Annotated in this window: 57 protein-coding genes and 2 pseudogenes; 16 read left to right on the top strand and 43 right to left on the bottom strand. The window is 44.5% G+C overall.

All coding sequences use genetic code 11. The features are described 5' to 3' along the window. The first annotated feature begins 210 nt into the window (after positions 1-210). The 7 genes from F7D73_RS07880 (at position 211) to F7D73_RS07850 (ending at position 5206) form a co-directional block, all read left to right on the top strand. The gene (locus F7D73_RS07880) at positions 211-426 is read left to right on the top strand and encodes a hypothetical protein (RefSeq protein WP_119993562.1); all 216 of its coding nucleotides are present in this window, start codon (positions 211-213) and stop codon (positions 424-426) included. A 12-nt stretch (positions 427-438) separates the two neighbouring features. Beyond that, entirely contained in the window at positions 439-663 is a 225-nt protein-coding gene (locus F7D73_RS07875; protein WP_118312707.1) for a hypothetical protein, read from the top strand. A 12-nt stretch (positions 664-675) separates the two neighbouring features. Continuing rightward, positions 676-915, top strand: coding sequence for a DUF6926 domain-containing protein (locus F7D73_RS07870; RefSeq protein WP_153123653.1), 240 nt, complete (start codon positions 676-678; stop codon positions 913-915). 23 nt (positions 916-938) lie between these two features. Further along, positions 939-1364, top strand: coding sequence for a PcfK-like family protein (locus tag F7D73_RS07865; protein ID WP_068856600.1), 426 nt, complete (start codon positions 939-941; stop codon positions 1362-1364). Continuing rightward, positions 1361-2638, top strand: a complete 1278-nt coding sequence (locus F7D73_RS07860) for a PcfJ domain-containing protein (protein WP_153123651.1) — start codon at positions 1361-1363, stop codon at positions 2636-2638. The genes F7D73_RS07865 and F7D73_RS07860 overlap by 4 nt, the downstream gene beginning before the upstream one ends. A gap of 202 nt (positions 2639-2840) precedes the next feature. Further along, on the top strand, positions 2841-3893 hold the full coding sequence (locus F7D73_RS07855) for a transposase (protein WP_153090821.1): 1053 nt from the start codon (positions 2841-2843) through the stop codon (positions 3891-3893). Between the two features lie 266 nt (positions 3894-4159). Then, positions 4160-5206 carry an IS110 family transposase gene (locus F7D73_RS07850; protein ID WP_117678396.1) on the top strand — a complete coding sequence of 349 codons (1047 nt, stop codon included), beginning with the start codon at positions 4160-4162 and terminating at the stop codon, positions 5204-5206. A 352-nt stretch (positions 5207-5558) separates the two neighbouring features. On the opposite strand, the gene F7D73_RS07845 is transcribed toward F7D73_RS07850, so the two are convergent. The 18 genes from F7D73_RS07845 to F7D73_RS07760 all read right to left on the bottom strand — a co-directional run bounded on the left by F7D73_RS07845 (position 5559) and on the right by F7D73_RS07760 (position 18838). After that, a complete protein-coding gene (locus tag F7D73_RS07845; protein WP_153123649.1) occupies positions 5559-6044 on the bottom strand; it encodes a lysozyme in 486 nt (161 codons plus the stop codon). After that, positions 6041-6532 (bottom strand): DUF3872 domain-containing protein, encoded by a 492-nt coding sequence (locus tag F7D73_RS07840; RefSeq protein WP_437182303.1) that lies wholly within the window; start codon positions 6530-6532, stop codon positions 6041-6043. The genes F7D73_RS07845 and F7D73_RS07840 overlap by 4 nt, the downstream gene beginning before the upstream one ends. Before the next feature lie 15 nt (positions 6533-6547). Further along, positions 6548-7417 (bottom strand): toprim domain-containing protein, encoded by an 870-nt coding sequence (locus tag F7D73_RS07835; RefSeq protein ID WP_153123645.1) that lies wholly within the window; start codon positions 7415-7417, stop codon positions 6548-6550. A 12-nt stretch (positions 7418-7429) separates the two neighbouring features. Further along, on the bottom strand, positions 7430-8011 hold the full coding sequence (locus F7D73_RS07830; protein ID WP_153123643.1) for a conjugal transfer protein TraO: 582 nt from the start codon (positions 8009-8011) through the stop codon (positions 7430-7432). Positions 8012-8014: 3 nt separating this feature from the next. Then, entirely contained in the window at positions 8015-9043 is a 1029-nt protein-coding gene (traN, locus tag F7D73_RS07825) for a conjugative transposon protein TraN (RefSeq protein WP_153123641.1), read from the bottom strand. A 59-nt stretch (positions 9044-9102) separates the two neighbouring features. After that, a complete protein-coding gene (gene traM / locus F7D73_RS07820) occupies positions 9103-10446 on the bottom strand; it encodes a conjugative transposon protein TraM (RefSeq protein WP_153123639.1) in 1344 nt (447 codons plus the stop codon). Beyond that, a complete protein-coding gene (locus tag F7D73_RS07815; RefSeq protein ID WP_153123638.1) occupies positions 10427-10717 on the bottom strand; it encodes a TraL conjugative transposon family protein in 291 nt (96 codons plus the stop codon). Before F7D73_RS07815 ends, traM begins: the two co-directional genes overlap by 20 nt. Before the next feature lie 11 nt (positions 10718-10728). After that, positions 10729-11352 (bottom strand): conjugative transposon protein TraK, encoded by a 624-nt coding sequence (traK, locus tag F7D73_RS07810; protein ID WP_068856390.1) that lies wholly within the window; start codon positions 11350-11352, stop codon positions 10729-10731. Between the two features lie 30 nt (positions 11353-11382). Beyond that, positions 11383-12396, bottom strand: coding sequence for a conjugative transposon protein TraJ (gene traJ, locus F7D73_RS07805; protein ID WP_068856391.1), 1014 nt, complete (start codon positions 12394-12396; stop codon positions 11383-11385). Between the two features lie 3 nt (positions 12397-12399). Then, a complete protein-coding gene (locus F7D73_RS07800) occupies positions 12400-13011 on the bottom strand; it encodes a DUF4141 domain-containing protein (protein WP_370867672.1) in 612 nt (203 codons plus the stop codon). Between the two features lie 48 nt (positions 13012-13059). After that, entirely contained in the window at positions 13060-15561 is a 2502-nt protein-coding gene (locus F7D73_RS07795; protein WP_153123635.1) for a TraG family conjugative transposon ATPase, read from the bottom strand. Next, positions 15558-15884 carry a DUF4133 domain-containing protein gene (locus F7D73_RS07790; protein ID WP_153123633.1) on the bottom strand — a complete coding sequence of 109 codons (327 nt, stop codon included), beginning with the start codon at positions 15882-15884 and terminating at the stop codon, positions 15558-15560. The genes F7D73_RS07795 and F7D73_RS07790 overlap by 4 nt, the downstream gene beginning before the upstream one ends. 21 nt (positions 15885-15905) lie before the next feature. After that, the gene (locus F7D73_RS07785; protein WP_068856396.1) at positions 15906-16211 is read right to left on the bottom strand and encodes a DUF4134 domain-containing protein; all 306 of its coding nucleotides are present in this window, start codon (positions 16209-16211) and stop codon (positions 15906-15908) included. Positions 16212-16367: 156 nt separating this feature from the next. Then, the gene (locus F7D73_RS07780; protein ID WP_153086559.1) at positions 16368-16694 is read right to left on the bottom strand and encodes a DUF3408 domain-containing protein; all 327 of its coding nucleotides are present in this window, start codon (positions 16692-16694) and stop codon (positions 16368-16370) included. A 65-nt stretch (positions 16695-16759) separates the two neighbouring features. After that, positions 16760-16939 carry a hypothetical protein gene (locus tag F7D73_RS07775; protein ID WP_153086560.1) on the bottom strand — a complete coding sequence of 60 codons (180 nt, stop codon included), beginning with the start codon at positions 16937-16939 and terminating at the stop codon, positions 16760-16762. Positions 16940-16957: 18 nt separating this feature from the next. After that, the gene (locus tag F7D73_RS07770; protein WP_153123632.1) at positions 16958-17659 is read right to left on the bottom strand and encodes a hypothetical protein; all 702 of its coding nucleotides are present in this window, start codon (positions 17657-17659) and stop codon (positions 16958-16960) included. Position 17660: 1 nt separating this feature from the next. After that, positions 17661-18071, bottom strand: a complete 411-nt coding sequence (locus F7D73_RS07765; RefSeq protein WP_153123630.1) for a DUF3408 domain-containing protein — start codon at positions 18069-18071, stop codon at positions 17661-17663. A 5-nt stretch (positions 18072-18076) separates the two neighbouring features. Continuing rightward, a complete protein-coding gene (locus F7D73_RS07760) occupies positions 18077-18838 on the bottom strand; it encodes a ParA family protein (protein ID WP_118313532.1) in 762 nt (253 codons plus the stop codon). Positions 18839-19369: 531 nt separating this feature from the next. On the opposite strand from F7D73_RS07760, the gene F7D73_RS16325 reads away from it, so the two are divergent. The 4 genes from F7D73_RS16325 (at position 19370) to mobC (ending at position 23385) form a co-directional block, all read left to right on the top strand. Continuing rightward, complete coding sequence (locus F7D73_RS16325) at positions 19370-19498, top strand: hypothetical protein (protein WP_256625080.1); 129 nt, start codon at positions 19370-19372, stop codon at positions 19496-19498. A 188-nt stretch (positions 19499-19686) separates the two neighbouring features. Next, complete coding sequence (gene mobA / locus F7D73_RS07755; protein WP_032856281.1) at positions 19687-20106, top strand: conjugal transfer protein MobA; 420 nt, start codon at positions 19687-19689, stop codon at positions 20104-20106. After that, positions 20091-21344 carry a conjugal transfer protein MobB gene (gene mobB, locus F7D73_RS07750; RefSeq protein ID WP_153123628.1) on the top strand — a complete coding sequence of 418 codons (1254 nt, stop codon included), beginning with the start codon at positions 20091-20093 and terminating at the stop codon, positions 21342-21344. Before mobA ends, mobB begins: the two co-directional genes overlap by 16 nt. Before the next feature lie 37 nt (positions 21345-21381). Continuing rightward, on the top strand, positions 21382-23385 hold the full coding sequence (gene mobC, locus F7D73_RS07745; RefSeq protein ID WP_153123626.1) for a conjugal transfer protein MobC: 2004 nt from the start codon (positions 21382-21384) through the stop codon (positions 23383-23385). Between the two features lie 47 nt (positions 23386-23432). Here mobC and F7D73_RS07740 read toward each other — a convergent pair whose 3' ends face one another. From F7D73_RS07740 to F7D73_RS07720, 5 genes and pseudogenes are all read right to left on the bottom strand, one after another. Further along, positions 23433-24878 carry an ATP-binding protein gene (locus F7D73_RS07740; RefSeq protein ID WP_153098246.1) on the bottom strand — a complete coding sequence of 482 codons (1446 nt, stop codon included), beginning with the start codon at positions 24876-24878 and terminating at the stop codon, positions 23433-23435. Next, entirely contained in the window at positions 24875-25483 is a 609-nt protein-coding gene (locus tag F7D73_RS07735) for a DUF6088 family protein (RefSeq protein WP_119229576.1), read from the bottom strand. Before F7D73_RS07735 ends, F7D73_RS07740 begins: the two co-directional genes overlap by 4 nt. Positions 25484-25573: 90 nt before the next feature. Continuing rightward, entirely contained in the window at positions 25574-26203 is a 630-nt protein-coding gene (locus F7D73_RS07730) for an RteC domain-containing protein (RefSeq protein ID WP_153098247.1), read from the bottom strand. A 230-nt stretch (positions 26204-26433) separates the two neighbouring features. Further along, entirely contained in the window at positions 26434-27750 is a 1317-nt protein-coding gene (locus tag F7D73_RS07725) for a sigma-54-dependent transcriptional regulator (RefSeq protein ID WP_153098248.1), read from the bottom strand. Next, a pseudogene (locus F7D73_RS07720) lies at positions 27747-29667 on the bottom strand (hybrid sensor histidine kinase/response regulator); the annotation flags it as partial. The gene F7D73_RS07725 and the pseudogene F7D73_RS07720, both read right to left, overlap by 4 nt. Before the next feature lie 135 nt (positions 29668-29802). Between F7D73_RS07720 and F7D73_RS07715 the strand changes: the two are divergent. Beyond that, positions 29803-31089, top strand: a complete 1287-nt coding sequence (locus F7D73_RS07715) for an IS1380-like element ISBaov1 family transposase (RefSeq protein WP_007664617.1) — start codon at positions 29803-29805, stop codon at positions 31087-31089. A gap of 153 nt (positions 31090-31242) precedes the next feature. On the opposite strand, the gene F7D73_RS07710 is transcribed toward F7D73_RS07715, so the two are convergent. Beyond that, the gene (locus F7D73_RS07710) at positions 31243-31443 is read right to left on the bottom strand and encodes a hypothetical protein (protein ID WP_007837439.1); all 201 of its coding nucleotides are present in this window, start codon (positions 31441-31443) and stop codon (positions 31243-31245) included. A gap of 665 nt (positions 31444-32108) precedes the next feature. Between F7D73_RS07710 and F7D73_RS07700 the strand changes: the two genes are divergently transcribed. Further along, positions 32109-32411, top strand: coding sequence for a hypothetical protein (locus F7D73_RS07700; protein ID WP_007664625.1), 303 nt, complete (start codon positions 32109-32111; stop codon positions 32409-32411). A gap of 40 nt (positions 32412-32451) precedes the next feature. Further along, entirely contained in the window at positions 32452-32904 is a 453-nt protein-coding gene (locus tag F7D73_RS16040) for a hypothetical protein (RefSeq protein WP_007664626.1), read from the top strand. Between the two features lie 159 nt (positions 32905-33063). On the opposite strand, the gene F7D73_RS07685 is transcribed toward F7D73_RS16040, so the two are convergent. From F7D73_RS07685 to F7D73_RS07600, 17 genes and pseudogenes are all read right to left on the bottom strand, one after another. Next, positions 33064-33558, bottom strand: coding sequence for an HD domain-containing protein (locus F7D73_RS07685; protein WP_008021362.1), 495 nt, complete (start codon positions 33556-33558; stop codon positions 33064-33066). Positions 33559-33595: 37 nt separating this feature from the next. After that, positions 33596-34336: a class I SAM-dependent methyltransferase gene (locus F7D73_RS07680; RefSeq protein WP_005816203.1), complete on the bottom strand. Its 741-nt coding sequence runs from the start codon at positions 34334-34336 to the stop codon at positions 33596-33598. Between the two features lie 592 nt (positions 34337-34928). After that, positions 34929-35663, bottom strand: coding sequence for a 23S rRNA (adenine(2058)-N(6))-methyltransferase Erm(G) (gene erm(G) / locus F7D73_RS07670; RefSeq protein ID WP_008021360.1), 735 nt, complete (start codon positions 35661-35663; stop codon positions 34929-34931). Between the two features lie 59 nt (positions 35664-35722). Then, positions 35723-36088 (bottom strand): annotated as a pseudogene (locus tag F7D73_RS07665) (IS982 family transposase); the annotation flags it as partial. A gap of 10 nt (positions 36089-36098) precedes the next feature. Next, positions 36099-36335: a hypothetical protein gene (locus F7D73_RS07660; protein ID WP_153098249.1), complete on the bottom strand. Its 237-nt coding sequence runs from the start codon at positions 36333-36335 to the stop codon at positions 36099-36101. Positions 36336-36447: 112 nt separating this feature from the next. After that, on the bottom strand, positions 36448-37035 hold the full coding sequence (locus F7D73_RS07655; protein WP_153098250.1) for an outer membrane beta-barrel protein: 588 nt from the start codon (positions 37033-37035) through the stop codon (positions 36448-36450). Positions 37036-37097: 62 nt separating this feature from the next. Beyond that, a complete protein-coding gene (locus F7D73_RS07650) occupies positions 37098-38624 on the bottom strand; it encodes a hypothetical protein (protein WP_153098251.1) in 1527 nt (508 codons plus the stop codon). A 61-nt stretch (positions 38625-38685) separates the two neighbouring features. Next, positions 38686-39213, bottom strand: a complete 528-nt coding sequence (locus F7D73_RS07645; RefSeq protein ID WP_153098252.1) for a hypothetical protein — start codon at positions 39211-39213, stop codon at positions 38686-38688. Between the two features lie 26 nt (positions 39214-39239). Then, on the bottom strand, positions 39240-40463 hold the full coding sequence (locus tag F7D73_RS07640) for a beta-ketoacyl-[acyl-carrier-protein] synthase family protein (RefSeq protein WP_153098253.1): 1224 nt from the start codon (positions 40461-40463) through the stop codon (positions 39240-39242). Positions 40464-40512: 49 nt separating this feature from the next. Beyond that, positions 40513-41241, bottom strand: coding sequence for a 3-oxoacyl-ACP reductase FabG (gene fabG / locus F7D73_RS07635; RefSeq protein ID WP_116615865.1), 729 nt, complete (start codon positions 41239-41241; stop codon positions 40513-40515). Between the two features lie 17 nt (positions 41242-41258). Further along, positions 41259-41987 (bottom strand): UpxY family transcription antiterminator, encoded by a 729-nt coding sequence (locus F7D73_RS07630; protein ID WP_153098254.1) that lies wholly within the window; start codon positions 41985-41987, stop codon positions 41259-41261. A 766-nt stretch (positions 41988-42753) separates the two neighbouring features. Further along, the gene (locus F7D73_RS07625; protein WP_153123623.1) at positions 42754-48564 is read right to left on the bottom strand and encodes a helicase-related protein; all 5811 of its coding nucleotides are present in this window, start codon (positions 48562-48564) and stop codon (positions 42754-42756) included. Next, complete coding sequence (locus F7D73_RS07620; protein ID WP_153096793.1) at positions 48551-49000, bottom strand: DUF1896 domain-containing protein; 450 nt, start codon at positions 48998-49000, stop codon at positions 48551-48553. Before F7D73_RS07620 ends, F7D73_RS07625 begins: the two co-directional genes overlap by 14 nt. 180 nt (positions 49001-49180) lie before the next feature. After that, entirely contained in the window at positions 49181-51409 is a 2229-nt protein-coding gene (locus F7D73_RS07615; RefSeq protein ID WP_153123620.1) for a type IA DNA topoisomerase, read from the bottom strand. Positions 51410-51509: 100 nt separating this feature from the next. Continuing rightward, positions 51510-53168 (bottom strand): DUF4099 domain-containing protein, encoded by a 1659-nt coding sequence (locus F7D73_RS07610; protein WP_153123618.1) that lies wholly within the window; start codon positions 53166-53168, stop codon positions 51510-51512. 31 nt (positions 53169-53199) lie between these two features. Continuing rightward, positions 53200-53478 (bottom strand): helix-turn-helix domain-containing protein, encoded by a 279-nt coding sequence (locus F7D73_RS07605; RefSeq protein WP_081978971.1) that lies wholly within the window; start codon positions 53476-53478, stop codon positions 53200-53202. A 77-nt stretch (positions 53479-53555) separates the two neighbouring features. Then, complete coding sequence (locus tag F7D73_RS07600; protein WP_153123616.1) at positions 53556-53855, bottom strand: helix-turn-helix domain-containing protein; 300 nt, start codon at positions 53853-53855, stop codon at positions 53556-53558. Positions 53856-54096: 241 nt separating this feature from the next. Between F7D73_RS07600 and F7D73_RS07595 the strand changes: the two genes are divergently transcribed. Next, positions 54097-54384, top strand: a complete 288-nt coding sequence (locus F7D73_RS07595) for a helix-turn-helix domain-containing protein (RefSeq protein WP_071122342.1) — start codon at positions 54097-54099, stop codon at positions 54382-54384. 93 nt (positions 54385-54477) lie between these two features. Beyond that, positions 54478-54810 carry a helix-turn-helix domain-containing protein gene (locus F7D73_RS07590; protein ID WP_153090608.1) on the top strand — a complete coding sequence of 111 codons (333 nt, stop codon included), beginning with the start codon at positions 54478-54480 and terminating at the stop codon, positions 54808-54810. Between the two features lie 106 nt (positions 54811-54916). Here F7D73_RS07590 and F7D73_RS07585 read toward each other — a convergent pair whose 3' ends face one another. Further along, the gene (locus tag F7D73_RS07585; protein WP_153090609.1) at positions 54917-55312 is read right to left on the bottom strand and encodes a hypothetical protein; all 396 of its coding nucleotides are present in this window, start codon (positions 55310-55312) and stop codon (positions 54917-54919) included. Further along, entirely contained in the window at positions 55309-56580 is a 1272-nt protein-coding gene (locus tag F7D73_RS07580) for a site-specific integrase (protein ID WP_153123613.1), read from the bottom strand. Before F7D73_RS07580 ends, F7D73_RS07585 begins: the two co-directional genes overlap by 4 nt. Positions 56581-57671: the final 1091 nt, after the last annotated feature.

Here is a 57671-nt window from a genome sequence, read left to right as displayed (position 1 = left end):
GCAAACGTTTGCATATTAGTTGGTTTCCTTGCTTTTTCCGAAAAACCTTGTATTTCCAGCCTCGCCGCCCTTGAAAGGCACCTGAAACGAAACGACCGATGCGACAGGAAGACGCAAAAAAAATGTCGGAAAAGGGAGCGACAAAAAGGTGAAGAAACGAGAACTTCCCTTCAGCTCCTGGAACCGCAAATAAATTTAATTCAAGGCTATATGACAACAAACATCAATATAACACAGACTTGGTGGAGATTACTCTCCGCAGTCGGCTCAACCCTCATCACTTTGGTGGCTTGGTTGGGATATATGGCTCTCTGCATAGTCGGTGAAGTCATATTGGGAATTGTGAAGTTCATCTTCGGCATCATCATTTCCATTCTTTCTATGGTGGTACTGATTGGAACATTCATTTGGTTATTGACACTTTAAGCATACAAGAATATGGGAACAAAAAGACATTCAAAGACTGCATCACAGCAGTGCAGATATTATGAGGTGGACAACATCTTTGAGTATATGGTGGACACATACATCAATGGTAACATCACATCATTCAAGGACATCTACAGAGAGTTGAACAAGGGCGCAAGACGTGATTTTGTGGACTTCATCTTCAACGAGGTGAACCCTAAATACACGATTGAGCTAATCAAGCAAACCATTTAACGAGCAAGCGATATGAACAGAAGCATTGAAGCGATACCTACATGGTCACTCTGCTACATCATCAACGGCGATGCAAGCGGACTGACTGACGAGGAAATCCGTATGGTGGACGAAGCCATACGCAAGAACAATATTGAGATAGTAAGTCCAAGATACAACGAGGACATGTGCACAGAACCTTACTTCAGCCGTTATCCGTTTTTCGGACTGCCTACAGAAGTTGAGGACTGCGACATCATCTATCACGAGTAACAACCCCTTTAACAACATCAGATATGAACACTACAGAATATTTCAAGAGAACCATACAAGCCTATTTGGAGGAGCGTGCAATGGAGGACGAACTCTTTGCAGCCAAATATGACAACCCCGACAAGAACATAGACGATTGCGTCACCTACATACTTAATTGGGTACAGAAGAGCGGTTGCAACGGCTTTTGCGATGACGAGATATATGGGCAAGCCATCCACTACTACGAGGAGAAGGACATCGAGGTCGGCAAACCTCTGAACTGCCAAGTGTCTGTCAACCACCACATCGAACTCACAGAGGAGGAGAAGGCACAGGCAAGACAGGAAGCCATCCGCCAATATCAGCAAGAGCAGATGAACAAGATGCGTAACCGAGATACCGCCAAGCGCACCTCACAGAGAGCAGACAACGAAGTACATCAACCATCATTATTCGACACGTTATGAAACCAAGAACGAAATATCAGAAGCAAGTCGTAACCTCAAACAAGGGGTTACGACCTATCAAGGGAGCGCAAATGCAATGGGCATTCCGTGAATGTCTTGACCACTATGCCTTTCAGTTGAAGCACGGACAGACCACCTGCATGGACTGCGGACACACTTGGACTACGGAAGAGGATGCGGACAAATGTGTCTGCCCGAAGTGTAAGGCAAAGTTGGAAGTGCAGCGCACCAAGCGACAGAAGGCAATGTCTTCTACCTATTTCAGTGTACTCACCGAGCGTAAGGGACTGCAACTTATGCGAGCATATCAGATGAAAGCCTATTACCGCAAGGGACAAAAGGCAGACATCTATTGTTGGGAGGTGGCACGCTATTGGATGAACGAGAAAGGCAAGGTGGAGGTTATGGCACGCAAGCGCACAATGGGTATCTATATGGACACGTTCTGCTACGACTCCGACATAGAACTGCGCAAGGACAACACCACCTATCAGCATATTGCTTCATTTCCGGTCTGCCCCGATATGAAAGTCATTCCTCAGATATGGCGCAACGGCTTTGACGGAGCGTTTCACGGCATCGAACCGCTTACATTGTTCAAGGCGATGCTGACAGACCACCGCATCGAAACGATGATGAAACAATGTCGTTACGGACACGTCCGCCACTTCATAGACCACCCACGGCACTTGGAAACTTGTTGGAATGCCTACAAGATAGCCAACCGCAACCATTACATTATTACAGACATCGGCAAATGGGCGGACTACATCTGTATGTTGGTGGAAATGGGCAAGGACATCAGAAGTCCACATTACATTTGTCCCGACAACCTTGAAGCCGAGCACGACAGAATATCCGAGAAAATCAGAGCAAAGAAAGAAAAGGAGCGCACCGAGGAGGAGATACGCAAGGCATTGAAGAACGAGGACAAGTTCAAGGAAATGAAGAGCCGTTTCTTCGGTTTGATATTCACGGACGGCAATATCGTGGTAAGAATGCTTGAAAGCGTCAGGGAGCACGTTCTTGAGGGCAAGGCGATGCATCATTGCGTAGGCAGCGGTACAAACTATTCACTCAATCCCGACTGCATCATCTTCTCTGCAAGAATAGCCGAACAAAGGGTTGAGACCGTGGAGTTTTCTCTCGAACAGATGAAAGTCGTACAATGCCACGGACTACAGAACAAGGACACCGAGCACCATGCCGACATCATCAACTTGGTGAACAGCAATGCAAGACTTATAGAGCAGCGTATGGTTGCAACGACATGAAATCCATAAGGGCGGAGCGATGAAAAATCGTTCCGCCACTTTCTTTCTTTTACCTTTGCACCCAGGAATCAAGTTAGGATATTTGGTTAATGGGTGTTAAGGTGAACTATCTTTCTTTCAAGGTATGCCCTTTCTCATGTCATAGTCCTTATATAATCCAGCCAACTTTCTTGATTCCATTTAACTATTAAATGTCAAAATTATGGATAAAGAACTTTACATAGGCGTGGATGTCTCAAAGCAGACTCTCGACCTTGCTTATTATGACGGAGAAAGCATTGATTGGAAGAAAGCCCATATAAAGGTGAGCAACAACAATGCAGGTTTCAAGAAAATTGGTTCATGGGTGGCAAAGGTAAGCAAGGGGGTTGATATAGTCTTGTTCTGTATGGAATATACAGGACTTTACACCCAAAACTTTAGACTGTGGTTGGAAGAGAAACATTATATTTATAGGATGGTGGAACCTCGCAAGATGCATCGCTTTGAGCCAGACTTGGATGATGGACTGCGTTCGCTCGACCGCATCAAGACTGACGAGCTTGATTCTTTCCGCATAGCCATTTACTGTGAGCAGAACCACAGAAAGATTCTTCGCAACCCATCAAAACTTCCTCCTCCTGTATATTTTAAGTTGAAGAGGCTTTTGGCGGAACGCAAGCAGACAGTCAAGCAGTCAGTCCTTTACAAGCAGCAGCTTCATGATATATGTGCGTATGACACAGATTTGTCTGTGGAACGTAAGAATGGGCAACTTAAAACGCTCAATGATGCACTTAAAGGCATAGACAATGAAATTGACATGTACATAAAAGAAGATGCGGACATCAGCAAGAACTTTTCCCTGCTGACATCAATACCTGGTATTGGGCGTGTTGTCGCACTTGAAACCATTGTCCTGACCGAAAACTTCATGGCAATAGATAACCCACGTAAATACGCTTGCTATATTGGTGTCGCTCCTTTCAAGAAAGAATCTGGTACATCTGTGAGAAAAGGCTCGTCAGTCTCTAAGAAAGGTTTTAAACAGGCAAAGGCAGACTTGTCCATTGCCTGTTTGGTTTGCATGCAGCACATTCCGAACATCAGAGATTACTGGGAACGCAAGAGAAAGGAGAAATGCAGTGGAATAGTGTTTAATGCAATCAAGTTTAAGATAATACTCCGTATGTTTGCCGTTATAAAACGAGGTACTCCGTATGTGGAGACGGACAATTATCGAAATGGGAAAAACAAGCAACCAGGAGTGAACTAACAGTGTTTTAAGACCATCACTATACCATGATAGAGTCTCTTGGTTGCTTTTGGCACTACCTTTGCGAGGAATCCTCAAAAGGAAGGAACTCCAGACAGAGGTAGTGAACTTTTTAATCTTAGGCAAAGCCCTTTCCCTTGATATAGTCTCCTCTGCCCGAAATGTCAGACTCAGTGCCTTTTAGGGAATTAGCTGTCCGTCCCAGCTTTTAAAAGATTTGGCTTATCCTGACATAGAGAGTTCCTTTCGTAAAGCGGTGCAAAGATATGAAAAATAAATCATTTGTAGGCATTGACATCTCTAAAAATGTCATAGATGTATCTATATTTCGTGAGGACACCAACATCAAAATGTTCCCTCATGAAGTGTTCAACAACACTCGCAAGGGATTTGGCGATATGTGCTCATGGCTCAAAAAGAGTCGTGTGGTACTTTCCCAAGCCCTGTTTGGCATGGAATTTACAGGTTGCTACTCCTTGGACTTGGAAAAATTCCTCACGTCCAAGAATTACTCTTTCTGTATGCTTAGTACACGTATAGTAAAACATCATCCTATGGGGACAATAGATAAGCGAGACAAGAATGACTCTGCAAAGATAGCTGACTTCCTCTATCGTTATGATGGCACGGAATGTGCCAAGCCATACAAGTTGCCAAGCAAGGCTATGCAACAATTGAAGCAACTTGTCAATGAGCGTAAGTTCCTTGTGGAGCAACGGACAAACTTTATGAACCGAATGCAGATGTTTGAAACGAAAGAGGATTCTGCCATGTATGAGAGCTACATTAAAAAGCTCAATCATGACATTGAGAAGATAGATCAGGAAGAGTGTGAATTAATGTCCAAGGAGGAAGATGTCTTTGACACTTTTCAGAATCTGTTGACGATACCAGGAATTGGTTTTGTCAATGCAACAAACATAATTGCCATCACACGAAACTTTACCGCTTTTGACACAGCTCGGCAATATGCGAGATATGTTGGCGTAGCTCCATGCAGTCACACTTCTGGTACCAGTGTGAAATGGCGTGCCCGACCTTCCGCACACTGTAACGGTCAAGTGAAAGCTGACCTGTCTATGGCGGCATTGAGAGCTGTTGAGTACGATGTGGAAATGCAAATGTTTTATAATCGAAAGTTAGGAGGCAGAAAAGATTCTGATACTAAGCGTAAGGCATTGAATGCCGTCAAGTTTAAGCTCATTCGCAGAATGTTTGCCATAGGCAAGCAAAAGAGAAAATGGGAAGTGTTGAACACCTCTGACGACAGAAAGAACTTACATATTGAAAAGTCCAAAGCAAGTGAACTATGACAATGTACCATTGTCTCTTATAGTCTTGTGAGGACAGATACGGATAACTAATTAGGAATCGAGCAAAAAGCTATTAAAAGAAAGAGTTCCGTATCGTTTTTTTGTAACAGAAAAGTCAAAAAATGTCTTCTTCTGCTACAGGGGTAGGTATGCCTATATGCTTTCTGGGGACTATTTTGCTTATTTTAACACAAAAAAGCTCTCAAAAATTTGGTGATGTCTTAGGAATCATGAGCCGAGGAGCGGAAAAGAAAGTGGCAAAGAAACCGTCTTGCCCTTATCTGCGATGCTTGCAAAAAACAAGGACAGCCCCCAATCAAAAGGACTGTCCTATTTTTATAAAACCTTATTACTATGGAGTAAACAAGAGCAGATACTCCATTTTTCTTCTTCGCTCGATGGAAGGCACTATCTTTCCGTTCCACCTTTTGAAGTCCACATAATCACGATAGATGTTTCTGTTGCCACTTCGCATCTTGGCATACATCCGGCTTTTCATCACCTTTCCACACCCCACATTGTAGGCAAGTGCAGCCAAGAGCAGCGAGTCACGACCGAAGTCACGAAACATGGCGCAGAGCTTTCTGAGGTCAGAGCGCAGCAAGGCATCGGCTTCCCGTTCCGTCATTCTTGGAGAAAACCTCTCGCCAGGCAACAGCTTGTGCCCATATCCGACATAAGGATGATGCTTCGCTCCGTGCAGACCTTCGTACTTCTTAATGCAGGCGACAGCCAACTCAAAACGTGACACATGACAAACTCGCTTTATCGCCCCTTGCGTCTGGGCAGACAAGCTGCCCGATACAAGAAGCAAGGCTAACAATATCATCAGCCTCATACGCTACCGAGTTTGTTGGCACTTCTCGCAAACTCTTCCTCCTCATCAGTATCGTTGAAACTGAACTCCATTTCGTATGACTTGCCGAAGTTGTCCTCCACCACCACGGTCAGCGTCTGTGTCTCCGTGCTTGCCGAGGTGTAGTAAAGACGGAACTTCTCGTTCTCCAACAGATAGCGGTCGTTTGGCAGGAACACCGTTCCGTTCTCCATTCTCAGCGAACCTTTTCCGTCATGCTGAAAATAGCGGATGGTATAGATGGTGCCGTCAAACTTACCCTCCGCCTTCAACTCGCAGCGGATTTCAACAGTCTGTCCACGCACAATGTCCTTTGGCACAGGCATCGTCTCCACCTTGAATGGATACGACTGCTGAATGTCCAGCTCATCGCTGCACGATGAAAGGATTACCGACACGGCACACACGAAAAGAAATGCCAACATGCTCACTGATTTCTTGATTTTATTGTTCTTCTTCATTGTCTTGATGTTTTTGAATGATTGTTACTTTCTTGTCTTATGGCTCATCAGGTACTCGTTCAAGTCCTTGTAGCCAGTGTATAGATGCGAATGGTCTATGACCTTATCTCCATATCGCTTTTGCAGTTCGACACAGGCATTCTCGCCTGCCTCGTCATTGTCCAAATGACAGTACACTTGTGCATAGCCATCCAAAAGATGATGCACCTTTTGCATATTAGCCACCGAGTTGAGGATAATATGATCCTCACCACGACCTATGCCGAGAATTACGGCAGAGAGGAAATCCATAAAACCCTCGTACAGATGGCAGACGTTGCTGTTCCTGCCAATGAGAGTGATGTCCTTTGGCGACACGCAACCTTTGAAGAAGCGGTTGCGTATCTCGTAGCCACCGCTGTTGTTCTTGAAACCGACAGCAAAAAACTGTTTGCCATTGTATCGGTATTCCACCTGACAGCAGAAACGGCTCGCCACGTCAGCCGATATGCCACGCTCACGCAAGTACTGCCTGAGAGCAGGATGGCTCAAAGGCTTTTCCACAATATCACTAAAGGGATTGCCTTTCGCCTTCACAGCCTTTTCCGCTATTCTTTGATAATGCGGAAACGATGTCGGGAAGCAGCCACCAAGCGTTTCAGATATGAACTTGGCTTGCGCCACAAACTCATTGCTGTTGATGAACTCTCCTGCGAGGTTGAAGATGTCACCACCTCTGGCGACGCCATAGTCATACCAGACATTCTTGTCCGTTGATACCCGAAGCGAAGGATTGCGGTCATTGCGGTATGGCGCATGATACCAAAGTCCCGAAGCCTTGTGCTTGACAGGCTCAATGCCGAGAATATAGAGAAAGTCCACGATAGGCACTTGCTTGATTTCATTGATGTCCATAGGCTCACTGTTTTAGTTGATGATGAACTTCATGCCGATGCCAAACTGCGTGTGGAAATGTCCTGTGCTGTTGCCCCAAACAAGCCTTTCCTTAACGGAAGCGGTCAAAGCTATAGCATCCGACAGGTATATTTCCGTTTCCAATGCCACGGCACCACCATATATAAGTGCTCCCTTGTTCTGCAAGGTCGCTCCGTCCGACATGGTTCTCTTGCCCCAGTTTACGGACTCATAGCCAGCCAGTGCCGTACCTCCGATATAGAACAGCACTGTCTTGCTGTTGTCGGAAAGGAAGTTGTAGGAATAACCGAACTCGCCCGTCATTTGTGCTATTGGAACGGAAGTTTCACGGTAAGGCTGATGTACTTGCATGTATTCCGCCCCATACGTCCACTTGTCACCACCCTTGGTATAGCTTGAAAGTCCGAGACCTGCATAATAGCCAGCCTTGCAGGACTTTTTGCCATTATACACTCCGTCAGCCATGCCGACCTTCACCTCAATGCCTTTCATCTGAGGAAGACATCTTTGGGCGAATGCCTGCCCTGCGGTGAGGGCAAGCATCGCCAAGATTGCAATGTTTCTTCTTTTCATCCGTTACTTCACGCTAAGTTCGTTGATTGTCAAAGCTCGCACCAAGTCGCTGTTCTCCACGATAAACGACTGATGGCGACCGCCTTCCTTCTCGTTCATCTCCACGACAAGCTCCTTGTCGTCTGGAATGGTAAATTTCGGCAAGCAGAACACCGTCTGCTCCGTTTTCTTGCCAGCCACACGCACCACATAGTTGTAGGCACGGACAGGAAGAAGCACCTGCTCCTGAATGGCGGTTCTTTTCGCCACCTTCTTGTCCACCACCTTGAACGTGATATAGTCCACGTCAAACGGCACGTTGCTCTGGTTCTTGATTTCTGTGTGGAAATACAGCAAGTCGCTGTGTACATAGATGCCCTTCAAAAGATACTGGATCCCGAAACGCTTGCTGCCGATGTGCTTCACCTTGCGTTTGTTCTCTTTATGGATTGACTTCATGATGAGGTGTACCAGCATGGGACTTTCCTTTCCCAACTCCTTGAGATAAATCTCCTGCGCATTGTTCGGGCGGTTCACCGCCTCACCGTCATGGATGAAGTCAGCCATCTCGATATTGAGCATGAGCGGTTCATTGGCATACTTCACATTGAATGTGTAGAATGAGCCATCCTCCGTGATGACGCTCATATTGGTCTCTTTCTTGAAGTTCTTCACGGCTGCTTTTACACGGATAACATTCTCCGCACCGTCCGCCTTGCCAGCTATCAAATCCTCTGATCCCAAGTCAACGTACTTGACAGAGGCAGGAAAGAGAATATGAACCGTCTTGTCATAAGTCACTTCCAAACCATGAGGTGGAATCATGCGGTCGAAGGTCAGCTTCTTGGTCAAGCCGTGATAGAGGTTGCTGTTCTCTTCCTTCTGCGGATACACCTCCTTGGTCAAGGTCAGTTTCTCTACCTGGTCGGAAGAAACATTGCTTACTTGCTCAGTCTTTACAGACTTCTGCGCTTTTTTCTTACCTGTCTTCTGCGCTGATGCAGTGCAGGCTACGCCCAGCATAAGGGCGAACATGATTGTTGTCTTCTTCATTTTAGTTTGCTTTTAATTAAACTTTTGGATTAAGTGGTATAAATGTTGTTGCCTTTCGGCTAATCTTCCTCTTGGTAGAGCATGACCCTGTAGCCAGCCTTCAGGTGTATCTTGACGGTACGCATCTTCTTGGAGATATACTGCGACACGCCTTGTATGACACCTTTTCCCAAGTCGGAGGCAAGCTGTGCCCCGGCATTGGAGGAAATGTTGATGCTGCTGTTCAGCGAGCTTCCCATGTTGGCACCAACTTCCTTGGCTGCGTCAACCTCCATCGACTTCGGAATGAAGATGCCCTCCTGACCGTCATTGTCATAGACGGCAAGCTCAATCGGGATAATCATGCCGTTGTGCTCAATGGACTTCAAGGCTATGGAAAGCCTTTCACCTTGCAATCGTGCCACTCCGACAATGACAGAATTTCGTGGTATCTCCCTATTGACGACATGCATAGATTCCAACAATCTCAACCTTACTGCCTGTCCGTCCGTTATGGTCTGGTTGCCGTGGATGCAGGCAGAAATCGTGTTTTTGTCGGAAACACCACCTCTTCCGATGGCGGTATTGAACCTTGCCGAAGCTTTTTCCGAGTAAGAGGCGACAAACTCCCCGTTACTCATGGGGCGGTTCAAGGACGAGACTACACGCCTTTGCACTTGCCTTACAGGGGAAACCTTGGCTTTCTTGCCCTTGGTGACAGTTTCCTTGTTTTCCTCTGTTGCAGTTTCTGCTGATGAAGGACTTGCCGCATTGGCATTTCCACCAGGCATGTACTTTGCCGCAAGTTGATAGGACTTCTCCATAAGGGCGACTTGCTCGTCCATATTGGAACGCTTGTTTTCCTGCTGCATCATGCTTGCCTCCAGCTCGTCAAGACGTTTCCTCAACTCAGCATCTTCGCTGCTTCCCCCTTGCTGTGGCTGTTCATAGAAACCGCCCAAGGTCGTGTTCAAGGTTTGGTATGCCTCGGCAGACGAGCGGATGGCATCCGCCTCCTGTCTTTCCGCTTTTGTTGGCTGCTGCCCAGACTGCATCAGGTCAAAGTCCTTTTCTTGCCGTGTAGCAGTCGAATCAATGCCTGGCATGTACTCACCAAGAGTGTTCATTGCTCTGCTTTTTTCCTTTTGCTTATTGGTAAGATCCTCCTTGGAGTATGCCTTGCGCTTGTCCGCCTCCACATCTGTCTTCTCCGCATCGGGCATTTCCATGTTGAATCCCTTGCTGCCTTTCTCACCTTCTGATGCAGACGGCTTGAAGATAAGCCATAGCACCAGACCGCAGACGAGGAACATGCACGGTATGGCAATCATCTTGTTACGCTTGATACGCTGTTCCTCTGTCAAAGGCTTCTTTTCCTTTGGAGCCTTAGCTGGCTCCATCTTGTCATTCTTCTCCTTCTCCATGTGTCAATTCATTCAGGTTGGTCACTTGCTGCCCCTTGTCGGTGGGCAACTTTACACTCTCAATATGCTCAACCTCTATATTTGAGGTCTTGCCGTTTCCGAAGTTGATGATGGCTGAACCTATCATGTAAAGGCTACAGAGGGCTAACAAGCCGAACATGACGAGCACGACTTTCAGTCTCACCCTTGGCGGAAGGGAATCCAGCCTGTCACGCAGTCTTCCCTTCATACCATTCACCTTTTCTTGGATTGTCTTTATCGGATTTTCCATTCTTGCTATTTTTATCGTTCTACTGTACTGATGTCCCTGTTCTCCACAATGGTGAAACCTTCAATGGTAAAACCATTCGGGTTATCATCGGAGCGTGTGGCGTTCACCAACCTGCATACGGTGACAAGACTTCTCTCCGTCACATTGCTCTCTCGGAGTATCACCTGCCGTGCGTAGGTCTTGGCTTGATAAGGGTAGTTATCAAAGTTACAGACCACGCTGTCAACTTGCAGCGACTGGTTGATGTTTCCCGCGATGAGTCTGTTGTAAAAACCTTTCTCCGCAAAGTCCTGGTAATAGTTGTATGCGCTCTTGTCTGCCAGCAGCAAGGCTCGTTTCACGTTGTGCTCGATGGCGCTCTTTTCGGGAGATAGCGTAAAGAACAGCTCATGAAAGCGTCTTACGTGTTCCCTTGCCTCGGCAGGTCTGTTCTGTGAGAGGTCTTGCGAGAGGGCGAGCATCAGCGACTTGCCTCCATCAAGGACGTATATCTTCTCGCGCTGCTTCTCCGCAAATCTGAATGCGAACACCACCGAGCATATTGCAACAACAGCGCAACCGATGACGAGGACGATGCAGAACAGGCGTATCTGTCTGAACGAGGTCTCGATATTCTTCAATGACTTGAATTCCATTTTTCTTTTCGTTGTATTGTTCATGAATGACTATATTTTCTTAAATCCGCTCTTGATGAGCCTTCCGGCACGTCCTGCCACATTTCCAGCCGTTGCTCCTGCGATGCTTCCGCCCAGTGAGCCTGCCGTGTTCACGTTCCGGTTGTAGTTGCCGATGCCGCCACCTGCCTGTATGATCCATCCCGCCACGGTCGGTATGGTGAAGTAACCGATGATTCCGATGATGAGGAAAACGATGTAAACACCGTTGCTTGCCTCAATGGAAAAATTCGGGTCGTTCTGCAATGCCTCGATGTCGTTTTGCAGCATCAGCACCTGTATCTTGGCAAGGATGGTACTGAACAAGTCCGAAACGGGTAGCCAGAGATAAATCTGTATGTACCTGCAGAACCATTGCGTCAGCGTGGACTGGAATCCGTCCCATACCGATATGGCGAAACAAAGCGGTCCGAGGATGGACAGGACAATGAGGAAGAATGTCCTCAGCACGTCTATGACCAGTGCAGCGGCTTGGAACAGCAGCTCCAGCAGTTCACGGAAGAAATCACGGATGCTCTTCTTCATGCTGTACATGCCACGCTCCACATACATTCCCGCCATTGTCACCACGTCGCCGGGTGACCAGCCGAGTTCGTCAAGCTGCTTGTCAAACTCCTCGTTGCTTACAAGGTATGCAGTTTCCGGATTGCGTTTCATCGCCTCATACTCCAGTTTGTCTTTCTGAGCCCGGTATTCATTCATGTCGAAGGTCTGTGTCTCCAGCATGGAATGTGTACCTTGCACGATGGGACTCATCACGCTGTTGAGCGTTCCGAGCACGATGGTCGGGAAGAACATGATGGCAAGTCCGATGGCAAACGGACGGAGCAGCGGAAATACGTCTATCGGCTCTGCTCTTGACAGTGACTGCCAAACCCTCAGGGCGACATAGAACAGCGCCCCAAGTCCTGCAAGTCCCTTGGCGATGTCCGTCATGTCGGAACACAGCGGCATCATCTCGTCATACAGGGAACGCAGTATCTGGTGAAGATTCTCGAAATCCATAGGCTACCAGTATTTCTCGTTTGACTTGCCGTAGAGTCCCATGATGCGGTCGAGGTCGTTTTTCTTCTTGGCACGCAGATAACTCACGGAAATGTTCTTGTTGGTATAATAGCTCACGAGATTGCGGTAACGCTTCATCTTCGAGTAGCAGCGTTCCACCACGTCCATTCGCTCCTTGTCCGTCATGGAAAGGGTCGTGATGTTCACCACGTTCTTCAGTTCTGTCAGCACATCGTTGCTTTCCTCCAGCAGTTTGGTGTAGCCGAAGCCGATGGCGGAGAGTTCCTCCACGGAGAAATTGTCATCGTGCATCATCTTCTGGTAGTTGTTGATGTAGATGTCTGTGATGTCACCCACCATGAGGATGGTCTGCTGCACCTTGCGTGCGTCCTTGACGAGGTTGTTCACCGACTTCAGCGCATCGTAGTACTTCTTACCCTGCTCATAAATTTTCACGGTCTCCTTGAAGTTGTTGATCATGTTCTGAGCCGTCGAAGACGTGTGGACGATGTTGTTGGACGAGTTGATGATACTCTGCGCAATGTTGGTAGGATCTATGACAGACCACTGTGCGCTTGCCTTTCCTACCATCAGCAGGAACAGGCAGATTGTCATGATTACTTTTGTTCTCATTTTTACTTTTGGATTAAGTGGATAATGAATTTACTTGTTCTCTTGTTTGTCCTCTGCAAGCTGTCGGATGGCAGCTTCCATGTCGTCACCGAGTTTCTCCGCCAATGCCCTCACCTCCAGTTTCTCACTTTCCTCAGTCGTATAGGCGAGATATTCCTGCGTGGACACCTCTGTGGCATATACTGCCGACTGTGTTCCTCCGAGTCCTATCCATACTTCCTTGTAGAGACGTGAGGGGTCGTTGGACTGGTTGATGGAGAGAATCTGTGACTTCTCCTTTTCCGTCAATCCGAGCAATGACTGTATCTGCTCGAACTTGTTCATGAACTTCCTCTGGTCAAGGAGTATCTTGCAGTCTGAGTTGTTGATGATACTGTCCTTCACGATAGCGGAGGATATGATGTCCTCGACTTCCTGCGTCACCACAACCGCCTCACCGAAGAACTTTCTGACCGTCTTATAAAGATACTTGATATAGGAAGCCATGTTTGCCGAAGCTATCGCTTTCCATGCTTCTTCTATCACTATCATCTTACGGATGCCTTTCAGGCGGCGCATCTTGTTGATGAACAGCTCCATGATGATGATGGTTGTGACCGGGAACAGGATTGGATGGTCCTTGATGGAATCTATCTCGAAAACGATGAACCGCTTGTGCAGCAGGTCAAGCTCCTTGTCTGAGTTCAGCAGATAGTCATATTCGCCACCTTTGTAGTAAGGTTCCAGCACGTTGAGAAATCCGTCTATATCAAAATCTTTCTCACGGACTTTCTTTTCTTCCAGTACCTTGCGGTATTCCGTTCCCACAAACTCATAGAAGGTATTGAAGCACGGCACGATGTCGCTTTCCTCTTTCAGTTTACCGATGTAGAGCGACACGGCATTTGACAAGGCGACCTCTTCCGCTCGTGTGGCAGGCTCGTTGTCCTTCTTCCAAAGCGTCAGGAGCAATGTCTTGATGCTCTCTCGCTTCTCGATGTCAAAGACCTTATCCTCGGTGAAAAAGGGATTGAATGAGATGGGACTCTCATCCGTATAGGTATAGTAGATACCGTCCTTTCCGCCTGTCTTTCTGTTAATCATCTCGCAGAGTCCCTGGTAGGAGTTTCCCGTATCGACCAAGACCACATGCGTGCCTTGCTCGTAATACTGTCTGACGAGGTGGTTCATGAAGAAGGACTTCCCGCTTCCCGAGGGTCCGAGCACGAACTTGTTGCGGTTGGTTGTTACGCCTTTTCTCATCGGCAAGTCAGAGATGTCAATGTGCAGCGGCTTGCCACTGATGCGGTCTGCCATCTTGATGCCGAACGGTGAGGGAGAATCCATATAGTTGGTTTCCTCCGTGAAGAGGCACACTGACTGCTCAATGAAGGTATGGAAACTCTCCTCTGACGGGAAATCTCCCTCGTTGCCGGGTATCGCTGCCCAGAAAAGTGTCGGACAATCTACCGTATTGTGGCGTGGCACACATTCCATGCTTGCCAACTGACTGCCCACATCATTGCGAAGATGCTTCAACTCTTCCATATCCTCGCCCCATGCCATAACATTGAAATGGGCACGGACAGACTGCAAGCCTTGTGAGTGAGCCTCGTTCAAATACTCGTCAATCCATTCCTTGTTGATGGCGTTCTGTCGGCTGTACCTTGACAGCGAGTGCATGTTACGGGCGGTTTTCTCGAACTTCTGCAAGGTCTCGTCACTGTTGTCTATGAATACATACTGGTTATAGATATGGTTGCAGGACAACAGCAAGCCAACTGGAGCGGCAAAGGACAGACGGCAGTCACTTCGGTCAGTTGACAATCGCTCAAAGCGGTTGTCCGTAGATACTTCCGTTGGCAGGTCTTCCGTTTGTGACAAGGTATGCAGACAAAGATGTTTGTTTCCTATACGCATACCACTTGCAGACAATTCCATATCCTCCAAACATTGCACGTTCTCCGTGGAGAGCGAGAGGTACTTGCCTACAAGTCCCGTTGTCCGTTCCGTGCCTGTGATTTCCTCATCCGTCAGTCTGCGTAAGGAGATATAGCCGGAGTCGTTGATGATTCTTGCGAACTGCTCCACGGCATCGAGGAATCTTGCGACCGTTTCCTTGTCCTTGATTTCCTTGGGGATGATATGCCCACGGCACAAGGTGGAAAAATTGCTCTGGTGTGTCATGCGCTCCTTGGAGGTCTTGGTAAGGAACAGGTAACACTGCTGATGCAGGTAAGGACGCTCATTGAAGTGTCGCTCATAGCTTCTTGACAGAAAGCTCATGTCGCTATTCTGCAAGTCCGGCTCATAGTTCTCTTTCACGAACCAGTCCTGCTTGTGTACAATGCTGTAGTCGGGCAGCACCTTGATAGCCTTGCACCATGCGGCATGTACCGACTCATACTCCTGCGATGTTACCGTGAAGATTTCGGGGAGCGTCACCTCGTAGGCGACCGTGATGTCGCCATCCTTGGAGATGATGCAGTCTTGCTCCACGGCAAGCAGCGGAAACTTGCTCTCAAGGGTGCTTGATTTTCTGATATTTCTCATTCTTCTTTCTTTTTATGTTTGAACATTCGGTTTGTTTTCTTTCGGTTGAGGATATAGCGTGGATGGCTCTTGGCGGCAAGGAGCTTCATCAGTCCATGCTCACCGTACTTGTTGTTCAGATGGAATGTTCCCCATACAAGCAATGATCCGAGCGTGAGACCCAAGCCGATGCAGACCAATTGATCCGCACCTGCCATATAGAGGACGACCACAAGGAAGAAGACGGCAAGCAGTCCACCTGCGAAGATGAAGAGGTACTGTGCCTTCAGTCCCTTGAACTCAACCGAATGACCGATGCCCTTGTTGATTGGGTAGTCAGCCATAAGTCTTATACCTTATTATATTTACAGGAAGAATGAGCGGAGGATGGTTGCGCTCACGATGAGGAAGATGCAGGCTCCGAACCAGCTTGCGGCAGTCTTGCTCGTGTCGGGGTCGCCAGATGAGAACTTGCCATACACCTTGATGCCTCCGATGAGACCCACCACGGCACCGATGGCGTAGATGAGTTTCGTTCCTGGGTCGAAGTAGGAGGTCACCATACTTGTTGCTTCGTTGATACCTGCAAGTCCGTTGCCTTGCGCGAATGTCTGTGATACGGCTGCGACAATCATCGCAGCGAGAAGAATGATTCTGTTTTTCTTGTTCATAAATCGTTTTTTGTCTGTGCCTTGGGGATTGGATGGTCCCGGCTGGCGGTTGATACTTTTGTTTACTCATGCGGCATGATGCCGACTTGTGGATTCAGTGGCGAGCTGAGATTTTAGCCGTAGTCTTTCTTTTTCATTGGCGTGCTTTTATTATTGTTAGAGGCGATATGCCTTTATACCTTCTTCAAACGCAGCCTTGATTTCAGCTGCATGAATGGCAAAATGTTCGTTTACGATGTTCTCGATGAAACTTGCCATGGAAACCTGTCCTTTGCCTACGACACTGACAAACTTCATTACTCGCTCATGAGTTTCCTCGCTGATGCTTACCTGTCTGCCAAGTCTTGCAGTAAAGCCTGCATCCGTCATGAACTTGCCGATGTACCCGTTTCTGTTGTTGGTACTTGCCGACACTGTTACACTCACTGTGGACTGAACACTGATGTGTTCCTTTGTCTCTCTGTTCTTTCTTGCTCTTTTCATTATTTTCACTTTTAAATTGTTATACAAATTCGAGGATATTAGATTCCCCTATGTTGTCTGATGCCTTATTTTCCTTTCTTTGAGCTGGATTTCTGTACTATCTTATGCTCTTTTAGGTAAGAGGTAACGAAATCATGGATTTTCTTCTTGCACTCATCATGATTTCTCATGAAAATCTCATAAAACTCCTTGGCATCCATCGAAGGAATTTGTCTCTTACCATTGTTCCTTTTTTTGTCTGTCATAATTTTCACTTTTTATTGTTATACAAAATCTCTGATATTGAAATCTTTGAAGTCTTCAGGAACAACAAGTTTTTTCTTCTTGATTACTTTTGTTGCTTTTCCAGACATGGGCTTGTCTGAGGAAATGTTCGACATATGCAATTCCATCAACGCATCTATTCTGCGTTTGATAATCTTGGAACGCTCTGCTATCATGTTGAAAAGCTCATTGCCTTCCATTTCCGAAAACACCTTGCCTGCATGAGAACATTCTTCGTTTGTAACATTCGGCTTGCTTGCAGTTTCGACAGCCTTGTCTATCTCCTCAAAGCTATTGCCACTTGCTTGTTCAACAACTGGCTCTTCTTCCGACTCCTCGTACTTCACGCCAACATCCTCAATGCGTGTATTCGTGAAAACTTCGTCCAACTTGTCATCAGGGATGCGAGCGGACTTCATTGAAGATTTGTCTTCCTCAAATGTCACTTCACTTTCCTTTATCGCTTCACCCTCGTCCTCCGGCTTAGTTTGCACAGGTTCCTTTTGGGTTTTTTTCGATGAGACTGTATAAGTGTGTCTGACGATGAAATCATCAGCAGGAATAGGCGGACTTTCCTTAGGCTCAACCTTGGGCTTTTCTATTCTCAACTTGTTCCTAAGCCATATGTCGGCATCAAACACCAATACAGCTATACTCCATACAAAATACAGGAGCACAATTGTCAATAACATTATTTCCATATTACCACATGATTATATCCTTGTTATTTTTCTTATACACTTCTTTGATAACCTCCCCATACTTTTGGAAATGTTCCGTCAGCACATGGTCTATATAGCCCGACAAGGACATGTCCTCACGGTTAATGACAGACACGAGGCGCATGATGGTTTCATGATACTCCTTTCGGATGTATGTCATCTTACCAGAACGGGCAGGATTCTCAGACCTGCGAATATACCTTTCTTGATATTCATCCATGAGAGAAGAAGTACCCTTGGAAGATATAGCTTCTTTCTGCTTGCTGACTTCGTTCTTTGGAGTCTCCTTTTGTGTAGGTTCTTCCGTTGATGCCCTGCTTGGTGGCATGTGTGGTCGGAATGAGTTTCTGAACTCTTCCGAGTCGATGGTTACTTTTAGATTCTTTGCCATACATATTACTTCTTTATGATTGATAAAATCTCGTCTGCCAACTTCTCGATGTTACTACCTTTTATCAGATGCTTGTCGGGAGGAAGAATTGTGGAACGAAAGACAGCCTTGTTGCCGACTTCGGCACATTCCTTTCTGAAACGCTTGCTGTCTGGGATGTATGTGTTCATCACCGACAGTCCAGCTCCGTCCATCACACGACTTGCTTTCTCATACAGATCGGTCTTCTCTCGTGCATCTACCATGTTCCATAGCATATACAGTTCCTTGATGTTGGTCTTTCCGATACTGATGAACGAATCGTTCAACTGACTGGCGAACATAATGGAACTTTTCAGCACCACATTGTCTGCCGTAATCGGGCAGAATATATAATCCATAGTGACGATGGTATTTATCACACCGAGGTTGTCAATCGTTCCTGCGAGGTCAAAGAAGATGAAGTCTGGCGGTGTGTCCATTTCCAAGAAAGGCTTTATTGCCTCCATAGCCTTTCCTGGGTGACTCTCTACGATTGGATAAGCAGACTTTCCTGTTCTTTTCAACTGCTCATAGGCTTGTCTCAACAGATACTCGTTACTCTCGATGCTCTGCATGTCACGTTCTCTCATGTCCTTGATGCTGAACTGTGGAAAATCGCAGTCAACCACAACGACATCGTAACCTCTGACATAATAAAGGAAACTTGCCATCAACACAGTTAGTGTTGTCTTGCCTGCCCCTCCCTTTTGGGTGGAGAAGGCGATGAATGTTGGTTCTTTCTTCATGTTTGTCTTTTTATGAGTTATACATCTTGTTTGTTATAATGCGGTATTGCATTTTTATTTGTGATACATCCTACATGCTATGGTGCAAATCTATGAGCCATGAGGCTTGCAAGTGATATTATATGTTATGCAACTTTCGTATCAGTTATACTGTTTTTATGCTTGCTATATGGCTTTTATATATGTCATGCTTCATAACTGTTCTATAGCCAGTCTGTATGTCATGCCACATTTGTGCATACTTATATTACATTTTACATATCAAGCATTTTGCATGTCAAACGTTTTATCATATTACATGTAATACGTTTTATATGATTGCATTGGAGCATACAAATATGCCACTTGTTTTGCATCATTCAAGACACGTATGTCTGTCATTCACGCTGCAAAGTAACAACGAAAAATCCGAAAAACAATGGTTTTCAAATCCTGTGGCAGCATGTTGCCGATAGTTGCAGTGGTTGTCTGGGGTGCATCTGTTCCAAGGGTGCTATTTTAGCCGTAATTTTGCACCCGAAAGGCAAAGCGATGGATAGCGCATCCATATCGTTCCGAGAAGAACAAGGCTTGATGTTCCGCAAAGGACTGGATTTCCCGAACAGCTTCCATTCGGGATGGGGACAGCTTCTTACAAAGGCTAACTCCAATCCACCCTAAGCGGATTTTTATGTCCTCAAAGACATAGCAAGGTATGTTTTGAGTTACTCAAAACCTTTGGAGTTACTCTCCAAAGACCTTGCCCTGCCGGGTTGGTAGCCTCTCCGAAGTCGGGCTCCCCATGTTCCAATCTGACGATAGTTTGTGCAATTCCATTATTGCCGCATGTACCACTTAATCCATTTTATATGAACACAGAAAGAAAACGAGGGGGACGAATCCCCAAGCTGAACCCGAAGTCGCACCATGTGATGCTTCGGTTCGACGATGACGAGTGGATGAAATTCCTCGTCATGTATGAGCAGACTGATGTGAAGGCAAAGGCTGTCTTTGCCAAGGCACGCATCTTCGGCGAGCCGTTCAAGGTGTTGCGAGAGGACAAGACACTGGTGGAATACTACACCAAACTTTCTTCTTTTCACTCGCAGTACCGAATGATTGGCAACAACTACAACCAGGTTGTCAAGGAACTCCGTTGTCATTTCTCAGAGAAAAAGGCGATGGCTTTGCTCTATAAGCTGGAGAATTGCACCAGGGAACTGGTCTCTCTTACCCGTGAGATTGTTGAACTAACCCGTAAGTTTGAGGAAAGATGGTCGCAAAGATAAGTTTCGGAAGTTCATTGTATGGGGCTCTGGCATACAATGGTGAGAAGATTAACAAGGAAGAGGGAAAACTCTTGGCTACAAACAAGATCTTCGATGATTGTTCGGGAAAGACGAGCATCGCCAATGCCTTGCGTGATTTCCAGCGATACCTTTCTCCGCACATCAGAACAGAGAAGCCTGTCGTGCATATATCCTTGAATCCGCATCCAGATGATGTGCTGACGGATATGGAAATGGAGAACATCGCCCGTGAATACTTGGAGCGCATGGGATATGGCAACCAGCCATACATGGTTTACAAGCATGAGGACATCGACCGTCATCACATGCACATCGTGACTATCCGAGTGGATGAAAACGGCAAGTGTTTGGATAGCCGATACAACTACCATAGGAGCAAGGCTATCACCCGTGACTTGGAGGAGAAGTACAATCTCCACAAGGCAGACCGCAAGCAACGCCAGGCAGACAATCCACTCCGCAAGGTGGATGTAAGCCAAGGCAATGTGAAGAAGCAGGTTGCCAATACTGTAAAATCACTCTGCACTACCTACAGGTTCCAGTCATTGGGCGAATACCGTGCACTTCTTTCCTTATATAATATATCCTTGGAGGAAGTCAGAGGCGAGGTTGGCGGTCGTGAGTATCATGGTTTTGTCTATTCTGCCACGGACGGACAGGGCAATAAGGTTGGAAATCCTTTCAAGGCTTCAAAGATTGACAGGTCTGTCGGTGCGGAGGCGATAGAAAAGCGGTTCGCTTATTCTACCAAGAAGTTTAAGGAGGACAAGAAACTCTCCGAGATGACCAAACATAGCGTGGAAGCAGTCTTGAAGCAGACGTACCATAAGGATAAGTTTGTTGAACTGCTGAAAGCAAAGGGCATTGATGTTGTTTTCCGCCATACAGCTGACGGCCGTATCTACGGAGCAACATTCATTGACCACCGCACCCAAAGCGTGTTCAATGGTTCAAGGCTTGGAACGAATCTTTCTGCCAATGCCATGCAGGAGCACTTCTCCTTACCTTACGAGAATGAGCAGCCGATACCGCTTACCATTCCAAAGGAAGATGGTGCAATCTCAGAACAAGAGCGTCACGATTCCGGCTTGTTCGATGAATACGGCAGCGGTCTTGGACTTATGGCAGGGAATGGTTCTTCCAACGAGGCACAGGAAGCAGCATTCGATAGAGAGTTACGCAGAAAGAAAAAGAAGCGAAAAGGGAGAAACCTTTAATCGTATTATCAAGGTATAACTTCAAAACAGAAAAACAATGGCACAAGAAGACGATTTGAGAGCATTGGGAAAAATAATGGATTTTCTCCGTGCTGTGAGTATCATACTCGCAATTATGAATGTATATTGGTATTGCTACGAGGCAATGCACATATGGGGAGTGACAATCGGGGTTGTTGACAGAATCCTTATCAACTTCAACCGTACAGGTGGCTTGTTTCATTCTATCCTCTACACCAAGCTGTTCTCGCTTTTACTCCTGGCGCTCTCATGTCTGGGAACCAAGGGCGTGAAAGCAGAAAAGATGAGTTGGAACAAGATTTGGACGGTTCTTGTCGTTGGCTCCTGTCTGTTCTTCCTCAACTGGTGGATATTATTGTTGCCTATATCTCATTTGGGCAATGCCACGCTATACATCTTTACAATGACAGCGGGTTATATCTGCCTATTGATGGGTGGACTGTGGATGAGCCGACTCTTGAAGCACAACCTCATGGAGGATGTCTTCAATAATGAGAACGAGAGCTTCATGCAGGAGACCAAACTAATGGAGAACGAGTATTCCGTCAATCTGCCAACACGATTCTATTACAAGAAGAAATGGCAGAGAGGATGGATCAACGTGGTCAATCCGTTCCGAGCGACCATCGTGTTAGGTACACCGGGTAGTGGTAAGTCCTTTGCTGTAGTGAACAACTACATCAAACAGCAGATAGAGAAGGGGTATTCAATGTATATCTATGATTTCAAGTTTTCCGACCTTTCGACGATTGCCTATAACCACATGATGAACCATCAGAATGGATATAAGGTCAAGCCCCAGTTCTATGTTATCAACTTTGATGATCCTCGCAGAAGTCATCGCTGCAATCCGATTCACCCGGATTTCATGAGTGACATTTCCGATGCTTATGAGAGTGCATACACCATCATGCTCAACCTCAACAAGACGTGGGTTCAGAAGCAGGGCGACTTTTTCGTGGAGAGTCCGATTATCCTCTTTGCAGCCATCATCTGGTACTTACGCATCTACAAGAACGGAAAGTATTGCACCTTTCCCCATGCCATCGAACTGCTCAACCGCAGATACGAGGATGTCTTTCCGATACTGACGAGCTATCCCGAACTTGAGAATTATCTTTCTCCGTTCATGGACGCATGGCAAGGTGGGGCAATGGAGCAGTTGGCGGGTCAGATTGCAAGCGCAAAGATTCCGCTGTCACGAATGATCTCACCACAACTCTATTGGGTGATGTCCGCAAGCGAGTTTACACTCGACATCAACAATCCCGAAGAACCGAAGATTCTATGTGTCGGCAACAATCCCGACCGTCAGAACATTTATGGTGCGGCACTTGGCTTGTACAACAGCCGCATCGTGAAACTCATCAACAAGAAGGGACAACTCAAATCATCCGTTATCATTGACGAGTTGCCGACCATCTATTTCAAAGGCTTGGATAATCTGATTGCTACGGCAAGAAGCAACAAGGTTGCCGTCTGCTTGGGCTTTCAGGACTTCTCACAGTTGGTCCGTGATTATGGGGATAAGGAGGCAAAGGTGGTTATCAATACCGTTGGTAATATCTTCAGCGGACAGGTTGTTGGCGAGACCGCCAAGACTTTATCCGAGCGTTTCGGCAAGGTGCTCCAAAAGCGCCAGTCTATTTCCATCAACCGTCAGGATGTCTCTACATCCATCAATACCCAGATGGACAGTCTCATTCCGCCGAGCAAGATTAGCGGACTCACCCAAGGTATGTTTGTCGGCTCTGTTTCCGACAACTTCACCGAGCGCATAGAGCAGAAGATCTTCCATGCCGAGATTGTCGTTGACACCGACAAAGTAAAGCGAGAGGAAAGCCATTATCAGCCTATCCCTATCATTAACGATTTCAAGGATACCAATGGCAACGACTGCATGAAGCAAGCTATTCAGGACAACTACAATCAGATAAAGGAGGACGTCAAACAGATTGTCAAGGATGAACTGGATCGCATCGCTGCTGACGAGAATTTGAAGCACTTGATACAGAAATAGAAACGACAAAGGCAGTGGAACAAATCACCACTGCCTTTGTCGTCTTTCTATTTTAATAATGCCTTGCCTTTTTCTGTAAGCATATATTTTTGTCCCGGATGCTTCGGATTTTTAGGGTATTTCATTGAAATTAGACCTTCTTCCAAAGCAGGGGTAAGGTAAGTTTTCAAGAAATTAACCCTATCCTTCAATTTTAAGAGAGACATGATTTCTTTTACTGAATATTCATTGGTATTTACAACAGAAATCAGCTCCTGAACAAATTTTGTAGCTTGTTGGGTAGCTTGTTGGGTAGCTTGTTGGGTAGCTTGTTGGGTGTTTACCACACTGCTCCTATTATACTTAAATACGACCCACACAAAATTGCCATCAGTATTGAATTCTGGAGCAGGCAAGCCTACACGTTTGCATTCATCGACCATTGTACCTATTCCACGTCCCCAACTCTCCAATATCTTGCTCTTATAGAGTACGTTGGCAATAATTGGATTCTGTGGTTTGGAGTCATGTTCCTGCATAAGACGTTCTATAGGCAAGTCGGCAGGAAAAGTTCCCGTATTTCGTATTTCAACACGGTCATCGTAGATAGCGATGCTTACAGAACTACCTGGTTGATGATACGAGCGATGGCAAAGTGAGTTGATGCAACTCTCTCTTAAAGCCTTGTACGGAATGCTCAACTCTTCCTCACGATAAAGACCGTTTATCTTACCAGACAGTGAGAGATGCTTAAAGAAAAATGCCATTGAGGCATCAAGCAATTCGTAAATATTACCTTCCGCACGTTGGTTGTCTATAAACTCTTCTTTTGTTGTTCCTTTGAAACGAGCCATACGCACAAGACATTGTGGGTATCCATACAAATCCTTGCCAAACAACACGGCGGCTGCATTGTTCAGTTTACCATCATGGAACAAGCCGAACTTTTTCAAGATTACAGGTATCTCCTCGCGAATAGTTGTTTCTGGAAGTCTTCCGTTTCGTATTCCCTCACGGACAGCACCGAGAATGGCATTCTCATCCAAGTCACTTATCTCCAAATCAGAGTTAATCATTGCTTCCCATCCATATTTTCCGCCTCTTTCCATTAAGAGATGGTTATACCGTTCCTGTGGCATAAAAGTTGTGGTACTTTCAATGCGCATATAAGCCCTTCCCTTATAAGTGAAAGGACGCATGAATCGTTGACATTCCGCATGAATGGCTATCACATATTTGTCAGTCTCAAGAATAGGAACATACGAGATTTCCAACTCTACAAAAGGCTCAATTCTATTGACCGCCTCAGCAATAGAGCGTTTAGTATTGTCAGATACCTCTTGACCTATAATCTTACCATTATCCTTTACACCATAAAGAATAGTACCACCTTCACAGTTGAGAAACGCACATAGAGTCTCCATCGAACGGTCTAATTGACCTGTCGATTCCTTAAACTCCAAATTGTTGCTTTCCTTTAAGGAAGCAAGTTTTTCTATATCTTGATAATTCATACTTGTTGCAATTTTTTACGAACCCATGCTGGAGCCAGCAAAATGTCTTTTTGAAAATCTCCCGTTGGGACATTTTTCAAATGACCTTTGATGATGTTCATCTGTAGTTCTGTTATATTTTCATCACCGATTTCACGGAGAGCCATTACTATCAACAGCATAAGCTTTGACCGATAAGCAAATGTTCTCATCTCAGATGTATGCTTGAAAAGGATTCCGTTACCTTTGCCTACAGAAACCTTGCGAGAAGACCCATCTGTAAAGAACACCACATTTGCCGGTACTTGTTTTGACAGTCCTAATACATTCAACACATACGCACCCGTCGGAACAATTCTAACTTTATCACGTTTAGCAATGCCATTGGCAATGTCTTCAATGGATGGCGGTACAACTCCGCTTCCCCATTTTGTGTCAATCTTTGGATAGCAATAGATGCCTTGTGCCACTCTTATTATGTCTCCATCTTTGCACAAACGCACCAAGGCTGACCTTATTGCATCGGATGATGCCATTTGAGCGAATGAATCGGGAAAGAACAATGTTCCCCGTTTGGAAGACGTTATTTTCCTTTTTATCTCGTTATAAGCGCTATTCGTTGCCATTCCTCTTTATTTTGCCACAAAACTACAATATTTTTGTGGCAACACCAAAAGTTTTTAATCTTTTTCAGAATTAAATAAGAAACACCTCGATTATCGTCTCATTCTCTCCAATTCATCATCCTTTCGCATTTTGTCGTTCAACTTCTCCTGCATTCTGTCAAGGAAGTAAGTACGGCTATGGTTCTTGCGTCTTCTGATGTCGGTATAGAAACGATAGCAGTCCTTGGCTTTGATGCCGAAGAACTGGTACATGGCTTGCGCCAAGTCCTTGAATTTCACATCGCCATCGTTCACGCTTCCCATTACGCAGATGCCATATACCATTTCTACAAGGTCAACGGCATTGCCAGTCCATTTCACTAATGGCTTTGATTCTGATGATACTGGCGGAGAGGCTTCTGAAGTGGATGTGGTCACATGAAGATGATATGTTGCTGCCACATGCTCTTGCATTCTGCGGATAAATGCAATAGCCTTGCGCACATACAAGCCTACGGTTCCCAAACAATCCTTTATATGAGGCATTGACAGATGAAAGTCAAGCTCGGTCTCTGCGTATGACAGTGCAAAGACCGCTTGCTTCACGTTGGTGCTGCATAAATCAACCACAACCTTGATAAACTCACGATATGAGTTCTCCAAAGCGTTACCACATTTGTTCTTATGACCTGCATTCAGCAAGTTGAAAAAATCAGTCTCTAACAATATGTTGTATTCCATGTTGCTGTCTCTTTTATGGGTTTGTACTAATTTGATGTATTCGTGCGCACACCATTTATTAGTCCAATACCTATGCCATTCCAAGACAGACTAAACAATAGGATGATGATATTTCCTGATAATCAGCAACTTTATCAAGAGAATAAGATTTTCACAAGGAAATTGCAAGCAGAAATAGTGTAAGGAAAACCGGACACTCGTCCAATCTTCCTTACACGGTTCTTATACCGTTACAACTTGTTAGTAGGAATACCATACTCTTTCATACGGGCATAGAATGTAGTATGGCTCATTTCCAACATTTTTGCCGCATCACGCTTGATGCCATTGCATTGCTTCAAAGCCCACAAGATACGCTCTCGATTGATCTTGCGTTCTTGTTCATCAAAGTCCAAAGCCTCTTCTGTCAATGTCGATTGTGACAACTGCAAGTCCTCGACATCTATAATCTCATTCTCGCATAACAGCATAGCTCGCATGATACATGATTTCAACTCACGCACATTACCTGGCCATGTATGGCTTACAAGTGCCCTTTGCGCTTCCTTACTGATACATTTTATTTCTTTGTCCGTATGCCTGTCATATAGTTTCAGGAAGAAGTTAGCTAATGGCATAATATCTTCCTTGCAATCCCGCAACCGTGGAATCTCAATAACCGCTTCGTGAAGTCGATAATACAGGTCACTTCTGAATCGTCCTTCCCGAACTGCCTCTTGCAGATTCTCGTTGGTAGCGGCAATAATGCTCACATCAGCCACTTTATCTTTTGTAGCTCCCAATGGTCGGTAGCTCTTGGATTGCAACACACGCAGCAGCATCGCCTGTACGTCTTTCGGCAGGTTGCCTATCTCGTCCAAGAACAGCGTACCTCCAGCAGCCAATTCAAAGTAACCTTTTCTTGCTGAGTCCGCACTTGTGAATGCCCCTTTCTCATGCCCGAAGAGAACGGAAACGGCAAGTTCCGCAGAAAGCGTACCGCAATCTACTACTTCAAAAGGCTTGTCGGCTCTTTTGCTTTGCAGATGTATCTTTTCCGCTATATGTTCTTTGCCAGTACCGTTGTCGCCCAATATCATAACAGCCATGTCGCTTTTGGCAAACAATTCTGCCATTTTGTATATACGGCGAAACTTCTCACTTTTGCGGTAAACAATCTTGTTATTCAACTCTACGAGTCGTTTCTGCTTGTCTATGATTTCTTCCAAACGTTCATAAACTACATCAAGCAACAATTTCTTCGGTATATAGTCTTCCGCTCCCAATTTCATAGTCCTCACGGCACTCATGCTTTCATCGTAAGATGTCATGATGATAAATGGATTCTGATAGCCGTTACTACGCATCCATTCCAACAGGTCGATGCCGTTATCATTCCCCAAGCGCATATCCGAAATGACAACATCCCATTCAGAGGATTCCTTCACAGCTTTCAGACCATCTCTGTAATTGTAGCATAAGATTGTTTTCCATCCCTTCGCTTCCAACTTCTTGCCCAACATATTGCAAAATGTCGGACTGTCTTCAATGATTATTACTTTCTTCATGCTGTTACCTCCTCAATTTTCTTTTGTGCGGCTTTGAGGATTGCCTCACCATGTGCGAAAACATCCTCAACCGCTTGGTTGATAACGTCGTCTGATGATGTAGAATCTTCTATCAAGTCAAAAAGATAGTTCAAAGACTCGTCAGATTGTACCATCATCCACGAGCTTCTTGCGTGGTGAATGGCATCAGACATTTTCTTGCGGTTCTCCTCTTGGGCTGCATTACGGATACTGCCCAATGTGTCAGTCATTTCCTTTACGAAATTCTCCAAAGTCTCTTTTTCATTGCCGTAGGTCAGCAACATAGAGAAGTCTATTTGTTTTTCTGCTATCTTACCGTTTACACACTTTCTTGCAGTGTTTATCAAATCCTTGTCAGACATCGGCTTGAACAGGCAAGCGACAAATCCTGCATCAAGCAGTTCTTGCTCACTCACATTTGGTGCTGCTGTCATAACGACAACAGGAATGGTCTTGGAGTTACGCACGTTCACCATACGCATCATTTCCAGAATCTCGATACCATTCACTTCAGCCATCTTCAAATCCGTTATCAGCAGATCATAAGATTTTTTGCGCATCATATCCAACAAATCCGTGGCATTATTACAAGTGTCACATACGATGCCGTTTGATGCAAACGCCTCACGAATGGTACTCAGTTGCACATGGCTATCATCAATGGCAATGACAGTAAACGAATCTTGTCGTTTCGTTCTATACTGGATTGGTTCCACATTCTGCTTTTCGGCTGTAGCCATAGGAAGACTAATGGTAAAAATACTTCCCAGCCCTTGGTGACTGGACACATCGATTTTTCCTTTCATCAGTGAAACGAGGTTCTTGACAATGGAAAGCCCCAAGCCCGAAACCCTCCTTTGCGGCGGCATTTGATAGACGTTCAAACGCACCGAACGCTTGTTTCTGTTCCTCTTCTGTCATGCCTGTACCTGTATCCTCAACGACCAGTGTCAGAACTCCATTGTCATATTCAGTAATCAAAGAAACACCGCCTTCTTCTGTGAACTTGACAGCGTTTGACAGCAGGTTATTCCCGATTTGTATTATTCGCTCTTTGTCGGTCAATACAATGGCATCGTGTCCAGTCTTCACGGACAAGGACAACCCTTTGTTCACGGCAACAGGCATGAACTCCGTTTCAAGTGTGTGCGTGATTGCAGAAATCCGGCAGGGTGACAGACGGGGCTGTTCCTTGCCGTTGTCCAGGCGGAAGAAATCAAGCAAAGTGTTGAGCATATCCCGCATACGGTCGGAGGATTGCAGTATATTTTGGATATATTGCCCATTATTACCGCTATTGCATTCTTTCCGCAAAAGTTCGGTATAGCCGGTTATTGCCGTCAGTGGTGTACGCAACTCATGGGTAATAGTATGTACCGCTTTCTTTCGGGAGGTTATGAGTACCTCATTTTGTTGCACGGACTGTTCCAATTGCTCGATCAAATCCGTTGTCTTGCGTTTGTATCGTTTAATGTTCTTTGCATCACGGTGTATGATGATATAGGAAATGACCAACAGCAAAAGAACAAATCCCATCAAGCCGCCTATCTGCATAAATGATTTTTTACGCATGGCTGTTATCTCGCTTTCTCTATTTTGTAAATCAGATTGTACCTTCTTTTCGATTTGGCAAATCAATCCTTGCAGTTGTCTGTTAAGTTCTGCATTACGGGCAGCAAGACTATCGGCTTGTTCTGACAATCGACGGCTCTGCGCTTTCTGTTCGTTGACCATGTTTCTATTGGATGAACGGAGCGTAGTCGTTGTTGTCGTTGGCTTCGTTCCCTCTTTTTTGCCGAAGATGCTCAAGAAACCTTTTCGTTTTGGCTTTTTGGACTGTTCCTGCACACTTTTCTGTACAATAACCGGAATTTGATTGGCTATCTTCTTGTTAACCTTAATTCCGCAACACTATTATAAATATAACTTTTTAAGTACCTGAGCAACAAAAAGTTGCTCAGGATTTTGTCATGTCAGATTTTTCACCTATCTTAGTGTTGCAAATCAAAATATGTATCAAACCCGACAGACATGGCAAAGAAAGCAATAAAATCTGAGAAACTCACTCCTTTTGGAGGAATATTTGCAATGATGGAGCAATTTGACTCCACATTGTCATATGTAATTGACACAACCCTCGGTCTAAGATGCAGGCTGTATGGTTATCAATACAGCGAAATCATCCGTTCTCTCATGAGCATCTACTTCTGTGGCGGCTCATGTATTGAGGATGTCACAACTCATTTGATGCCCCATCTCTCGCTTCATCCGACACTTCGTACCTGCAGCTCTGACACTATCCTCAGAGCGATAAAGGAACTGACGCAGGAGAACATTTCATACACGTCAGATACGGGTAAGAACTACGATTTCAATACGGCTGACACCCTCAATACCTTACTGCTCAATTGTATGTGTGCAGCTGGTCAGCTGAAAGAGGGTGAGATGTATGATGTTGATTTCGACCACCAGTTCATAGAAACAGAGAAATATGATGCAAAGCATACATACAAGAAGTTCCTTGGTTATCGACCAGGTGTGGCGGTTATTGGAGATTTGATTGTCGGCATTGAGAACAGCGACGGCAACACAAACGTCCGTTTCCATCAGAAGGACACGCTGAAGAGATTCTTCGAAAGGTTTGAACAGAACAATCTTGTTATCAATCGTTTCAGAGCTGATTGCGGCTCGTGCTCTGAAGAGATCGTGGAAGAGGTTGCCACCCACTGCAAGACCTTCTATATCCGTGCCAACCGCTGTAGTTCGCTCTACAATGACCTCTTCGCTCTCAGAGGCTGGAAGAGGGGAGAAATCAACGGCATTGAGTTTGAGCTGAATTCCATTCTTGTAGAGAAGTGGAAAGGCAAGACATACCGGCTTGTGATTCAAAGGCGGAAACGGATGGACGGTGAGCTTGACCTCTGGGAAGGAGAATACACATACCGCTGCATCCTGACCAACGACTACGAGCCTTCCGTAAGAGAGATTGTCGAGTTCTATAACCTCCGCGGAGGAAAGGAGCGCATCTTCGATGACATGAACAATGGTTTCGGATGGTCCAGATTGCCCAAATCCTTCATGGCAGAGAACACAGTGTTCCTTCTTCTTACAGCACTTATCCGTAACTTCTACAAGGTCATTATCCAAAGACTTGACGTAAAGAGGTTCGGACCCAATAAAACAAGTCGCATAAAAGCGTTTGTCTTCAGATTTGTCTCTGTACCAGCCAAATGGATCAGAACATCAAGGTGGTATGTGCTGAATATCTATACCTGTAATAATGCTTACGCAGATGTATTCCAGACTGATTTTGGATGACGACTACAACTTATGGGTATGATACTGCGTATTGTCTCAAGTCGCATTGTGGGGTAAGGGGGTATTGTAGGCAGAAGTGGGTATTTCAGCCTCAATTTATCTAATAATTCAGTAATGAGAGAACGTGTACACGTAAATAGGACGATGAAGGACTTAGTTGCGGATTTGAGGCTTATGAAAAGCGTATTGCTTTCTCAATACATGCCGTTCCTCTTCGCTCAGCGACAGGAAATAGGCTTTCCATCCCGGACAGAAATTGATGTGCCATCGCCAAAAACGACCCAACAATGACTTGGGTGAACGGTCGTATCGCCGCCTCAGTGGGCACTGCTGACAGTTATGTTTCTTTTCCAATACTTTATCTATTTATCTTTCGTAAAACTCTCGTGGCAAAAATAAGGATTATTTTCAGTGATCAAGCACACAGTTCATTAAAAAAGAGAGGATTTGCTAAGATTCAGAATAACGACGAGCCATCGACCCCAACGGGAGTCGAACTTCAAGTAACCGCACATGATACAATGTGCGGGTCGAAGTGCCTTCCCAATCCACGACCCCAACGGAGGTCGAACCTTTCTACAGATTATATGGTTCGACCCCGTTGGGGTCGGATGTATAGGAGTCATCTGGCCATCCGCAAGTCTTTGACATTGCGGTTAACGGGGGTGAGACCCTTTTCAGGGTCTGTTTGTTTGCACACCTTCATTCTACATAAACGGCTAAATTCAAATATTAAAAGCGTTTACATATTGCAACGTATTTATCTGTTATGCTCCTATTAAATTGTTCTATATCCTTATACTTTTCAACTAAATCCTTTATCACAGGCGCATTTAAATCGACGTTTAGGGTATATTGAACAAAAGCACGTAGCATCTCATAATTATAATTTACTCAAGTTTCGGATTTAGGTTGAGAGGATAGATTTGGGCATAAAAAAGGCTTTGAGGATTTCCGTATGTCACGGAAATTTAGTAATTTAGAGGTGCCCAAACAACTAATTACAATCACTCAAAGCCATGAGCAAAATTACAAAAATTCCATCGGAGATCCGCAACTTTTTCACGGGAAAACGAATCAATCCCGCATTTTCCAAGTTTATGACCCTCCTTGAGGGGATGAGGATTTCAGACAAAGATCTCGGAGGGAAAAAACGTGAGAACTGTCAGCTTACCAACCTTCAACTTTTCCAGATCATATTGATTCTGCCGTTTATGGCCGTCCCGGGTTTTTCTCATTATGCCGGATCGTCAATCTCGAAACTGTTCGGGGGTAAGAAGGACCTACTCTATTCGTTTATGGCCAAGGACAATATAGACTAGCAACATCATCTGGCACATCGCCTGTCATCTCATCAAGGCCGTGACCATAAGGAAAGACTATCAAAAGAGCCATCTTCCGGCAGTGCTTATTGTGGATGATTCCGACCTGCCGAAGACCGGATTGAGGATGGAGTGTATTGGCAAGATATTCTCGCACGTGTTTCAGCGGTGCATTCTCGGCTACAAGCTGCTGGCCCTGTGCTGGAGCGACGGCCGCTCTCAATTTGTCGTGGACTTCTCGATTCACGGCGAGAGAGGGAAGGTCGATGGCAAGGAACAAGGTCTTACGGCCCGGCAGCGCGAGAGGCGCTACAACCGCAAGCGTGACAGAGACTGCCAGACCGAAAAACGCAAGGAAGAGTATTTCGTATCCAAGCTTGAGCGCCTGAAGAGCATGGTGAAGAGACCATTGGAGGATTGTTCGCCGATATATATGAAGGCGTACACGAGCTCACCGTCGTGGAAAAGATCTGGTCAATCATTATTGATGTAATAGCAATCGTGGCTGAGATTTTTACCATTGACGAGAACGAATTGATGGAGCAAATTATACGGGATAACCGCAGGTTCAAGGCCATGCAACTGATCGCTCAGACTGCATAAAACCTAAATCCGAAACTTGAGTAAAATACATAACTGTAATAATCTACTACTAATCTAAAATAAAGCGATTATAAGCTATCCTTTTCCCTGTGTTTGTTTTAAAGTTTTCACCTATACACTTTTTTATCTTTTCCTGTTCTTTTTCTTTATCCATAACCATTAAATTTTCAAGCAAATCAGCTTCCCATTGTATTTGAAAATCAAGTCCATTAATTTTAGATGGAGTATGGTGGTTGCCTATTATAAAGCATATTCTATCAATATTTTTGTTATAGCCTACCTTTTTTAATATTTCTTTCGCTACTGCTGGTCCTTCCTTTTCTTGATAGACACCATCAATAGAACCGTATTTTTTTTGTGCTTCAACCGCACCAATATCATGTAGTATAGCAGTAATACTGATGAATTCTTTTTCTTCCTCTCCGATATTTTCTCCGTTCATTATATCTTCTGCATTTTTCAAAACTTTAAGAGTATGCTCTATGCCAAAAGGTATTTCTTTGAATACTTCTTTCATCTCTATAATAATTTTTTCTTTAAACATAAATTGCCTCTATTTATTCTTTATAGGTGTTTTAGTTCTATCTATCCATTTTTTTATTGGCCGATACAATCAGCATCATGGGACGGCGCATTTCATCCTGCATCCCCGGAATATCCATCATGTTTTCCGGCGGCTGTGGCTCCACAATCTGATTTATTATAAAACCATTTGAAAGCAGCGTATTTAGATATGTGGTCAGTGTTCTATGATATTTTGTAACCTTTTCTCCCAAAAATACAGCTGTCCGTTTGCCCTCATAATAATAATTATCCACTGGAAAATGCAGTATTTCTCCTTTTTCGTTATAATGCCAGTCTTGTGTTCCATAGGCAGTAAAAACAGGATGTTCAACCGTAAAAACTAGCTTACCACCAGACTTCAGTATTCTATATATCTTTTTTACTAAAATCTCATAATCTGCTACATAGTGAAACGCAAGTGAACTTAATATTACATCAAAACTCTCCTCTGGGAATTCCACATCTTCTATAGCACAGCATTTATATTCAACCTGTGGAAAATGTGTTTTTTCTTTGGCTACCTCGAGCATTTTATGAGAAATATCAACACCTACAACAGAAGAAGCACCGTGTTCCATCGCATAAATACAGTGCCATCCATAGCCGCATCCTAAATCAAGCACACGCTTATCTTTAAAATCCGGCAGCAGCTTTCTCAATGTTTCCCATTCTCCTGCACCGGCTAGTCCCTGCTGTGAGCGACTCATTTGACTGTATTTTTGAAAAAATATATTATCATCATATTTGTTTTCTTTCATCTGAATTCCCCTTGTTTAAAAAGTTATTTATCTCCGTTGCAATTTTCTTCACTTCTTTATAAGGCTTCCCGGTCATATCATAGCATTCAAAAAGTGAAAGACCGAGTAATTCAAAAATATGATTAACCCTTTGGCGTATTTTTCAGGTTTATATTAAAAAGTTTCAAGCAGTTTTATAGCTTTCTTTTCGCCTATTCGAACGTGGTGGAAAGTACGCGAACATAAATTCCCGCGCCCCTATGCGCACGCAGTGCGCTCACGTGCCGAAGGCACATATCGCGCCAGAGGCATATCGCACGCGAATGAAATGTAGCGTATATCGCAAATCCGTGAGGATTTATATCGCTTTAGTTTGTCTGCTTCGTCAGACAAACTAAACTTTCCACGTGGCTGGAGAGGACAGAATGAATGTCATTTGAGTACGTCCGTTCTCGGAAACATATCCACTTCGCTTTTGGCACTATCGGTATACGGGAACATATCCAATCTCTCTCAGGAATGTATACCATACTTTTAAAAGGCAGAATAGCATTTTAACTAATGCTACCCTACCTATAACTAAACATTTACAGTTGCATGTGGCCTATTGTTTTTAGCCGTTAAATATTTTATAACTATTAAATAGCGATACAAATTGTTCGAAACTAATATTGTTTATATCATATATTCTCGCATATTTTAAAGCTTTATTAAATTGATTTTTTGTAAACAGTTTTTCATACTCTTTGTTAACCCATTTCATTACAAAAGTTTCATATTTTTTTCTCTCTTTAAATGCCATTTTTGCTGGCTTTCTTTTTAATACAATTAATGCGCTATCCACTTTAGGTTTTGGATGGAAATAATACCTGGGAATTTTTGCTAATATAGAAATATCTACCTCTGCCATTAACAGCAATGCTAGTGATCTGTTTGTATCTAATAACATTTTAGCAAAACCATATTCTACTATTAAATAACTTATTGTGGCTGAACTTTCAAAAACAATTTTTCGAATTATATTTGTGCTTATGTTGTAAGGTATGCTGCCAAATATTTTATATGGATTGTGGCTAGGAAATGTAAATTTTAGTATATCATCATTTACTATTTGATAGTTAGGATAATTTAAGAGCTTATTACGAGTTACCTCACATAATTTAGAATCAATTTCTATCGCCGTAACAAAATTACATCTCTTTACCAATTCAGCAGTAAAATGACCTTTCCCTGCACCTATTTCAAAGATGTTATCTTTTTCATCTAAACTTATGCAATTCATTATTTTTTCTATGTGATATTTTGAAGTAATAAAATTTTGACTATCTTTTATATTTACTTTGTTCATTATAACCCCTCCTTAATTTATTTCATTAACAAACAGTTTTTATGTTTTCATTTGGATATACGCAGTTCCTCACACAGGCCTGCCGTTTTCTTCCTGCGGTCATTGAACTGTCTCCTTGATATGAGATTAGGAATGTTGTCCTTGTACTCTTGCAATTTATAGTCGAACAACCACTTCTCACTATCAATGCTCTCGGTCTCTGCCGTCAAGGATAGCGCCACCACTTCCAAATCCGAAAACTTGGGAACAGGACCACGACGTGGAACATTACCCGATTCATTGACGAGATTTTCAGAGAATTGCTTGCATATCTCGAGTATTTTGACGAATTTTGTATAAAGGTTGTACATACGATGGTTTGGACTTAATGTTTTGAACACCACTAAGTTACTAAAAATCAGCGATATGTGCAACTTTTTACTCATATTTATCAACTTAAATTAATTCCGCCAACGGGTAGAGTTTAGAAATATTCAATATCTCATCAAATTCATCTGAAAAATGACCCCTAAAAGATTCTTTCTTCTCCCAAGTCGCATGAGATACATCAATGACTAACTTTGCTGTAACATTTTCTTTTATACAAGAATTGTCACCACTGAATTTCATTTTCTGTGCATCTATGGTCAATGTAACCATAATTGCAGCTAAAAGCAATAGGATTTTTTTCATTTTTTATTTTTTATGTGAAACTATATCGCATTAACTAATACTTCTGTACTAGAAACTCATTTATACTCTTTAGGTTGCTCTGTACAAAACAACCCAAAGAGTTATATTTCAATTACTTTGAACCAAGAAAGTTGAAACCGATATTGAAGAAGAACAGACCAGACTTAGATGAATATCCATCTTCACCCCAATTCTTCAAGCCGAAATCATAGCCAATGCTTGCATAAGCACGACCATAGTTGAAGCCAGTTCCGAGACGCAAACCATAATCTAAATCATCGTTTGGGCCATCAAAAACTTGAGAGATAAAGCCACCAAAGAAAGGCTGAATAGACATTTTATCATTCAAATAGTAGTGGTAGCTTACTACAATAGGCATTTCTATAGCCTGATTATTCGTTGATTCATCATCATAATAATAATCATCAGGAATATCCAACTTATAACCTCTATTTACATAATACAAACCAGACTCAAGATACAATGGTATTGGAGCTACCTTAAAATCAACAGCGAATCCACCCATCGGAAAGATCTTGGATTTTATGCCATCTCCAGAATAAGAAGATGCAGAAACGCCTCCACGAATACCTAAGTGAACACGTGGTTTCTCACTCAGCAACTGCGCATTTACCGTCATGGTTGAACCTGTAACCAACATCATGGCAACTACCGCCATTTTTTTAATACTCTTTTTCATAAACCTAAAAATTTAATATTAATAAAATGCAAACTATTTATGACAGATAGCCAATGATAGAATTAATCAATTCGGTCTGCTAATAGTTCACCGTAAATTTCTCCTGCAGCCTCAAAGCCCTGTTTTAACAGTCCTATATAATCACCAAAGTGTCCACCTTTTGATTTCATCTGCATAATTTGAACAACTTTTCCCGTAGCAGTTTCTACTATCATATAGTCAGCTAACGTATTTCCGTTATCATCTATTTTCTTCAATGCCACTTTTAGAGTATATTTGTTTCCCTGCTCTGTAGTGCCACGTAGACGAAGTTTTTTCATTTCCTTGTTCATTTTGGAAATAAAGATAGAAGTAAGACTCGGCTTATAAGTATTTTCCCACTTATCTGCAAAATTACTCTCTCGTTCTCTTTTATCTGCACTCGTAGCCATATATTTCACGAAATCTCGCTCGCTATTATTATTGATCTCACATTTGGAAAAATCCAGATACACGCTCAATGCGCTTTCATTTTTCAGACATTTAGCATCACCGCCTACAGAGTTCTTTATTTTTAAGTTAGAAACGGCATTCAACACTGTCTTAGGAACTTTATTACCTTTTGCCACTACTTTCTTGCGAGCTGGAGTTGGTTCAACTTCTGGGGCAACACTCTCTATCTCTTCGTTCTCCTCAATCTCAACTGGGGTCTTAGTTCCTTTCTTCACGTAGATGACTTCAGTTTCATTACCATCCTCATCCACCTCAATATACTTCACTTTACGCGTTTTTGGAGTAGCAGCAGTGGAAGTTACTGTTGCAGTTTTTTTCAACTGAGAGTTAGGTTTGCGAACAGATGCCCCTTTACGAGAAACGGTACCCTTGCGAGCTGAAACTCCCTTACGAACTGTTGAAGCAGAACGTGTTGAACTTTTTGCTACGGCATTACTTGCAGTTGCTGCTGTTTCAACAGGTGCTTCAACCACTCGCTTCACAACCTTTTTCGTAGGCTTAGCTATCGCACCACAATATTCTACGCTACCAGTAGCGTCCTTTGCTAACTTGAATATATTGCTTGCCAACTCAAAATAGGTCATGCCTAAGCGTACTGTCTCAGATGGGTGTCCTAACCCCTTTACCTCATCAAACGCCATTCGGCAGACATACTGACCTGCCTTCACATCAATAACCTCACAACGACCTTTCATGATTACTCCACCGGCCTTGACACTAGCAAAAGGATTAAAAGAACTGCCTCCGTTACCCATATCCATATAGTCAACATAGATAACCATCTTATACTTGGCATCAGTTAAATGCCTACCAATTTGCATTCCTTTTTTATTTTTCTTATTAAATCGGACTACAAAATATTCTAAAGCCTTATCTTGATCTTGTGGCCAGTCACGTACAAAATCTTCTCCTCGACTCTTCAAATAAGCGTCCAATGTCTGATCTTTGACCATAGTCTTAGAATAGTCCACAACAACAAGAGCCTGAGACGTCTCATTGAAAACAACAGGATTACCTGCCTTGACTGTCACTGGATTGTCAGCATAAATTCCTACGACAGACAACAATAACATTACAATAGATAATAATCTTTTCATACACGATATTTTTTATTACACTTAACTATATGCTATCTGCTTGTTTTTATGATATTGTTGCTTACTCAAAACATTTTACAACAAAAGAAGCAATACTTTTTGCAGAATCTTCATAGCCATCTCCCCATAAATTACTCATTGTTCCCCAATGACCACCTGAGCCAGAAATATGAAATTTAACAAGTATATTGCCAAATTCATCTAATATGTAACAATCATTAGTATTATCACCTTTCATCGATACGCTTACAGGTTTAACAAGCAATGTATATTTTGCATTGCTGTTAAGAGTTACGAAGGCTCCTTTCTTTGACAATTTATTATTCAAAGATTTTATTACTTTTTCTTGGACGACAGGTTTCAATTCATTTTCAAGCTCATTTTTTGCATTATACTTAGGCTGAGAGGCTTGCCGGTATTCCAACCAATCAGCGACAGTCTTATTGTCAATTTTCGTTTCTGAAAAATCTATTTTAAGCCTGATTTTGTTTACACCCTTTAAAGAAGGTTTTGTACCCTCCAGTATTTTCTGTGCACCTACTGTCAATGTAACCATAATTACAATTAAAAACAATAGAATTTTTCTCATAATTATTTTTTTTCAAAACAACATTCTTAGATTTTTTTTATCACCAATGCAGAGTTGGTACCTCCAAAGCCGAAACTATTGCTCAAAACTGTATTTATTTCTGTATCATAAGTCTTGGCTGCTATATTTAATTTTTCGGAATACTCATCAGGATTTTCAAAGTTAATGTTAGGTGCCACAAAATTATTTTGCATCATCAACGTGCTGTAGACAACCTCTGAGGCTCCAGCCATCCAACATTCATGTCCTGTCATACCTTTAGTCGATGAAATTAGAGCATGTTTTCCATTGAACATACGGTTGAGCGCTATCGCTTCATACATATCACCTTGGTGTGTGCTGGTAGCATGGGCATTGATATAATCGATATCGTCTTCCTTAACTCCTGCCATATTGAGCGCACGGGTCATGGCTATAACACTACCATCATCAGACGGCTGACTGATACCGCCACCATTGCTTGAAAAGCCATAGCCAACGACTTCTGCCAAAATATTAGCACCACGAGCCTTAGCATGCTCATACTCTTCCAATACCAAAGAAGCTGCACCACCACTTGGAATCAGACCATCACGATCACGATCAAACGGACGACTCGCCTTAGTTGGCTCATTCATACGAATAGAAAAAGCACCAAGAGCATCAAAAGAAGCCATAGAATAATAATTGGTCTCCTGGGCTCCTCCACAAAGCACCATATCTTGCAAACCTTGTTTTATCATCATGAAACCCAAACCGATGGAATGGCTTCCACTGGCACAAGCCGAACTGACAGTAAAGTTAACTCCTCTAAGGTGGAAAATTGTACTGAGATTCATATTGACAGTGGAATTCATGGACTGAAAAATAATTCCATACCCCAACATGGCTGAGTCATGCTTTTCATCCATAATCTTGGATGCTTCTATGACCGGTTTAGCTGAAGAATCATTACCGAAAATACATCCAACCTCATTATTAAGTAAGTATTCATCGGAGATGCCGGCTTGACAGAATGCCTGTAGACTAGACATATATGCATACTTTGCCTCTTCTGACATTCCTGCACGAGTATGACGATCAAGCATTTTCTTTGTTATGATAGGTTCCTCAACTATGCCAGTCAATGCTGAACGGTAACCATATGTTAAACGTTCGGGCTGTATGCCTATACCTGATTTTCCATTATATAATGAATTCTTGACCGTTTCTAGGTCAGTACCAAGGCATGACCAAATACCCATACCTGTAATTACGACTCTTCTTTCCATTACTTATTATACCTTAATTATATTATGAATGATTGGAATGTAATAGCGATTATGTATAAAGACCACCATTTATACTGATTACCTCACCAGTGATGTAGGCTGCGTCATCCGAAACCAAGAAGCCTACCAATGCTGCCACTTCTTCTGGTTTCCCGAAACGTCCTACAGGTACTAACTTTTTAAGTTCGTCCTGTGGCAAATCCTTAGTCATATCTGTTTGTATGAAACCTGGAGCCACTGCATTCACTGTGATGTTACGAGGGGCTACCTCTTGAGCTAAAGCTTTTGTCGCTCCTATTAGCGCTGCTTTTGCTGTACTATAATTTACCTGACCTACCATTCCTTTCAAACCAGAAAGCGATGACATGTTTATAATTCTTCCACCTCGTTTACGAGGCATCATATGTTTCAATAGGCGTCTTGTGATATAGAAAAAGCCATTAAGATTTGTATTGATGACATCATGCCATTCCTCATTTGCCATCATAAACATAACATTGTCTCGACGAATACCTGCATTGTTTACTAACACAGAAATATAATCATCAGGATGTCTTTGCTCCCACAGGTCAATCGCATTTTCTATAGATTGTGAATCTGCAACATCAAAAGGTAGCAACTCTGCATAACCTCCGTTCGCCTCAATTAGTTCCTTTACCTCATTAGCACTTTCGGAATTAGAATGATAATTGATTATGACAGGATACTCATTTGCTAAGCGCAAAGCCACTGCACGTCCTATACCTCGCGAGGCTCCTGTTACTAAAGCATATTTCATATTTATTAATTGTTTTATTATATTTTTTGAAGAAACGCACTTGGTATATAGGCTGTGGCCATTGTTACCAAATCATCTACTACCACGCCTACTCTCTGTTGTCCCTGCCAGCGTGCAACTATTCCAACCACCCCTTTGAATACACCATCAATAACCTTTACCAACTGTCCTTTCTCGAACTTTGGCACTTCGACTAATGACACGATTGTATTATCCGCATCGGCAGCACAGATGATTTTGAGACTTTCCATCTGATAGTCTGGAACTATCATAGGAACCTTCTCTATTCTGCGTCCAACGTGGACGTGACGATAGTAAAAACGAAGGAATGGGAGATTTACGTTGTCGTAAACAAAGGTTTTGAGTTGTTCTTCTGTGCCGTAGGCGAAGAAGATATTGGGTAAACGTGACTCGATAACAATTTTGCGCTTACCTTTTACAAGTTTCACAACCTCGGTGGTAGGATAGAAAGCCGTGATGCCTTTGGCTGTCATGTAGTCGTATGCCTTTTTCTCTCTACCGTATGTGGTACGTAAGGCATACCAATGAGGAAAGTCTTCCTCTTTTTGTGCTTTAGGCTTACTTGCTATATGGGCATTTCTGGTGGACACCCCTGTTTGTGAACTCTCAGCGGAAACAGTGCTTTGAGCTTCGGGGAGGGCGTTGGAGGTAAGTCCAGCGCAAGGAGGGAATTCACCACCTCCTGAGGTGTGTACATCTTCTGATGTCCATTCATCGACTTTCATATCGGTGCTAACTTTTTTCTAGACAGAAATCCGTTAAATTGCGACAGAAAAAAAGCGTGGAATCGTCCTGTTGTCCATTCCACTTCCTGAGGCTCTAGCAATTGCCTATCATAGTTGAACAGACAACGTCAGAGCCCACGCCGATATGAAAATCATGTCCGTGTAAAGAGACCTATATAATACATTTGATTGCGCCCGAAAGGATACAATCTATGCTTACAAGGTCTCCACGGGATTGAAATAATCACACCCGGGACATCTACCGTTGACCATATTCAAGACTATGATTAACTGTTAATTTGCTAGATTACAGGAAGTCTTAAACACAGCGTCGATAAACGCCTTCCATTATGTCTGGATTGTCTTCCCACCCAAAGCCCGCTTTCGTATAGATATGTCATGGTTGACTTCACTACACTCAGCACGGCGTAGGCTGCCGACTCGGTTATCATGAAAGAACTCGTCTTACAGCGACAACTGCGGTCTGGCTATACAATCCGACTGCAAAAATACGAAAATTTATTGAGAAAAGACAAGAAATGGCAGAAAATATAAATGTCACGATACAAATTTAAGACTATTTAAGCCTAATTGCTTTAATATCTCAGAAATTTTGTATAAACAAATGCTGTTTTTCATAACTATTTGATATCAAAACGTGAACGAAGAGCTATTTGTGTTTAGATAATTTATACAGTTTTAAGAAAGAGTAGTAGCAAACAAACTCATAATAAGTTTGCTTGCCACTTTTTTATAAATAGAACTATTAAAGACCAATTCGGATCTTCCTTTCTTGTTGTACTATTGTATCAGAGTGGAATTCTCCCGATTTGATTGTATTGTTTTCTGTTTGAGATTTATCACTTATATCCTTTTCTTGAACAGGTGGTGCCAATTCTAACTGTATTTTTCTATCCAACGCCGCCAGTTCCGCTTTAAGACCTTTCAGTTCTTCCTCTTTCTTCCAAGTCTTGCCAGCTATCTCTTCCAGTTGCGGTATTTCCTTTTCCAAAGCCTTGCATCTTGAATCATACTGTTCAATGTACCCTTGTATCTTCTGCAGGGCATTCACAAAGTTGTTTGCCGCAGCTATCGGGTCCGACTTGGCAATGTGACCGTAGTTGTACTGGTACTTGTAATTGCCCTCGACAAAAAAGCGGTTGTCAACAAATGGAAGACCATTCTCGAAACTTGTCTTGCTGACAATCTTGACAGGGAATCCGTAGATTTCTCCAATCCGCTTGTATTGTCCGCCAGTTGTCTCTTTCTCCGCCAACATTTGCAGATGCTTTCCTATAACCTCTAAGTTCGTGGACTCCACACCATCAAGAGTGATGAGGTTGAGGATGTTGCCGTCCTTGTCTTTCCTGGCTTTGCCAATAAACTTGCCGTAGTCCTCGGTCATTCCCTTGAGAGAGGCTTTGTTGTTGCCCAACTCTGCCGTCTTTGACTGCAATTTTGTTTCTGAGTCACGCTTGCCCTTGTTAAACGATTTGCGCTCACCCTCCAGAGAAGCAATCTTCTTCTCCAGCTTCGCCTTGTCAAGCAAGTCGGTATTTCCGGAGAGAATAGCCATATACTCTGAAAAATTCATACCCGATTTCTCATCCATTGCTCCCTCGTCAATGGTTCTCGCTCCCAAGGCTCCGCTTTTCAACTGCGAGATAAAAGTCTGCTTGCAGTGCAGGAGGTTGAACTTGTACGAGTCAAGCGACTTTTCCACCGCATAAATAATGACATCCACCTTGTTGTCGGCATACAGCTTGGCAATCTCGTTGCCGGCACGAACTCCACGACCATTGCGTTGTTCAAGATCTGATGGACGCCAGGGCGTATCACAATGATGAATCGCCACACACCGTTTTTGTGCGTTTACACCTGTACCCAACATGGATGTGGAGCCGAACAATACTCGTACCGAACCCTCGTTCATGGCTGCTATCACCGCCTTTCTTGCCCTCTCGTTCTTGCACTCCTGAATGAAGCGGATTTCAGACGACGGTATGCCGTAATCCTCTATCAGCTTGCGCTTGATTTCTGAATACACGTTCCATTCCCCAGGTCTGTATGTGCCAAGATCTGAGAATACGAACTGCGTGCCCTTGTAATTGTCATAGCGTTTGTAATAGTCAGCTATCATCTTCGCACAATGGCTCGCCTTGTTGTCGGGATGATCCTCACAAGTCGGGTCTATCATGCGCATATCGAGAGCCATCTTTCGTGCATAGTCTGTGGCTATGAGCATCTTTGCCTTCTCTTCCGTTTCCGACAGTGGCAGTCTGCCGAGGATGGTGGCATCGCCCGTCTTGGCAAACTCCATCAGCTTTTGGATGAAGTCCTCCTGCTCGGGTGTCGGTGGTATGTTATGAAGAATCTCGTTCTTCTCCGGTCTGTCCACGCCAACCGCCTCCGCCGTGCGATAGTCAGTTATCTCGTTGTAGAAGGCAGCAAGTTCAGGCACTTTGATGAAGTATCTGAAACGCTCCTTCTGTACGATGTTGTTGGTGACGTTAAACTCGAAGTCGGTAGTTTTCTTGGCGAAGATTGCCGCCCACGCATCGAAACAGCGGATGTCCTGACGCTCCAGTTCCTTGGGGCGCAGGTACTTGAAGAGCAGATACAACTCTGTCAGTGAGTTGCTGATAGTTGTTCCCGACAGGAATGTCGCTCCCAGATCTCTGCCTGTCCGCTCCTGTATGGTACGGATGGCAAAGAGCATATTGAGTGCCTTTTGGCTTCCCTCGCTGTTGCCGAGTCCTGCTACACGGTCGTGACGGGTATTGAACATAAGATTCTTGAACTGGTGGCTCTCGTCCACAAACAAGTGGTCGATGCCCATCATGCGGAAGTCCACCACATCATCGGTGCGCTGCTCGATGCTGTAGGCTATCTTCTGCAACTTCACCTCCAGATTCTGCTTTCTCTTTTCCAAGCCTTTGAGCATTCCCCTCGACACGTCTTTGCCCTGCGTGCGTATCACTTCCAAGTTTTCCTCCACGGTATCAAGCTCAGCCTGCAATATCTGCCGTTGGAGTTCTGGCGATTGCGGTATCTTCCCGAACTGGTCGTGCGACATGATTACACAGTCATAGTCGTTGTTCTTGATGTTGTTGAAGAAACTGACACGGTTCTTGGTGGAAAAGTCCTTCTCCGAGGCATAGAGTATCCTCGCATGGGGATAAGCTGTCTGATAGGTGGCAGCTATCTCCGCGACATTGGCTTTCAGTCCGATAATCATCGGCTTGTGAGCCATACCGAGACGTTTCATCTCATGCGCAGCCATGCACATGATGAGGGTTTTGCCAGTTCCCACCTCATGGTCACATATCCCGCCGCCGTTCTGCAAAAGCATCCATACACAGTCCTTCTGACTTGGGTACACACTCTTGACACCATACTTTCCGCCAAGGGCTTTCAGATCCAAACCGGGGAAGGTCTGGTGAGAACCGTCATACTTCGGACGCACGAAGCAGTTGAACTTCCGGTTGTACATCGTGGTCAAGCGTTCCTTAAAGGAGTCAGACTGCTCCTCCAGCCATTCAGAGAACCCGTTGCGGATTTCGTCAATCTTGGCATTGGCAAGCTGTATGCCCTCGCTGTCACGCACCTTGATGTCGTTGCCGTGTTCATCCTCACCGATGCTCTTCATCATGTCGGGACAAGTGTTGTGCAGGGCATGTTTCAGAAGACTCATACCGTCGTAGTGGCGGTAATATCCCTTCACCATATACTCATCCGTGATGGCCATGGTCTTCATACTGCATTTTGCTGAATATTCGTCCATGCTGTCGGAATAGACGATGCTGACCTGTGTATTGAAGAGGTGGCTCATGTAAGCGGAATACACACCTGTAGGTATCCAACGCTCACCGAAGTTGAAGTCCAGGTCCTCAAAGGCTATCGGTTCGGGAATGCTTGCCTTCAAGGCTTCCAACGACTCTCTAACGATTGCATGATCGGGATTTTCCTTCAGCCATTCTTCTATACGCTCCGCTTTCTCTATGACATTGCCAGCAATGAAGCGGTCGGCTATCTCGTAGCCGTCTATGAGTGGATTGTAATAGATGCGCCCTTTAAGTGCTTCCGTCAGTTCCTGTTCCGGCATATCCGATAATTCAGTCATATACGGCAAGTCGATACGACCGAACTTGTTGAGTGAGGCGGTGAGCGCTTCCTCTGGAGAATCAACATGACTGACCTCGTCAAGCGAAAAAGAGACCGGGTGGTCGAAGATATCTGACTTTGTGAACTGTCCGTTTTCTACCCGTTCCAACGACAGCATGTCGCGCCCTGAGGCATCCATAAGGATGAACTTCACGTTCTGCTTGGCATTGAGGTTGCCGAAGCGGATGAAGAAAGCGTCATAATAGACATTCAGGCTCTCACGCATCTGCTTGTTTTCAGTCTGTTCTTCCGCTTCATAGGTGTAAAGTTTCTGATAGGCATCACGGAGGGCGATATACAAGACCGCCTTTTCTTTCTGCTCCATATTCAGATTCAACGGCATGAAGGTAGCACCATACTTGGTAAGGTCTTTTAATACACCGATGTTTCTGGCAGAGTCGAACACCATAGAACCCTCACGATGAAAACTTTCCAGTTTCTCATCAAATGGACGGGGCTTCATAGCATCCTCTTTCTTCCTTGCCAGCTCTTCCCGCTTTCTTTCTTGCTCTTTTTGTTTTTCCCGCTCATGATCTGTTTCTTTCAATGTGCTCTGAGTCTTGGAATCTTCTTTTGCCTCATTCCCTTTCGACTGTCCATTCCCGATTTGAACTTTGAGAACTTCTATCGGTTCCATCGGCGGCTTGAACTTCGGATCAAGCGTATCTTCAACGCCCAGAGCCTTGAGTTGTTCCTGACGGTGCAGTTCCGCCTTTTGGCGCAGCAGCACCCTGTCTTCGGGAGCCATGGTCATCATCATCTCGTAAAAGCCGTTGATTGGCGGATTCTCTTCCCAAGAGATGCTTGCGTATGGATCATCCCCAGGCAGGATTGGTTTTGTCTCCAGTGTTGTTTCCTGCTCTTTTGCATCTGTCAACGAAGGCTTTTCTTCTTTTTCCACAGGCTTTGCCTCTACTTCAAAAGTCGGATTGACGCTTTTTACCAACGGACTTGCTTTCTTCCTTGACACTTTCTTGGCGGCAGCACCCACTGTTACCTCTGCTTTCTTCTTTGTAGCATGGACAGTCAGACGGTTTTCTTCTTCCATTCCCCAAAGGTCAAACAGAGTCATTTGGACTGGTGGCTGCTGATGATTGGACTTTTGGGATAGCTCAGCATCATCAGTAGGCTTTTCCTGCTTTTGCAAGGATACTACCGTATCGTTCTGCTTTTCCTCAATGGAAGGCTTTATCTTCTCTGTTTTTTCTATCTTTTCTGTTTCTTCAACCTCCTTAACTTCCTCAGCCTTTGTTTCCTCTATCCCCAAGTATCGGTTCAAATTGAGGTTCTTCTTAAAGTCTTCATGGAGCATCTTTCGCAAATCCTCTGCAATGCCTTCCACACCATCCTCATGCGTGTATATCATTGCAGGTTTGCCGAACGGGTCAGTATCCAACTTTGCTGTTGAATGGATAATGCGTTCCGGATGCTCCAGAAAGTAGTTGTTTGTCGGAATGCGGTTCTCGTCATTATAGACGGTATCAAGCAGGTTGTCGTCTCCTCGCAGCGACTCCTTTTGGGTATTTTTCTGCAGAATGATGAGGTCACTGCCCACTTCCGTATTGGCATTTTCCGTGAACAGGTTGTTGGGAAGACGAATCGCTGACACGAGATCTGCATGATAGAGCATCATAAAACGCGCGGCACTGTTGTTTTTGGCATTCAATACGCCTTGTGAGGTGATGAAGGCAACCAACCCGCCGTCCCTTACCGTATCAAGAGCCTTGACAAAGAAGTAGTTGTGTATGCGTCTGGTAACAAGTGCCCTCATGCCTTTCATGGCTGTATAAGACGGATCAAATACGGCAACATCGCCAAAGGGAATATTTGAGATGGCGAGGTCGAAGTAGTCATTGAAAGGCTTTTCTATCTTCTCGAATCCCTCTATGCGCACTTTCTGCTCCGGGTGCAGATGGCGGAGTATCTTTCCCGTAAGCAGGTCTTTTTCAAACGCCATAATGTCTGCCTTGGGATTGTTATCCAAGACGGAATCGACAAAGGCTCCGATACCTGCCGAGGGTTCAAGCACCTTTTCGGGGATAATCTGATGCTCTTTCAACACATCCGTCAGAACCTCCGTAACGGCTGACGGCGTGTAGAATGCCGTAAGGACGGACTGTTTCAGACTGTCCATCAACTGTTTGTACTCGCTTTCATTCTTGCTGTTTTCACGGATAAGTCTATGCAGCTCCACTGTTGGAGCAAACAATTCAAGGTCTGACTTTGCCCAATGGACGGCATCCGCCAGTTCCCTGGCAGGGTTCAGGATGCACTTCAATCCTCCGAATCCGCAGTAACGCTCCAGAAGGAGACGCTCACGGGCGGTCGGCGTGCGCTGTTCCCTGTCAAGGATGAATGCCGTCTCTATCGCCTTGATGTTGTCGTTCAGCCGTTGTTTTCTATTGTACGCCATTTGACTCTATGAAAATGGCTACGGCTCCCGTCAACTCTGTGTAGAGCTGGTCGTAGTCCGGTGACTGGGCAAAATCGTCATCGGTGAGGTTGTAAATGGAATACACGTTATCAACCAAAGGCAGGAGGTTCTTGACAAACGCTTCCTGGTCTTCTACTGCTACCTCCAGGGGAAACTCACTGTCAACAACATCGTACAGGATGCTGTACTTGGAAAAGCGGAGACCTTTCAGCAATGCTGACATGGCAAGCTCTTGTGCCGCATCGGCAAAGAGGGCATCACGCCGTGCCTGCTCATATACCTCTGCGGCATGATCTGCACGTTCGCGGATAAAGTCCGCATCGCTGGCTTGTGGAAAACGGTTCTCTCTGAGATGGTTCAAGAGGTACAGTCCGTAATAGGACAACTCTGTCTGTGCCTGTTTCTTTCTGTTCATCTGTCTGTTGAATGGATTAAGTGGTGAATAATAAACCGTGGATGGCGGTTGGTGTTTGTGTGAAAGCAAGAAAAAGGCACTCGGTATCCCTCCGAGTGCCGCCACTTAATCCACAGTAAATAAAAGCATCCTAAATAAAGACACCATTTATGAACCATGTTTCGGTGGCAAAGGTACAAACTATTTCTTGTATCTCTTCACATTTCCTCGCTTTTCTGCTGTTTTGCGCTCTGCAAAGACGAATTTCGTGTTGAAATTCTCGTCAAAGGCTATGGCTGCGGAGAAAGGTTTGCCTTGCTTGCTGGTGAAACCATTGAGCGTTCTGGTCTTGCCCTTGGTAAGCAAGTCGGTGATGTCGGCATCAGTGAGCAACTTTCCTGCTACCTGCTTGAACACTGGCATACCGCACTCCTTGTTGCTGCATCTTACTACCTTTCCGAAGAACTGCATGGTACCTTGCTTGCATTTAGGACACTGGCAGCCGGAATCCTTGTGGCTGAAAAGTCTGTCACAACCTAACAATTCCGCAGTGATTTCACGGGTATAGCCTTCGATACTATGGGTGAACCCGTCTGCACTTGCTTCACCTCGTTCAATCTTGGCAAGTTCCGCCTCCCATTTGCCCGTCATCTCCACATTGGCAATCGCCATGTTCTTCACCACGGAATGCAGGGCGAGACCTTTTTCCGTCGGCACAAGTTTCTTCTGCTGACGCACCATATACTCTCGTTTGAGCAGGGTTTCGATGATGGCGGCACGTGTGGCAGGTGTGCCAATACCGCAGTCCTTCATTGCCTGGCGCATCGTATCATCTTCTATCTCTTTGCCTGCAGTTTGCGTTCCGCCAAATCCGGCTGCACTCGGCAAATCCAAACAAGTTTGGATCTGCTCTCGCTTGCACGGATTTTCCATTGCTGCAAGCAATGTGGATTCCGTATGCAATGGCTTTGGTTTGGTCTTGCCCTCCGTGATGGTGCAGCCAGAAAGAGTGATATGCTGTCCTTCTTGCCAGTTGGGAATGACTTGCTCCTTGACCTCATTGTCGGTTGCGTCTGCATCCTTGTCCTGCCTTTTGTTCTTTTCCTTGAGCGGCAACGCTCGCCAGCCAGTCTGTCGGATGATGGAGCCACTGATGCCAAACTCAACTTCATGATCCACTTGCGCCGATACTGATGTGATGTCCTTGATGCAGTCTGCCGAGAACGCTTCTATCATCCGGCACAATATCATGTCATAAACAATCTTCTCGTCCTTGAAAAGACCAATGGCGGCATTTTCTGTGATGAGCAGGGCATGGTGATCGGTCACCTTGGCGGCATTCACGCTGTTCTTGCTGTAGTCCTCATTGCCAGGCAAGAGTTTCACTTTTTCTCCATATTCCGAATGATTCTCCAGATTCTTGAAGAGTTTGGGAAGGGTGGCAAATACATCATCCGAGATATAGCGGCTTGATGTTCTTGGATAGGTGATGAACTTTGCCTCGTAGAGTTTCTGGGCGATGGAGAGTGTATGCTCTGCCGTGAAGCCATGCTGGGAGTTGGCTTCTTTCTGCAAGGTGGTGAGGTCGTAAAGGAGCGGTGCCTTCTCCACCTTTCGCTTGGTTGTGACCTTTGTGATGATGGCAGAGCCGGTATCTTTCACCTTATTATATATGTCGGTTGCGGTGGCTTTGTCTGTCCAGCGGTTGACTGATGTGAACTTCAGTATATTGCCACAGTCTGCATCAACCACACCGAAGTGTACCTGCCAGAACGGTTTCGACTCGAAACGCTTGTTTTCCCAATAGCGTTCGCACACCATACCAAGGGTCGGAGTTTGCACACGACCTACGGAATAGGTGCCACGTCCTGCGGCTATAGTAAGGGCTTGTGTGCCATTGATGCCGACGAGCCAGTCTGCCTCACTTCGTGCCTTGGCTGCATGATAGAGATTGTCATACTCCTTGCCATCCTTGAGGTTCAGAAGTCCCTCCCGGATGGCGGTGTCCGTAAGCGAACTGATCCAGAGACGGTCGAAAGGTTTCTGGCAACCGAGATACGCATAGAGGTATCGGAAAATCAACTCTCCCTCACGTCCGGCATCGGTTGCTACGATAATGCGCTCACTGCTGTCAAACAGCTTGCCGATAATTTTAATCTGGGCAAGCACACCTGCATCTGCTTTGTAGCCGTTCTCTGTCTTGACTTGTCGGGGAACAAGAACGAACGGGTCGGGAATCACAGGCAGATTCTCTGCATGGAATCCCTTCATGCCGTAGGTTTCTGGCATGGCTGGCTGCACTAAATGTCCGAATGCCCATGTCACATAATAGCCATTGCCCTGCATATAGCCTTCCTCACGCTTGTCAGCTCCCACAATGTGGGCGATTTCCTTGGCTACACTTGGTTTCTCTGCGATGATTGTCTTCATTTTCTGATGTCTTTTTGTGACACCCGCAACCGTGGGATAGACGGTCGCAGATGTCGGTTGTTATGATGGATGATTAACTCTGTGGATCAAGTGGCGGCAACTACATCTTCACGCTTCTTGCCTTTCTCTTTGGCTTCTGTTCCTCGGCGTTCTGTTCCTTCTGCTGCTTTTCGTTCTTTGGCGCAGACTGTCCCGGACTCAGCGGATCCTTGGTGTGCTTGGTCGCCTCATGGGTCTTGCCCTGCTCGTTGACGGCGACTTGTACCTTGTTCTCATTGGTAGGAATCTGTTCCTTTGCCTGTTTGAGGTCTGGATTGTTGCGGTAGGAACGTGGCTGCATCTTGTCGAAGTCGAACTTTACGTAGGCGGTATAGGTACCGCTGCCGTTCTTGTTCGGCACTTCCTTGATCTCGATGGTCTTACCTGCCACATAGTCGTCCTTCTGCTGCTCGGTCAGTTCCTTCTTGAAATAGGTGTTGAGTCGGCGGATAGTTCCATCCTCATTGAGCCAGTGGTTGGGATCTTGCTGCTTCTTCTGACCGCCCGCATCACCTTCTGCCTTCTGCTCCTGCTTGTCAGCGGTCTGCTTCTTGTCTCCATTCTGTTTCTGACCTTGCGCCTGTCTTGTGCTGCCAGGCACGAACTCCACGCCACGCTGTTCCACATTCACCTGCAACAGCGGTGTAAACTTGCGCCCGTTGGCAAGCTCAATCTCCTTGCGAAGCGGAATACCTGAGTAGAGCACTCTCTTGTCGTCCTTGGTAATAGGTGTCTTGCCGATGGTATCGGGTATGCGCACCTTGTTGGTAGGGATGTCAACAATCTCATTGGTGAGACGGTCGATACTGATGAAATGAGGACGCAGCTCACCTGTATTCTTGTCGGGGAAATCCACTACCTTTCCGAGGTTGCCGTTCTGCAACAGGTTCTTCTTGTCCTCTGGAGTAAAGGTATAGCCTTTGTAAGCGACATCGAGTTTTGGCTCGTTGCGCACGAAATGCGGCACGAGTTGCAACTGGTCGTTATCGTCCTTACGGAATGACAGACGGGCCTGTATCTCTATCTGTTCACCGCCGAAGGTCGGCTTCACAATCACAAGCCCCGTCTTGCCGTAGTTGAGCAGGGCTTTCATATCCTTCTCATTCATACTGTTGAAGTCTATGCCATATTTGGCACCAAGTTCCTGCAGGTTCACATCGTTACCACTAATGAGGTTCTGCTTTGCATCCGAGGCGGTCTGCGACTTCTGCCCGATTGCGGTCTGTTCTGGTTTCTGTTCCATGTCGTTCTTTTTTTCGTTGGTTTGTTCAGATGATGCATTCTCTTTTTCTGTGTTAGCTTGCGTCTTGGACGCATCGTCCGATGATGCGGTTTCTTTCGCCTGGCCTTCCGATTGCTTTGCCTCTTTCTCATAATTGGAGGTGTCAACCTTGTGGGCAGAAAGAATCTCCTTGTTAGCCTCCGGATCTTTCAGCAACTCCTTCATCACGCCAAGCAGGTTTTCCACCTGGTCTGCCGCTATGCGATAGAATCCGAATCGGCTTGGCTCCTTGCACTGGCGGAAGAAGTTTCTAAAGAAACTGTCCATCAAGTCACTGTTGCGGTCAAAACGCAGGAAGTCGGACGTGTTCTCCGCCTTGGCGGGTGCTCGCTTCGGTGTGCCGTCTCTGCTGAGTCCGGCGACGACGCTGATCTCGCCCGTCTTTTCGTCACGGACCACCAGCACGTCCTGTTCATCACTTTTTTTCTTTTGTCCCATAATTGTAAATGTTTAATGGTGAATACTTTTGTTATTTGAATTTCTGATGAATGCGAGTCAAGTAATGCTCCACATTCTCTTTCTTGAATTCTTTTACATTATTCTCTACAAACTGCATCACATCCTCTTCCGTGTAGTAGGTTTTCTGCCCCAAACGCTTGTAGGGAAGCACTCCCAGACTGCGATAGCGTTGAAGGGAACGAGGGGAGATTTGAAATAAGAGGCAGAGGTCTTGGTTGTCAAGCAATTTCTCATTGATGGCAGAACTTCCTTTTTGCTCCGTCTCTCGTTCGTGTCTCAACATCAGCATGTCGTAGATGCCGTCTATCTTTTTGTGTAGGTCATGGAGATATAACTCCAGTTTTCTCAATGTTCCATCTTCCATGCTCATGTTTCCTTTGCTATTGTTCGTTCCTCAACCATTCTTTCTATGGCTTCAACTTGGTATCGGCATTGATTGCCAATTTTAATAAAATCAATGCGGTTCTCTGAGCGCATTCGCTGCAAGGTGCGCTTGCTCACACCAAGCATCTTAGCTGCATCGTCATTGGTCAACATCTGCTTCAATCCCTTACCCGTCAAGTTTTCTTGAAATGCCATTTTTGCCAATCGCACGTACTGGACTATTTCTGTCAACTGTTCTGTCAGCTTTTTGAAGGCTGCACTTTCCATTGTTATTACTTCCATTCTAATTCCGTTTGAAATGTTATATAATTCGTTGTTTTTATTTCTCGGCGGCAAAATTAAGCATTTGAGAAATACCCGTTTAACAACTCATTAATGACCCACGTATAATTTTCTTGATTTTTCTTGCCAAGCGGTCGGCAAACCCCAGAAAAGCACTGCCACAGTTATTCATTTTCATTGTTTTTCAACATACACACATTAACTTTGCACCCGAATTTGTTGAACCAATAAAACAGAGAATATGGAAGTAGTAACAATGGAAAAGAAGGCATTCGACTTGATGATGGCAAGATACGATGCCTTGGTAAAGAAAGTTGAGTTGCTGAAGCATAAGGCTAACGGCAAGCGTCTGAACAAATGGCTTACAGGTCATGAGGTCTGCCAGCAGCTTCGCATCAGCCAGCGCACCTTACAAAAACTTCGTGACCGCCGTTTCTTGGGGCATACCCAGATAGGTCGCCAATTCTATTACTGCCCCGAAGAGGTCAAAGCAATCGTTCCGCTTATCGCCAGAATCAAATCGGTATAGCATAAAGCCAAACTCGCCCAAGGCAAAGCCGAAAACTTCACCCTGGGCGAGCCAACACATTTTATATTCACCACTTAATCCAAATTGTAAACAATGAACATGAACCAACTTCTTACGCATGAGAGCAAGTCGATAGACACCGCCATGCAATCCTTGAAGAAAGCCAACAACTGGCTATCCTCATTCATCGAGTCCTACAGCCCACCTTTGGATGGGGAGCGATACCTCACCGACAAGGAACTCTCCGAGCTCCTGAAGCTTAGTCGCCGCACCTTGCAGGAATATCGCAAGCAAGGCATCTTGCCCTACATTATATTATGTGGCAAGACCCTCTATCCGGAATCCGAGATACAAGCACTTCTCACTGGTAATTACCGCAAGCCGATAATCGACGGCACTGTTTCACAAGGGGAGGGTACTGCTTAATAATAGCGAAACAAAAATAGCGTACAGGGTACAACGACAAAAATCGTTCCCCCTGTACGCTATTATATTATAAAGGTGTAGGAATCTTATTAAAAGATGAGAAATTCTAACTTGCACCTCTTGGCATCGTTCCGTTCATCACAATAATCATCGGATACTCGTGTTTTACTTGCTCTGCTTGGCAATCCTTGCGGTTCACAACCTTACTGATAAACCATTGTCTGAACAACAAGGCTTGGTATGTATCCATTTGAAGTGCTATGGCGATAATCACTTCCATATCATAGACATGCGCAGAATATCCATTTTCAAGTTTGATGTATTGAGAATGCTGGAAATCTTTCAGCACACTTTGTTTCCAAATGCGCTTGATGGTATTCTTCACTGCTGTCCCTGTTATATTCAACAGTTCGGCAATCTCCCAAACTGTCATCCACACCTCACCATGATGTGGGGCGTAGATGACTATATCTTCTTGTATTGTTATCACTTGTCGTTTCATACTCTGCCATTTATAGTGTTGGTATTATCGTTGCAAACATTTCCAAACGTGAATTCCTCAATGTTATTTATTTGCTGAGACAACTTTTCCACGTCTTTGCTCAATTTCTCCTTGGTAATTTTGGCATACACCTGAGTTGTCTTTATATCCTTGTGACCAAGCATTGAACTCACGGTTTCTATTGGAACTCCGTTGGAGAGGCAAACCGAGGTTGCGAACGAATGACGGCCCGAATGCCAGGACAGCGGCTTGGTGATACCACATTTCTTTCCCAGTCTTTTGAGCGAATCCATACAACTTTGGTAGTTGGGTACTGGAAACACCCTGCCGTCTTCACACAATCCACGGTATTTTTCCATAATTTGCTTGGGATAATCAAGCAACTTGATGTTGGCTTCCGTTCCAGTCTTCTGTCGATGGATAACGATCCATTCACCTTCATCGAAAAATTCCTTGATGTTCTCTTCCTTCAAGTTGTACAGATCAATGAAAGCGAGACCTGTAAAACAACAGAACAGGAACAAGTCACGCACCATGCTCATCTTCTTTCTTGTGATAGGTGTTTCCATCAACAGGTGAATCTCTTCTTTGCTCAGAAACTCTCTTGTGGTCTCTTCTTCCTTGTACTCATATCGTCTGAATGGGTCTTTTACGAGCCATTCATTATCTATGGCACGGAATACCATTGCACGGAGATTGCGGACAAACACCATCGCAGAGTTTATCTTCAAGTGCTTGTCGGTTCTGAGAAAAGTCTCGTAGTCTGTGATAAAAGGCAGCGATAACTCTTTCAGAGCAATATCCTTCACATGGTAATGCGTCTGCAAGAACTCGCCCACATAGGCACACCCGATTCTATACTTCGTGTATGTACTCAAAGATTTCATGCCAGCCTTATATTGCTTTTCCATTTCATCACGGCTTTGAGAATAGACTTTCATCAGTGTATGGCAACGATACTCCAAGCCAAGAAAGGCGTTCTTCACCTTGTCGGCAGTGACGAAGTTGTCCCTGTCCATAATCTCCTGATAATGCTTACTGATACTCACACGCATCTTGTCCAATTTGCGGTTCACTTCCAAAGCCTGCATACTCTTACCTATCATGCGTCCGCCCTTGGTGTCCCACAAATCTGGATTGGCAGTTGTCTTGCAACTGAACTGCGCCTGTGTTCCGTCCACTGTGATACGTCCCATAACTGGAACTGTACCATCTTTCTTTACTACCTGTCTTTTGAGGTAGAAGATAATTGAAAATGTACTCTTCATAACGTCATTCTTTTTTGCGTTCAAAATTAATACATGAAGAGTCTTTTCTTGCTACGCATTTCACGGCAGAACACGGCAAATTTGGTTCGTAACCAAAAATCTTACGTTACTCATCAGTAACTCACTATAAATCAGAGCGTTCAAATTCAATTCGTAACCTTCCTCATTCTTCCGAACCTCAACATTCACCATTGGGGGTATAGGTTACGGATAGGTAACGTTCCTCTGTCTCATCTTGTCGTATTCCCGTCTTCGTCTGTCCTCGCCACTTTTAACCAAAAAGAGGAAAGTAACTGATAACCAGTAAACTTTCCTCATTCTTCTCTCAAACACTTTTTATATGTACTTTCTCATCACAAAAACTATGACTTAGTTTTTTTAACATAAAGTTCTAAAGCAGCCATAGGAGAATAAGAGAGGTTGGAACGTAAACAGTTGGGAATGAGTAGATTTGCACAAAGTTGCCAAATCGACATAAAGCAAGCGAGTGAGGAATATTGAAGTAGTTCAGTTACTAAATCGTGAGCCACAGTTACCTATGCAAAACAGGTAACGTCACTAACGGTAATTCGCTTGCATCCCATACCACAACTAATCAAGAATACATCGGTAGGGTACAAACACTCGTTTGATGCTTTCATTTCTGTTCTCATAATATAATTTTGTTTGAGCACCTCACGATTAACGCAAAGGTACTTCAAACCATGAAAACAGGTAGCACGAAACCACCATACAGCCATATTATCCACCAAACAGACATCAGGGTACGATGAAGGGTCTATACGCCCACCTATCATCGTGGCATATAGACCCTTGTCGTTTCCCGTGAGGTGCGGGTGAATATGTTTGCTGGGCACCTTATACTCCTGCCCAGCTTAGGAGTTTATCTAATGTTATTACTTTTCAAATTTGATATTTCCACATGTTATGGAGTGGAATATTTTTCCAAGAAATTCTGCCAAAATCTTCAGAATAGCTTAAAATGAGCGATTTATGAGTGTTCCTCCTCAATAGAGGTAATGACTTGGCAATAGTATTAACTTCTACATTCTACATAAGTTTGCCTTGCTTGCCAAACAACTCTTTTCGGA

Source organism: Segatella copri, from assembly GCF_009494395.1.
Classification (GTDB): domain Bacteria; phylum Bacteroidota; class Bacteroidia; order Bacteroidales; family Bacteroidaceae; genus Prevotella.
This window is presented reverse-complemented; position numbering and strand designations above follow the sequence as displayed.

What these genes read in the sequence shown, in the direction of transcription:
- F7D73_RS07850 (WP_117678396.1), top strand. Translation starts at nt 4,160, where the DNA reads ATGAAAAATAAATCATTTGTAGGCATTGACATCTCTAAAAATGTCATA.
- F7D73_RS07640 (WP_153098253.1), bottom strand. Translation starts at nt 40,463, where the DNA reads ATGGAAAGAAGAGTCGTAATTACAGGTATGGGTATTTGGTCATGCCTT.
- traN (WP_153123641.1), bottom strand. Translation starts at nt 9,043, where the DNA reads ATGAAGAAGACAACAATCATGTTCGCCCTTATGCTGGGCGTAGCCTGC.
- F7D73_RS07685 (WP_008021362.1), bottom strand. Translation starts at nt 33,558, where the DNA reads ATGTTTAAAGAAAAAATTATTATAGAGATGAAAGAAGTATTCAAAGAA.
- F7D73_RS07830 (WP_153123643.1), bottom strand. Translation starts at nt 8,011, where the DNA reads ATGAAAAGAAGAAACATTGCAATCTTGGCGATGCTTGCCCTCACCGCA.
- F7D73_RS07775 (WP_153086560.1), bottom strand. Translation starts at nt 16,939, where the DNA reads ATGACAGACAAAAAAAGGAACAATGGTAAGAGACAAATTCCTTCGATG.
- F7D73_RS07630 (WP_153098254.1), bottom strand. Translation starts at nt 41,987, where the DNA reads ATGAAAGTCGATGAATGGACATCAGAAGATGTACACACCTCAGGAGGT.
- F7D73_RS07620 (WP_153096793.1), bottom strand. Translation starts at nt 49,000, where the DNA reads ATGAACAGAAAGAAACAGGCACAGACAGAGTTGTCCTATTACGGACTG.
- F7D73_RS07765 (WP_153123630.1), bottom strand. Translation starts at nt 18,071, where the DNA reads ATGGCAAAGAATCTAAAAGTAACCATCGACTCGGAAGAGTTCAGAAAC.
- F7D73_RS07680 (WP_005816203.1), bottom strand. Translation starts at nt 34,336, where the DNA reads ATGAAAGAAAACAAATATGATGATAATATATTTTTTCAAAAATACAGT.
- F7D73_RS07875 (WP_118312707.1), top strand. Translation starts at nt 439, where the DNA reads ATGGGAACAAAAAGACATTCAAAGACTGCATCACAGCAGTGCAGATAT.
- F7D73_RS07870 (WP_153123653.1), top strand. Translation starts at nt 676, where the DNA reads ATGAACAGAAGCATTGAAGCGATACCTACATGGTCACTCTGCTACATC.
- F7D73_RS07760 (WP_118313532.1), bottom strand. Translation starts at nt 18,838, where the DNA reads ATGAAGAAAGAACCAACATTCATCGCCTTCTCCACCCAAAAGGGAGGG.
- F7D73_RS07855 (WP_153090821.1), top strand. Translation starts at nt 2,841, where the DNA reads ATGGATAAAGAACTTTACATAGGCGTGGATGTCTCAAAGCAGACTCTC.
- traK (WP_068856390.1), bottom strand. Translation starts at nt 11,352, where the DNA reads ATGGAATTCAAGTCATTGAAGAATATCGAGACCTCGTTCAGACAGATA.
- F7D73_RS07625 (WP_153123623.1), bottom strand. Translation starts at nt 48,564, where the DNA reads ATGGCGTACAATAGAAAACAACGGCTGAACGACAACATCAAGGCGATA.
- F7D73_RS07785 (WP_068856396.1), bottom strand. Translation starts at nt 16,211, where the DNA reads ATGAACAAGAAAAACAGAATCATTCTTCTCGCTGCGATGATTGTCGCA.
- F7D73_RS07590 (WP_153090608.1), top strand. Translation starts at nt 54,478, where the DNA reads ATGAACATGAACCAACTTCTTACGCATGAGAGCAAGTCGATAGACACC.
- F7D73_RS07715 (WP_007664617.1), top strand. Translation starts at nt 29,803, where the DNA reads ATGGCAAAGAAAGCAATAAAATCTGAGAAACTCACTCCTTTTGGAGGA.
- traJ (WP_068856391.1), bottom strand. Translation starts at nt 12,396, where the DNA reads ATGGATTTCGAGAATCTTCACCAGATACTGCGTTCCCTGTATGACGAG.
- F7D73_RS07595 (WP_071122342.1), top strand. Translation starts at nt 54,097, where the DNA reads ATGGAAGTAGTAACAATGGAAAAGAAGGCATTCGACTTGATGATGGCA.
- F7D73_RS07780 (WP_153086559.1), bottom strand. Translation starts at nt 16,694, where the DNA reads ATGAAAAGAGCAAGAAAGAACAGAGAGACAAAGGAACACATCAGTGTT.
- F7D73_RS07600 (WP_153123616.1), bottom strand. Translation starts at nt 53,855, where the DNA reads ATGGAAGTAATAACAATGGAAAGTGCAGCCTTCAAAAAGCTGACAGAA.
- F7D73_RS07880 (WP_119993562.1), top strand. Translation starts at nt 211, where the DNA reads ATGACAACAAACATCAATATAACACAGACTTGGTGGAGATTACTCTCC.
- F7D73_RS07835 (WP_153123645.1), bottom strand. Translation starts at nt 7,417, where the DNA reads ATGGACATCAATGAAATCAAGCAAGTGCCTATCGTGGACTTTCTCTAT.
- F7D73_RS07580 (WP_153123613.1), bottom strand. Translation starts at nt 56,580, where the DNA reads ATGAAGAGTACATTTTCAATTATCTTCTACCTCAAAAGACAGGTAGTA.
- F7D73_RS07615 (WP_153123620.1), bottom strand. Translation starts at nt 51,409, where the DNA reads ATGAAGACAATCATCGCAGAGAAACCAAGTGTAGCCAAGGAAATCGCC.
- F7D73_RS07605 (WP_081978971.1), bottom strand. Translation starts at nt 53,478, where the DNA reads ATGCTGATGTTGAGACACGAACGAGAGACGGAGCAAAAAGGAAGTTCT.
- F7D73_RS07845 (WP_153123649.1), bottom strand. Translation starts at nt 6,044, where the DNA reads ATGAGGCTGATGATATTGTTAGCCTTGCTTCTTGTATCGGGCAGCTTG.
- F7D73_RS07770 (WP_153123632.1), bottom strand. Translation starts at nt 17,659, where the DNA reads ATGGAAATAATGTTATTGACAATTGTGCTCCTGTATTTTGTATGGAGT.
- F7D73_RS07660 (WP_153098249.1), bottom strand. Translation starts at nt 36,335, where the DNA reads ATGAAAAAAATCCTATTGCTTTTAGCTGCAATTATGGTTACATTGACC.
- mobA (WP_032856281.1), top strand. Translation starts at nt 19,687, where the DNA reads ATGAACACAGAAAGAAAACGAGGGGGACGAATCCCCAAGCTGAACCCG.
- F7D73_RS07730 (WP_153098247.1), bottom strand. Translation starts at nt 26,203, where the DNA reads ATGGAATACAACATATTGTTAGAGACTGATTTTTTCAACTTGCTGAAT.
- F7D73_RS07860 (WP_153123651.1), top strand. Translation starts at nt 1,361, where the DNA reads ATGAAACCAAGAACGAAATATCAGAAGCAAGTCGTAACCTCAAACAAG.
- traM (WP_153123639.1), bottom strand. Translation starts at nt 10,446, where the DNA reads ATGGAGAAGGAGAAGAATGACAAGATGGAGCCAGCTAAGGCTCCAAAG.
- F7D73_RS07645 (WP_153098252.1), bottom strand. Translation starts at nt 39,213, where the DNA reads ATGAGAAAAATTCTATTGTTTTTAATTGTAATTATGGTTACATTGACA.
- F7D73_RS07735 (WP_119229576.1), bottom strand. Translation starts at nt 25,483, where the DNA reads ATGGCAACGAATAGCGCTTATAACGAGATAAAAAGGAAAATAACGTCT.
- F7D73_RS07585 (WP_153090609.1), bottom strand. Translation starts at nt 55,312, where the DNA reads ATGAAACGACAAGTGATAACAATACAAGAAGATATAGTCATCTACGCC.
- F7D73_RS07725 (WP_153098248.1), bottom strand. Translation starts at nt 27,750, where the DNA reads ATGAAGAAAGTAATAATCATTGAAGACAGTCCGACATTTTGCAATATG.
- F7D73_RS07610 (WP_153123618.1), bottom strand. Translation starts at nt 53,168, where the DNA reads ATGGGACAAAAGAAAAAAAGTGATGAACAGGACGTGCTGGTGGTCCGT.
- F7D73_RS07655 (WP_153098250.1), bottom strand. Translation starts at nt 37,035, where the DNA reads ATGAAAAAGAGTATTAAAAAAATGGCGGTAGTTGCCATGATGTTGGTT.
- F7D73_RS16325 (WP_256625080.1), top strand. Translation starts at nt 19,370, where the DNA reads ATGGATAGCGCATCCATATCGTTCCGAGAAGAACAAGGCTTGATGTTC.
- mobB (WP_153123628.1), top strand. Translation starts at nt 20,091, where the DNA reads ATGGTCGCAAAGATAAGTTTCGGAAGTTCATTGTATGGGGCTCTGGCA.
- F7D73_RS07865 (WP_068856600.1), top strand. Translation starts at nt 939, where the DNA reads ATGAACACTACAGAATATTTCAAGAGAACCATACAAGCCTATTTGGAG.
- F7D73_RS07650 (WP_153098251.1), bottom strand. Translation starts at nt 38,624, where the DNA reads ATGAAAAGATTATTATCTATTGTAATGTTATTGTTGTCTGTCGTAGGA.
- F7D73_RS07815 (WP_153123638.1), bottom strand. Translation starts at nt 10,717, where the DNA reads ATGGAAAATCCGATAAAGACAATCCAAGAAAAGGTGAATGGTATGAAG.
- F7D73_RS07790 (WP_153123633.1), bottom strand. Translation starts at nt 15,884, where the DNA reads ATGGCTGACTACCCAATCAACAAGGGCATCGGTCATTCGGTTGAGTTC.
- F7D73_RS07795 (WP_153123635.1), bottom strand. Translation starts at nt 15,561, where the DNA reads ATGAGAAATATCAGAAAATCAAGCACCCTTGAGAGCAAGTTTCCGCTG.
- F7D73_RS07800 (WP_370867672.1), bottom strand. Translation starts at nt 13,011, where the DNA reads ATGACAATCTGCCTGTTCCTGCTGATGGTAGGAAAGGCAAGCGCACAG.
- F7D73_RS07740 (WP_153098246.1), bottom strand. Translation starts at nt 24,878, where the DNA reads ATGAATTATCAAGATATAGAAAAACTTGCTTCCTTAAAGGAAAGCAAC.
- F7D73_RS07700 (WP_007664625.1), top strand. Translation starts at nt 32,109, where the DNA reads ATGAGCAAAATTACAAAAATTCCATCGGAGATCCGCAACTTTTTCACG.
- mobC (WP_153123626.1), top strand. Translation starts at nt 21,382, where the DNA reads ATGGCACAAGAAGACGATTTGAGAGCATTGGGAAAAATAATGGATTTT.
- fabG (WP_116615865.1), bottom strand. Translation starts at nt 41,241, where the DNA reads ATGAAATATGCTTTAGTAACAGGAGCCTCGCGAGGTATAGGACGTGCA.